Below are 57,671 nucleotides of genomic sequence, written 5' to 3'. Positions count from 1 at the left end.
TCTCGTGGCATTTGCGATAAAGCTGCCGGTCTTTCCCTTTCATAGCTGGATGGTGCGGGTCCATGCAGAAGCACCTCCATCCATAGTCATGATACATGCCGGTGTCTTATTGAAAATTGGGGCGTACGGAATCATCCGGTTTGGAATGGGGATATTTCCTGAACAATATAAAAGCTTGGCCTTTACCATAGTCCTATTTGGGGTCCTCAGTTTTTTATATGGTGCTTTTCTGGCATTGGTACAAACGGATTTCAAGCTCGTTTTAGCCTACTCATCAATCTCGCATATGGGTATCGTCATGATGGGGCTGGGAGCCTTGAATGAAGCGGGCATTCAGGGAGCTATTTTTCAAGTCATCTCACACGGGCTAATTGCTGCTTTGTTGTTTTTCTTGGTTGGAGCGTTGTATGAGCGTACAGGAACCACGATGCTTCCTAGGCTTGGAGGGCTGGCCAAGTCGATGCCGATTTTTTCAGGGTTTATGTTAGCTTCTGGGATGGCTTCACTCGGTTTGCCTGGCATGTCCGGTTTCATCAGTGAATTCATGGTATTTCTTGGCTTATTCAAGAGTCAGCCGTTGCTTGCGGCAATAGGGGTGATCGGGCTGGTATTAACCGCTGTTTATGTACTGAGGGCGGTCATGCTTATGACTTTCGGGAAAAATGATAGCTTGATAGAAAAAGAGAAATGGGACCTAAGGGGCTGGGAATTTTTGCCGGCGCTGGTTCTTCTCGGTTTGATAATATCTGTTGGGGTATACCCAAATTTGTTAGGCGGGCCTCTTCAAGGAACGATTGAAGCCATGATGCTTGCTCTAGGGGGGCGATGAAGGATGGATTGGAACACGATGCTTTCTTATGATTGGGGAGCGATGATGCCGGAATTCATCATTCTTGGAACGACCATGATTCTTTCGATACTGGATTTATTCTGGCCGAAGCACTTTAATCGGAGAAAACTGGCATGGCTCGCGCTAACCGGAATCATTTTGGCATGTTTGTCACTGATTAGCCTGCTGTCCTTTGAGACAGTCAGTATCTTATCCGATACGTTTCGTTTAGATTCATTTGCAAAAGCTTTTAAGCTGCTACTATTATTCGGAGCGGCCCTGATCATCCTTCTGGCTGAAGGATATGAACCGCGAGAGGGGCTGCGTGAGCACCGGGGGGAATTTTATTATCTGTTCCTGACCGCTTTGCTTGGAGCGATGGTCATGTCCTCAAGCGGTGATTTGATCACGCTGTTCGTTGGACTGGAACTTCTTTCACTTTCATCTTATATATTAGTCGGAATGCGCAAGCATGATCGGAAGTCCAACGAAGCGTCCATGAAGTATGTGATAAACGGAGGCATTTCCACAGCAATCACCTTATTCGGGATGAGCTATTTATATGGAGTGACCGGTTCCGTCAATCTAGGCGAAATGAGCAGGACGATGGCTGCGATGACGGACGGGCAGCTGCAATATATCATGGGGCTCGCTTTCTTCATGGTATTTGTCGGTGTATCCTTCAAGATAGCTGCCGCACCGTTTCATATGTGGGCGCCGGATGTCTATGAAGGGGCACCGACACCGGTCGCAGCCTTCTTGAGTGTAATTTCGAAAATGGCGGGTTTCGTCATCATCCTGCGCCTTTTTCTTTCGTTGTTCCTAACGGCTTCCGGTGATACGTTCGGGGCGCTAGATTTTTTGGATAAAAATAATATTTATATAGCTTCATTGGCGGGGCTGACGATCATCATTGGAAATGTGGTTGCGTTAAGGCAGCAAAATTTAAAACGAATGTTTGCCTATTCAAGCATCGCTCATGCGGGTTACCTGCTTGTGGCGGTGGCAACATTGGGCGGGGGATATTTCCTGCTTGATACTGTCTGGTTTTACCTAATGGCTTATGTATTAATGAATATCGGTGTATTTGCAGTCATTCAGCTGCTCTCCAGTCAAAGTGGGTCCGAAGATATCAGCATTCTTGCAGGAATGGGGAGGAAATCCCCGTATCTTGCCATGGCATTCACCGTATTCATCCTGTCGCTTGCTGGAATTCCCGGGACGACAGGTTTCATTGGCAAACTCAATATTTTTCTTGGGACATTCATAACGGAGCCTGGACATTTCGTCCTTGCGGGAATCATGATTGCAGGTACCATTGTGTCCTATGTGTATTATTTCGGATTATTGGTGCAGGTCTTTTTCCGACCGATTCATTCAGAGAAGGTCATTAAAATTCGTCCGGGTCTTCACATCGTATTGATCATATGCGTAATAGGCACCATACTTTTCGGGGTGGCGCCAAATATTGCCTTTGATTTTATTCATGATCAATTTGGTGATTTTACAGACTTTATTTCGAGTAAATGATATAATGCCTGTATCAGAGGCTTGTTCCATTGGATCAAGCCTCTATTTACAGTTTTAAAAAGATATTTTGCAATTCTTCCTTTTTAATTCCAAATATGAAGGGGTTTTGTGTTAGAATAGAACTCGGGTGTCTTTTAGGAGGTATGTACATGTTTTCAGCAATGGGACAGCAGGCTTTGACAGGAATAATTGCACACTTGTTTTTCATCGCAGTTACCTGGTGGGCTTTACAGGCATTACATTTTGATAAAATGTTAAGATCCAATTCGGTCATCAAGGCCAGGGTATTATATATTTTATTAACGGTTGCCATCGGTTCAGTTGTAAGTAATTTCTTCCTCGACTACCTGGGATTTGCAAACCAACTTCCGTATATGTTTAGTAATGACTGATAAGCTGTAAGAATATTCTTATAGCAAAATATGATTCTACTCTTGTATTCGCTATTGCTTCCTGCAAGTTTAAGGGGAAGGTGTCACCAATTGTCGGAAAACTCGAAGTATGATCTCTCTCCTTATGGAAAGAATGTGTAAAAGGGGAGGGATTTAACATGTATTTTTTAAATAAAAAAATGTTAACATACATAGTATTTCTCGGTTTGACGGTGATTTTAATTGGGAATAGTACGATTGTGGCAGAAAGTAAACCAGATATAGTTAAAATGGTGGGACTGTTACAGGAAGATAAAGATTTAGACATAGGGGATTGGTCTGTACTCACTAGAGAAATAAATAAAGAGATTACAACTAAACAAGAGTTTGAAAGCGAAGTTACAGCTTTAAAACGAAAATACCCTCAATTTCAATGGCATCGGAAAGATGATGCTTCCGGCTGGAAGGCTGAGGCATTAACTTACAATGTCGATTCAGGTCTGACCGAGTCTATCAAAGTAATGACAACGGAAGAGAAATTTGATAAAGTTACCTATGTTATTTACGAAGTGAAGGGGAAAAAGTGGAAGAAAGCCAATAATGCCTTTTTTACCGCTACGTTCCAAAACAGGGTGAATGACCTATTTATAGGAACTCCTACAATTTTTTCTTGTATTAAAGGGTCTATCAATGATAATATGGATTCGGTTTTAAACTCTAAAACTGAAGACCTGTTAGATATGTTCCAAGCAAGGGAAATTGAGAGTGTGCACGAAACAAACTTTACATCAATATCTGCACATTCAACTTTGTTTAAACAACCTTTGACAAAAGAAAAATTAAATTTGCAGTTTGGGCTACGGACAGAAGGATTGGGTGACCGAACGAACTTTGTAGTTGGCACACCAATCATAACGTTTGAATATTAATATAGAGAAAATGGACGCGGAGGGGAATACTTTTGGAAAAAATCATCGTCCGCGGCGGAAAAAGGCTTAGCGGGACAGTTAAAGTAGAAGGTGCTAAAAACGCCGTTTTGCCAGTTATCGCTGCAACATTATTAGCAAGTGATGGGAAAAGTATCATTAAAGATGTTCCTACGCTCTCCGATGTATATACAATCAATGAAGTATTGCGCAACTTAAATGCAGATGTTGCCTTTCATGACAATCAAGTAACTGTAGATGCATCAAGAGAGTTATTAGAAGAAGCACCATTTGAATATGTACGTAAAATGAGAGCTTCCGTTTTAGTGATGGGCTCATTACTGGCAAGGAATGGCCGGGCCCGCGTTGCTCTTCCTGGTGGCTGTGCCATCGGATCACGTCCTATCGACCAGCATTTAAAGGGCTTTGAAGCGATGGGAGCAAAAGTGAAGGTCGGCAATGGTTTCATTGATGCCGAGGTAGAAGGCAGACTTAAGGGTGCAAGAGTGTATCTTGACTTCCCAAGTGTTGGTGCCACCGAAAACATCATGATGGCTGCTACGCTTGCTGAAGGTATTACGATTCTTGAAAATGTGGCCAAAGAGCCTGAAATTGTAGATCTTGCGAATCTCCTTAATAAAATGGGTGCCAAAGTCAGAGGTGCCGGTACTGGTACGATGAGAATCGAAGGTGTCGATAAATTATATGGCACTGAACATACGATTATACCTGACCGTATCGAAGCTGGTACATTCATGACAGCGGCCGCTCTTACTGGCGGCAATGTTCTTGTTCAAGGAGCTGTACCTGAACACCTTACTTCCCTTATTGCTAAAATGGAGGAAATGGGCGTTAAAATTCTTGAAGAAGAAGATGGATTACGCGTTATCGGTCCAAAAACCTTGAAGGCCATTGACATCAAAACAATGCCGCATCCTGGTTTCCCGACTGATATGCAATCGCAAATGATGGCATTATTACTGCGTGCTGAAGGAACAAGTATGATTACGGAGACCGTTTTCGAAAACCGTTTCATGCATGTTGAAGAATTCCGTCGCATGAATGCCAATATTAAAATAGAAGGCCGTTCCGTTATCGTTAATGGTCCAACTAACATTCAAGGTGCTGAAGTAGCTGCAACAGATTTACGTGCCGCTGCAGCGCTCATCCTGACTGGATTGGTTGCAGATGGCATTACACGTGTTACAGAATTAAAGCATCTTGACAGAGGATACGTGAATTTCCATGGTAAATTGGCATCTCTAGGTGCTGATGTGGAACGTATTAACGAAGATGTGCCTGCTGAAACAAAAAAAATTGCAGATTTAAACGCATAAGTAGCTTATAAAACCATTCACGTTCGAGTCTCCGAACCGTGAATGGTTTTTTTTATCATGTTCCGGATTCTTGGCCGACAGTTAAATAGTTGCCGTTTTTCTATTCATAAATGCTTGTCCTTCGACATACATTTGTTATGTAAAGATACCTGCTGGATACGATAATACGGCAGAGAACAAGTGTAGGGAGGCTCAGGAATTTGAAAGCAATCAAACCGATGGTCGTACTATTCATAGCAGTAGCATTCGTAATTATCATGATTCCGGCAGTGCTTGTGCTTCCATTTTCAAATGATAAGACAAGTGGGCAGTTAACCGAGCAGTTGGAAAGAAAAGGGAAGAGTGAGGGCAAAGAGGTAGCGGCAAATGAAATGAGTTCCGTAGAAGTTGCCGTTTACCGCACATCAGCAAAAAGGATTGAAAAACTGCCAATTGAATCGTACTTGAGTGGTGTGGTTGCAGCTGAAATGCCAGCAGATTTTGAAGAAGAAGCGCTGAAAGCACAAGCGTTGACGGCGAGAACCTATATTGTCAATCAGCTCATAAGCGAAAGTCGATTAGGCTTGCCCGATGGTGCCGATGTAAGCGATACGGTCATGCACCAAGTTTATAAGAATAATGATGAGCTGAAAAAACAGTGGGGCTCTGATTATAAATGGAAAATGCAAAAAATTAACAAGGCCATAAAAGAAACGGCGGGTCAAATCTTAACCTATGAAGGAAAACCGATTACTGCCACTTTTTTTTCGACAAGCAATGGCTATACGGAGAATTCAGAGGACTATTGGCAAGCTGAATTCCCCTATTTAAAAAGTGTATCCAGTCCATGGGATAAAGAAGAATCACCAAAGTTTTATAATAAAGTAGTAGTCGCTACTGCAGATTTTGAGAGAAAATTGGGTGTAAGTCTTTCTTCGGGAACATCCATAGGAACTGTCATTGAAAGAACATCAGGTAATCGCGTAGGTGTAGTGGATATCGGAGGAAAGAAAATGACAGGCAAACAGATTCGTGAGAAGCTCGGGCTGACATCTTCCGATTTTGACTGGGAGCGTCAAGGCAACCGGATTGTGATCACGACAAAAGGATCTGGACACGGAGTTGGAATGAGCCAATACGGTGCTAATGGCATGGCCAGGGAAGGGAAAACCTATGAAGACATCGTGAAATATTATTATAAAGGCGTCAAAGTTCAGTCTTCAAGTAAGTGGCTGAATACGATGACGGCAAAAAAATGAGAGATGGGGATTCCCATCTCTCATTTCTTTTCGTTTAATTTTTCAATAAAGGTCAAAAAGCCCCGTTTACGCTTGAAATAATGATATTGGACATGAAAATAAACTGCAGCTACCCCAATGATATCTTTAATGACATCTATTATGCTGGAGGAGCGGTACGGGACGAAAGATTGATGGTATTCATCGATCACTCCATAAAGGCAAGCTACAAGGGCAGCCAACAGGCTTAAACCAGGTCTCAGTTTTTTGTGTGCAGCAAGTGCCGAAACAAATAATATATACAAAAGGGCAAATTCGACCAAATGAAGTGCCTCTTTGATAAATCGGTCAAATGACGATGAGGGAAGATCAAGAATCATATCATCGGGGTTGCTCGACATTATCCAAATGGCAATCATATATAGAAAAGGCAATAACGTTAACACAAGTTTAAAAGCTTTTTTCATGATTTAAACATCCTTCAACAGTAAGATACCAAACATTTTACCATTCTACGAATAAAATCGGTTTCATTTCCACAAAATAAATCTAAAAAAAATTTTTTCCTGAATGTATATAATTTTAACAAAATGTTCAGAATGATTGCTGAGGTGATTAATATGAGAGAGGAAGAAAAGAAACCAACTTCCACAATCCGACGTATACTAAAACAGCGTTGGGCATTATCAGCAATCTATATCGCAAGTGCAGCCATAATCTTAGCCGCGGCCTTCTTATTACAAAATAGTTTTAATGATTCAGCTAAAGATGGCAAAGAGGAATCGGCTGAAACAGGAAAAAACTATGGTGAGCCTTCTGTAGAGGTTAATAGCAATCTTGAGACAATCAAGATGCCTGTGGCCGATGCAGACAAATCGGTTATCAAGAAACAGTTTTATGATGTGAATGCGGATGAAAAGGCACAAGAAGAAGCATTGGTTTTCTACAACAATAGATATGAGCAAAATAAAGGTATAGACATTGCAATGGAAGATGGAAAGTCTTTCGATGTAAAAGCTTCCTTAAGTGGAAATGTAACGAAAGTTCAAGACGATGCGTTACTTGGAAATTTAGTTGAAGTAGAGCATGAAGATGGCGTTGTTACTCGTTATCAATCTGTTAAAGACATTAAGGTTGCAGTCGGTGACAAAGTGAAACAAGGACAAGCAATTGCTACAGCCGGAAAAAGCCAAATCAATGAAGAGGCTGGCGTACATGTCCACTTCGAAATCAGAAAAGATAACATTGCGTTAAACCCACTTGATTTTGTTGATAAACAAGCTTCTGCGATTCAATCTGCAACTGAAGCTGATAAAGAAGAAACACCTGCAGTCGAAGGATCAGAAGCTGACAAAGAAACACCTGCAGTCGAAGGATCAGAAACTGACAAAGAAACACCTGCAGTCGAAGGGTCTGAAGCTGACAAAGAAGAAACGCCTGCTGTTGACGAAACTGACGAGAGCACTGATTTAGAGAGTGGCACTGATGAGGAAGGCTCTGTCCCTGGTGAAGATACAACTGAAGAAAGCGATTCCTTAAAAGATTCGTTAAATCAATCTAATTAAGATTAAGATTTTTAATAAAATCAAAACAAAAACCTAGAGCGTTACGAATGACAACAACTGAAAATTTGGTAAAAGGAGGCCGTTCACTTTGAACGGCTTCTTTTTTTCTTTCGGGTAAATATTGGCCAATATGCTGAAACCTTTGAATTTCTGACAAATTTCTCGGGAAATAATTTACGTTTAATGAAAATAAACAGATGAAAATCAGAAATAAATCCAAACCTCCTGTCCCATTAGGCATATATTCTTAACCAAGCTAATAAGATGTTATAAACCATGCAAAGAGAGTGTTTGAGGTGAGGAATCGTTTATTACAAATTATCTAATAGGTGAATAATTCTATCTTTCATTGTTTATAGGGCAGCGGTATTCGATTCGAAAAATACGAATCTCATTTCACACTTCTCACATCCAATTTGGGGAGGTCGAGTGGTGTGCACGATTACATCAAAGAAAGAACTATCAAGATAGGAAAGTATATCGTGGAAACTAGAAAAACAGTCCGCGTCATTGCAAAAGAGTTCGGAGTCTCTAAAAGCACAGTGCATAAAGACTTAACTGAGAGGCTGCCAGAAATTAATCCTGATTTGGCTAACGAAGTGAAGGATATATTGGATTATCATAAATCCATTCGTCACCTTAGAGGTGGAGAAGCGACAAAATTAAAATACAAACGTTCTGAAAGAGAAGAAGAAATCGTTAAATGATACTTGAATCATTCCGGCAATTGGAAGTGAATCGGGCTATCGGGGAATGAATAAGGGGACATGAAAGTGAGTGTCAGCTTTTTCTTAACCTTGATGCGGTTCCATGCCGGATTTTTTTTAATGGGAAAATACGGTAAGGTAGTACATAAGGCATTGATTTTTTTTACATATTGTCAAAATAGGAAATAATAGTCTGTATTAGTGTTTATTTATAATTCATACTTACTTGTGTCAATGCAATATGGTAAAATAAACAATTAGGACAGAAGTAGGTTATATGTGAGGATATTCAAGGAGGATTTAAGAAATGTTTGCTAGAGATATTGGGATAGATCTTGGAACAGCCAATGTTCTTATACATGTCAAAGGTAAAGGAATTGTGTTAAATGAGCCTTCGGTAGTCGCGATTGATAAGAATACGAACCGTGTTCTTGCCGTCGGGGAAGAAGCTCGAAAAATGGTAGGCCGTACTCCAGGAAACATCATCGCAATCCGTCCTTTAAAAGACGGTGTCATTGCAGATTTCGATGTAACAGAATCGATGCTTAAGCATTTTATCAATACATTGAATGTGAAAGGCTTTCTTTCAAAGCCTAGAATTTTAATTTGCTGCCCGACCAACATAACAAGTGTCGAACAAAAGGCGATTAAAGAAGCTGCCGAAAAAAGCGGCGGGAAGAAAGTATACCTTGAAGAAGAGCCGAAAGTGGCTGCAATCGGTGCCGGTATGGATATTTTTCAACCAAGCGGCAATATGGTCGTAGACATTGGCGGGGGTACAACGGATATTGCCGTTCTTTCAATGGGGGATATCGTTACATCTTCATCCATTAAAATGGCCGGTGACAAATTCGATAATGAAATATTACATTATATCAAGCGGAAGTATAAGCTCCTGATTGGTGAACGTACAGCGGAGAACATTAAAATCCAGGTTGCAACCGTGTTCCCTGGATCTCGTAATGAAGTCATCGATATCCGTGGGCGTGATATGGTATCGGGATTGCCTAGAACCATTTCGGTCAATTCTGAAGAAATTGAGGAGGCACTTCGCGAGCAGGTTTCCATCATTGTACAAGCTGCAAAAAGCGTACTTGAGCGGACGCCGCCAGAGCTTTCTGCTGATATCATCGACCGCGGCGTCATTTTAACAGGCGGGGGAGCCTTGCTTCACGGGATTGATTTACTTCTTGCTGAAGAACTTAAGGTCCCAGTACTCGTTGCCGAGCAGCCAATGGATTGTGTAGCAATCGGAACAGGTATCATGCTTGATAATATGGATAAATTGCCACGGCACAAATTCAACTAAAAAGCGGGTGGAAATCCGCATCATAAGATAGGGGTCTAAGGTTCAGACAAACGTGAGGCATAGTGAAAGTGCGTGCAGTTCCAGTACTGATGAGCAATAGGCCCTCTTCTTTTAGTCGAGAATTTAACACCATTCCTTTAAATTTGACCTAGCCTACGATATGACAAATTCTTCTGCCTAATGCTTCTCCTTTTCCTTAAGATACTGATGTTCATGACCGATAAGATAGATATGAGATATTGAACGGATAAGTTATGTAGATTGGGGAGTGAAGAAGATGTTAAGAGGTTTTTATACGGCTGCTTCCGGGATGCTTGCACAGCAAAGGCGCACGGAATTACTCACAAACAATATGTCCAATGCGAATACAACAGGTTATAAAGCGGATCAAATGAGTGTAAGGTCTTTTCCGGAAATGCTCATAAGCAGCATGGGTGGTGAAACGGTTCCCACGGAGAGCAAATTTGGCATGTCCAGCTTTTCCCAGGTTGGGGGGCTCAGTACGGGTGTTTACGTACAGGAGGCGAATCCTTTATTTACCCAGGGCACATTGGAGGAAACCCAGCTTGATACGGATATTTCCCTTGTTGATGAAAACCTACCGATCAATGAGGAAACGGGTCGGCAAGGCTCGGTGTTTTTTACTGTCCAGGATGGCAATGGTGCTATCCGTTATACGCGTAACGGCAGTTTCACCCTGGATGGGCAAGGTTATCTGACTACGCCGTCCGGTCATTATGTATTGAACGAAAATAATGAAAAGATCCAGCTTGATAGCGATCGATTCACAGTAGCGGAAAACGGTGTTATTTTAGAAGGAAATGTTCAAATCGCACGTTTGGGGATCTGTTATTCGGATGATCCGTCATTACAGCTCATGAAAGATGGCGAAGGTCTATATAAGGCTGTGAATGATGGGGATTTACCTAGAGCATACGCGGCTGCGGATGTCGATTTTTCCACTAAGCAGGGCTTTCTTGAAGGCTCCAATGTTGACCAATCGAGAACGATGACAGAAATGATGTCGGCATACCGCTCTTTTGAAGCAAGTCAAAAGGTGCTTCAAGCCTATGATAAAAGTTTGGATAAAGCGGTCAATGAAGTTGGCAGGCTTTAATTGAGCAGTAGGTGAAATTCGGAATTTGAACTGTAAGGGGAAAAACCATGAACCGGACGATGATGACGGCGACGAATACGCTGAACCAACTTCAAAGTAAAATCGATCAAATAAGTAATAATATCGCGAATGTGGACACGACAGCCTTCAAAAAGACCCAAACGAGTTTCAATGACTTATTGACACAGAGTTTCAATAATCAACCAAGTGAGACCAAGGAAAAAGGAAGGTTGACCGCACCTGGCATCCGGCAGGGAACAGGTGCTATGTTAAGCCAATCTCAATTGGTGCTTTCACAGGGTGCCTTAAAGACGACGGACCGCAATCTTGATGCAGCATTCACCCGGGATGACCAATTCTTCACCGTAAGCGTTCAGGACGATAATGGTGTCAATACAAGGCTTACAAGGGATGGTGCCTTTTATTTATCCCCTAATGCTAACGATCAAATGATGCTTGTTACCTCTGCTGGACATAAAGTACTTGATGAAAATGGTGAACCGATCCTCATAGAGGGAAATATTAAAGGCATTAAGATTTCGGAAAATGGCTTATTGATAGTGGATACGGAAGAATATGGCGAGAAGAGTTTTGGGCTCGGAATAGTCTCGGTCAAGAAACCGCAATTTCTTGACCGGCTAGGCGGGAATTTACTTGGCCTGCCCAAAAACTTCAATGCCTTGGGTGTTACGGAAGACGATATCATGACTGCATTAACAGGGGATTCCCGCAACCAGGCAGCAGTCCGTCAAGGTACTCTGGAGTCCTCGAATGTCGATCTTTCCAAAGAAATGACGGATCTAATCAATGTTCAGCGGTCTTACCAATTTCAATCCCGGGCGGTAACGATGGCAGATCAAATGAGCGGATTAGTCAATGGAATCCGTTAAGGTACCTGGTAAATAAAATGTCTCCCTGCGGAATTAGAGCAAATCGGTTATAATGAATTCATAACAAGAGAAATCATTCGTGCCGACCATTTTGCATAGCTGCTGAATTTTTGGCGTATCGGGGAAATCAGTCGGCGAGTTTTCTTAAAAGGAGCTTTCACATTCTATATGGAACAAAATCGTGTAATGAGACAACAAATTGAAGAAGAGATAAAGGAAGTTGAGGCGAAACCGAATCGTAGGATCAAGGTCCGTCTTTTGCCAATTTGGCTTCGTTTACTCATTGTTATCGGATTGATTTTCATTGCTGTATTATCCGGGGCACTATTAGGATATAGTGTGATTGGCGGAGGACATGCAATGGATGTTTTCCAAAAATCCACATGGACCCATATTTTTGATATAGTGAACAAGGGCGCGTAGTTCCATGTTTTTTTGAAGTAGTTGCTGTCGTTAACGGATTTATATTTCATGGCAACTACGCCTCTGTCTAGATGACAGGGGCGAGTTTACGTTATGTTTGAAATATTTAAGTCATAGGAGGAACAAGTATGCTAGATATCACACAAATAAAGGAAATTATTCCGCATCGTTACCCATTCTTATTAGTCGACCGGATCATAGAAATTGATGAAGGGAAAAGAGCGGTTGGATTGAAGAATGTCTCGGCAAATGAAGAATTCTTTAATGGCCATTTCCCCGATTATCCAGTTATGCCTGGAGTTTTAATTGTAGAGGCCTTAGCGCAGGTTGGCGCTGTAGCCGTCTTGAAACAAGAAGAATATAAAGGCCGGCTTGCATTTTTCGCTGGGATTGATAATTGCCGCTTTAAAAAGCAAGTTAAACCAGGTGATCAGCTGCGTCTGGAAGTGGAAATAGTGCGTATGAGAGGTTCAATGGGTAAAGGGAAAGCAGTTGCAACGGTTGATGGGGAAACAGCATGTGAAGCCGATATCATGTTTGCTTTTGGTGACAAATAAGATTCTTTTTCCTTAACTATATATTTCAAATAGAGGTTTAAGGAATCGTGAAGCGGTGTATATAAAAAGCACTGCATTGCTTTTTTAAAGCAAGAGCGGTTTTTAGATCTTTCTATTCTCCCTTTGAATGCCGGACATTTTTATGTCCGGCATTTTTTTATGTTTAATTCCAAATAGCAGATTTTCTTTTTAAATTTAAAATAGGACGCAAGTTATTTTCATATTCGGGCAAAATACCTAATGATAAAGAAAGAAGGGAGGTTGCCAAAAATGATGAAGAAAATTTTTGCACTACTTGGGGGATCTTTATTATCTATTATGTTCCTTGCTGGATGTGGAAATAATGATGATAATGATAAAAATCCCGCACCAGAAGATGATAACAACATCATAGAAGATGATAACAATGACAATGGTGTAAATGATAACAACGGTACAGATGATAACAACGATAACGATGATGGCGTGCTTGATAACGACAACGACAACGATGATGACATCCTTGATAACGACGATAATAACGATAATAACGTCGATGATGATGCAGATGACTTGATTAAAGACGATGATAAAAATGACGACAAAAATAAGTAATTAGCACAGAATGAGAAAGACTGCTTAGGCAAAAAAGGATTAATATCCTTATCCGTCTAAGTCAGTCTTTTTTATGTGCATTTGATTTGGGGATGGAAATTAAGGGAAGGGTTTTATTTATTAGTTGCTAATTTAGGCTTTGAGCGGATTTTTTGCTTGAACTCTTTTATAAGTTCATCGCCGACGAGACCTTTTTGGACCAAATCTTCAAGAAGGAGTTCTGCATATTTGCTCCGTGTTTTTTGGATGTGACCAACAAATAAAAGGCTATAATGATTGCCCACTTTTCTTATTGTACGTAAAACAGTTTGAAACAAAGCCGGTTCATTGTCCTTTTTGGTAATGACTGCCTGGATATACACCTCTCCGTCTATATCGGGAAGTGAGGGTTCAAGCTCTTTGAAATGTTTTTCTTCTACAAAGGCTTCCAGTAACCATGATCTAGCATCGTTTTCTTTATTTATGATCAATCCATCTGTTAATGCAATATCAATCAAGTTTAAATTTTCAGTAACAATTTGCAACGAGATCAATTTGAATGATTTCATCTAATTCCTCCGTTTCTTGCAAGAAAGAGCGGCGATTACCTCTCTTAAACGTAATTTTTAAAGGGTACATATCGATTAATCCTTTTAAAGGTAATTATATCATACTAAAAAAAAGTCTCTTAATGAAATGAAAACCCAACATTTGTCTAAATTATGAAGGATGGAATAAAAATTTGCAAAATATTTAATTTTGTTAACTATTCGTTTTTTACCTGATTTTAATCACTAAAAAATGTTTTTGCACCAATCCAAACGACTTTTTATGAAGAAAAATGGTGTAATAAAATCATTTCCTCCATTTTTTAATCGATGGAAGAAAGCGTATGATTAAAATAATTAAAGAGGAAGGAGTGAAACAATGATTAACCAAGTTACCCTCGTCGGCAGGCTTACGAAGGATCCAGAATTAAGATACACACCTGATGGCAAGGCTGTATCCAATATCACATTAGCAGTCAACCGGAACTTCCGTAATCCTGTCGGTAACTATGAGGCAGACTTTGTACAGTGTATCATATGGAAAAAGTCGGCTGAAAATACTGCTCAATATTGTAAAAAAGGAGCCATAATCGGCATAACTGGCAGAATACAAACAAGGAGATACGAAAATCAGGAGGGTAAATATGTATATGTAACTGAAGTGGTCTCCGAGAGGGTTCAATTCATCGGAACTAAACAAAATGATGGAAAGCCCAAGGATTTTGAACATATTGGTTTATAGTGTTACGTGAAGGTTGGGCATGCTAGCTTGCTTAACAAAGAATTGTGTTTCTAAGAAAATGCAAGATTTAAATTCGATACACAAAAAAGTATTTATATGACCATAATGAATAACCAATGCAAAGAATTACAGGGATTTTTTATGAAACTCGGCAGTAGCATATAGAATTTTTCTTCATCCATTCATTCCCCAAAGCTAATATAGCTTTTTCTCCGCAGTAAACCCCGATTTACCCTCAAAAAAATTGAGTTATATGATTTCCCCCTTGAAAAGACTGCAAATAAGCAGTCTTTTTTTTGTGCCAAAATGTGTGTAAATAGAAAAAAGTAAAAAATAATTCTGTTAAATTAGAATTTTTAGAAAATATATTGTAATATTTTAATTTTGATGCAATAATAAACCCAATAATATAATGGAAAATAAGTTATATATAGGAAGTGATTTGATGGACGAACCAATTATTAAGGTTAATGGGCTTCGAACCAGTTTTCGTACGGACGATGGGGTGATCCCTGTCGTGAATTCAATCGATTTTCATGTCAATCCTGGTGAGGTTTTAGGGATTGTAGGAGAATCGGGATGCGGAAAAAGCGTAACTTCTCTGTCCATCATGGGTCTTGTTTCTTCACCGGCTGGTAAGGTGGAGGGGGAAATCCTTTTTAAAGGAGAAAACATCGCAAATGCCTCTGAAGCGAAAATGAGAAAAATTCGCGGAAATGATATAGCGATGATATTTCAGGAACCGATGACAAGCTTGAATCCCGTGTTCACTATTGGCGAGCAGTTGGTCGAGACGCTTCGGATACATAAAAAATGGAATAAAAGGCAGGCACGAAAAAGAGCGGTGGAAATGTTGAAGTTGGTTGGGCTTGGCCGTGCCGAGGAATTGCTCAAAGAGTATCCGCATCAGCTTTCTGGCGGAATGAGACAAAGGGTCATGATAGCAATGGCCATGATTTGTGAGCCTAAACTCCTTATAGCCGATGAACCGACAACGGCTTTGGATGTGACGATCCAGGCACAAATCCTGGAATTAATGAAGAATTTAAATAAAGAAACAGACACGGCAATCATGATGATTACTCATGATCTTGGGGTAGTGGCGCAAATGTGTGAACGTGTCATTGTCATGTATGCCGGCAAGGTGATAGAGGAAGGAAATGTGCAAACGATTTTCCAAAACCCTAAGCATCCTTACACGGTCGGTTTACTTCAGTCGATTCCCGATATGCGAATAAAGAAAGAGCGCCTTTACTCGATACCGGGTAATGTGCCAAAACCTGGGACAAGCAACCTCGGGTGCCAGTTTGCCCCCCGCTGCTCCCATGCCATGGAGCAATGTATAAATGAGACCCCGTCTCTACTGGAATTCGATGAGGGTCAGCATGTTCGCTGCTGGCTTTATGAAGATGGGAAAGGAGCTTCCTTGCATGAATCAAACATTGGTTAAGGTAGAAAACCTAAAGAAGCATTTTCCGATAAAAGGAGGGGTTCTGGGAAAGACCATTGGAGAGGTCAAGGCAGTTGATGGTTTGTCTTTTTCCATTTATAAAGGGGAAACCTTGGGGCTTGTCGGTGAAAGCGGTTGCGGAAAATCCACGACGGGAAGGTTATTGCTTCGATTGCTTGAGCCGAGCGAGGGCAATGTTTATTTCGAAGGAAAGGACCTGACAGCTTTATCTTCCAGTGAAATGAGAAAGATGCGCCGTGAGATGCAGATGGTTTTCCAGGACCCATTCGCCTCCCTCAATCCCAGGCATACTATTGAAAAAATTTTGGAAGAACCGCTCATCGTCCACGGGGTTAAAGATAAAAAGGCGCGAAAGGCCCGTGTACAGGAACTTCTTAAGGTCGTTGGCCTAAGCAGTTACCATGCTAAAAGGTATCCGCATCAATTCAGCGGGGGCCAGCGGCAGCGTATTGGCATCGCGAGGGCACTTGCAGTCAATCCCAAACTGATCATTGCAGATGAGCCGGTATCTGCACTGGATGTGTCGATTCAGGCCCAGGTCTTGAATCTGTTGCAGGATTTGCAGGAAGATTTTGATTTGACCTACTTGTTCATTGCTCATGATCTTGGAGTGGTAAGGCATATCTCCGACCGTGTCGGTGTCATGTATCTTGGACATATTGTTGAATTGACGGAAAGTGAAGGGCTTTATGAAAATCCGCTTCACCCATATACACAGGCTTTATTATCGGCCGTGCCCATTCCGGATGTGGAATATAAGGGGGATAGGGTAATCCTGCAGGGAGATGTTCCAAGCCCATCAAACCCGCCCAGCGGCTGTCCATTCCATACGAGATGTCCGAAGGCGATGGCAGAATGCAATACGGACAAGCCAATCCTGACTGAACATAAACCTGGTCACTACGTTGCTTGTCATCTATACAATTGACACGACGTATACATAAATTCGCAAATAATAAGGGGGAAGAATATGAAGAAAACATTGGCATTGTTGCTGACTGGTATCCTGGCTCTTTCGCTGGCGCTTGCGGGATGCTCCTCGTCTACATCAAAAGAGAAAGATGATGGTAAAGGGGGATCGAGTGAAGCGAAGGGCGGCGTATTGATATACGGTAAAGGCGGAGATGCTGTCGGTCTTGACCCAGCTATCGTAACCGATGGGGAATCATTCATCGTCACTCAGCAGATTTTTGAAACGCTTGTGAAATATGGGGAAGATGATACGGAAATCAAACCGGGTCTTGCAAAGTCATGGGAAGTGTCCGATGACGCGAAAACATACACATTCAAATTGGAAACCGGAATCAAGTTCCATGATGGTACGGATTTCAATGCAGATGCGGTCGTAAAAAACTTTCAACGATGGGCAAAAAGTAAGGATGAAGGGAAATTTGCGTACTATGCCTCCATGTTCGGAGGATTTGAAGGCGATGAAGGTCATGTTATCAAAGAAGTAAAAGCGATCGATGCGAGCACGGTGGAATTCACTTTGAACCGTCCGCAGGCGCCGTTCCTGAAAAACCTTGCCATGCCTACATTTGCTATAGCCAGTCCTGATGGAATTGAAAAAGAGGGTGACGACTTCACTAAAAATCCATCTGGTACAGGTCCTTTCAAGTTCAAATCATGGAAACCTGGCGATACGATTGAAGTGGTGAAAAACGATGACTATTGGCAAGATGGACTGCCTAAACTTGATGGAGTCACGTTTAAGGTCATTAAAGATAACTCTGCACGTTTAAATGCTGTAATCAAAGGTGAAATCGACCTGATGGACGGTTTGAACCCAAGCGATATCAGCAAAGTTACAGGAGATGACAAACTGCAGTTATTCGAACGTCCTTCCATGAATGTCGGCTACTTTGCATTCAATGTTGAAAAAGCACCATTCGACAATAAGGAAGTACGCCAAGCTATCTCTCACCTAATTAACAAAAAAGAAATCATTGATAACTTTTTCGAAGGCACGGCGGAGCCTGCCAAGAATCCTATGCCACCATCCGTTTCTGGATACAATGACAACATTGAAGACTATGATTACGATGTCGAAAAAGCGAAAGAACTTCTGAAAAAGGCCGGATATGAAAAAGGATTTAAAATGGATCTATGGGCAATGCCAGTACCACGCCCGTATATGCCAGATGGTCAAAAAGTGGCCGAGGCCATTCAAGCGAGCTTAAAGCAGGTTGGTATCGAGGCAAATATCGTTTCATACGAATGGGCTGCATATTTAGAGAAAGTGCAGGCTGGGGAGGCTCAATCCTTCATGCTAGGCTGGACAGGCGATAATGGAGATGCAGATAACTTCCTTTATGCCTTATTGGATAAAGATAATATCGGCTCAAATAATTATTCCCGTTATGCAAATGATGAAGTCCATGAACTGCTGATCGAAGCCCAGTCCACGGCAGATGAAGCCAAGCGTAATGAGTTATATGGAAAAGCCCAGGAAATCATCCATGATGAAGCACCATGGGTTCCACTTGTCCACTCATTACCGCAGCTAGCCGGATCCAAGACAGTCAAAGGGTTTGTTCCACATCCAACTGGTTCGCAATCCCTTATTAACGTTTCTTTAGAAAATTAACCGTAAGAACCGGGTAGTATGTAGTCTTGCATGCTTCCCGGTTTTGTTATGGAATGCATTTCAAAAGAATTGAGGGCGCTCAAAGGACCCTTATGCTAAAGGAGGGTGATTGTTATGTTTTCCTATACCGTACGACGTTTAGGATCTCTCATTCCAGTACTTCTCGGAATGGCATTTATTGTATTCATGATGATTCGGGCGATTCCTGGTAATCCAGCACAGGTGATTTTAGGGCAGCAAGCAACGGAAGAGGCAGTCGCTGCGATGACAAAGGAACTTGGCCTGGATAAACCTTGGTTCATTCAATTTTGGGATTACTTATCAGGCCTGTTAAAGGGGGACCTGGGTGTTTCGTTAAAAACGAATAGTCCGGTTTCGGAAGAAATTGGACCATACTTGATGGCCACGATAGAACTGGCCTTGATCGCGATGATCATCGCCGTGGTCATAGGCGTGAATGCAGGGATAGTATCAGCTTGGTTTCAAAACTCATGGTTTGATTATGTCGCCATGGTGATTGCGTTGATTGGTTTGTCCATGCCTATTTTCTGGCTGGGATTAATGGAGCAATACATCATTTCAATTCAATGGGATTTACTTCCGACGACAGGGCGGGACAATATCAGGGATCCTGTTGAGGCCATAACCGGCCTGTATTTGATAGATACACTCATGGCTGGCAGGGTTGATCAGTTTTTCGAGGTGATCAAGCATCTCATTTTGCCGGGGATAGCGCTTGCTACCATTCCGATGGCGATTATTGCAAGGATGACACGTTCGTCCATGTTGGAAGTCATGAGATCGGATTTCATTCGTACGGCTCGTGCTAAAGGAATGAAAATGTTTTGGGTTGTTTACAAGCATTCCTTTAAGAATGCCTTGATTCCAGTGGTGACGGTTATCGGTCTGCAGACAGGATTACTTTTAGGCGGCGCCATTTTAACGGAAAACATTTTTGGATGGCCAGGTATCGGTACTTATATTTATGATGCAATCCTATCTCGGGATTATCCGGTGATACAGTCCGGAATTCTCGTCATCGCCTTTTTGTTTGTCATGATTAATCTAGTTGTGGACTTGTTGTACGCAGCGATCGATCCTAGGATTAAGTATAAATAGGGAGGGAAACTCATGCCTGAAATAGCAACGAATACTCCGCCAATCCTTCCTCCAAAAGAGGCAGAGGAAAAAGTCATCTCTCCCTGGAAGGAAGGCTGGAAAAGCTTTAGGAAAAACAAGGTAGCCATCGTGGGTCTGGGGATTGTTTCATTTTTCATCTTAATCGCCATCTTCGCGCCCGTTATAGCACCCTATTCATTTGATGGGCAAAAGCTAAGTGATAAACATTTGGCCCCGTCTGCGGAGCATTGGTTCGGAACGGATGAATTTGGCCGGGATATTTTGAGCAGGGTCATTTATGGCTCACGCATTTCAATAGGGGTCGGCTTCTTATCTGTTGCCGGATCTGTTGTAGTTGGGTCTTTTTTGGGAATCATTGCCGGTTATTACGGCAGGTGGATAGATACGATCATATCGAGGATCTTTGATATTATTCTGGCCTTTCCTAGTATCTTGCTTGCCATTGCTGTCGTTGCCGTTTTGGGGCCCTCCCTTCGCAACGCACTTATTGCCATCGCCATCGTCAATGTCCCGATATTCGGCCGGCTTTTACGATCACGGGTCTTAACGGTGAAAGAAGAGGAATATGTAACGGCTGCAAAGGCAATTGGAATGGGGGATGGCCGCATTCTCCTTCACCACGTCCTTCCGAATAGCCTTGCACCGATTATTGTTCAAGGTACCTTGGCGATTGCAACAGCCATCATTGAGTGCGCAGCACTCGGCTTTCTCGGTCTCGGTGCACAGCCGCCAGCACCAGAGTGGGGGAAAATGCTCGCCGATTCCAGGGGGTTCATCATTCAAGCGCCATGGACGGTTCTCTTCCCTGGACTTGCGATCATGCTTACGGTACTCGGCTTTAACCTAATGGGGGATGGGCTGCGTGATGCCTTGGATCCAAGAATGAAAAACTAGAAGTAAAAGGGTGATGTTAGTTTAACATCACCATCTTTTTGCCGTTTATCCTGTAAATCTAACAAAATATGAAAAATAATAAAAAAATCCTAGTTCTAAATAGGAAAATAGTGACTATTACCCCTTAAAATCACCCCAAAAGTTGTGATACTTTTATACTCAGTAAGAATATTCCAAAAATTGTTTATTTTAGAGGAGGAAAGTTCATTGATCAAACGTAGCTTGTCCATTCTAGCAATCTTTCTATTAGTATTTACTGCAAGCGTTTCCGCAGCCAAGCTCCCAGATCCCCCGACAGGCTCGGGCGGTGCAGGTAAGAAGAATCAGGAAAGCATTATAAAGCTGAAGAAAAATGACATGGTGAAGAAATACAAAAGCAATGAGAAGGTCAGGGTCATCGTAGAGATGAAGGAAGCCCCGGCAATAGAAACCGCTTCGAAAGAAGGAAAGCTTTTTAAACAATTATCAAAAAATAAGAAACAACAATTAAAGTCTGAAAAGCTAGCTACTCAGAAGAAATTGAAAAAAAAGGTGAAAGAGAAAAAAATAGCTTTCAAGGAACTTGAGAGTTTTACGACAGTCGTCAATGGATTCAGCGGTGAACTTCAGTATGGTGAGATCAAAAAGGTGGAAGCCATGCCTGAAGTTGCTGAAGTACATATAGCGAATGAATATGAACGTCCTGCAGAAAAACCCGAAATGCTATATAGCAAAGAGCTTGTCCAAGCCCAGGAAGCATGGCGGGAATATGGATATAAAGGGGAAGGGATGGTCGTCGGGATTATTGATACTGGAATCGACCCATCTCACCGTGATATGGTCCTGAACGACGAGAATAAGGCTGAACTGACTGAAAGTGAAATCAGCGCGATGAAGGAATCCAGCCATCTATTAGGCAATTACTATACGGCCAAGGTTCCTTATGGATACAATTACATGGATGAAAATGAAGAAATCCTTGACCTTGGTGAAGAGGCTTCCATGCATGGGATGCATGTGGCAGGTACGGCCGGAGCCAATGGAGATGAAGAGAATGGCGGCATTAAAGGGGTTGCTCCTGAAGCCCAGCTGCTTGCATTAAAGGTCTTCGGAAATGATCCCGACATGCAGACAACATGGGGCGATATATACATTAAGGCGATTGACGATGCCATCATTCTTGGGGCGGATGTGCTGAATATGAGCCTTGGCTCCACTGCAGGCTTTGTATCGGCAGACGATCCGGAGCAGCAGGCGGTATCCAGAGCTGTTGATAATGGGATCCTCATGTCGATTTCAGCAGGAAACTCGGCACACTTTGGAAATGGATTTGCCAACCCATCAGCCTCGAACCCGGACATTGGCGTTTCAGGTTCACCTGGACTTGCTTACGATTCTGTACAAGTGGCATCGGTAGAGAATAATTATATGGATTTGGATGCAGCGACTTATGAAATAAACGGTCAAGCAGGAAAAGCTCCATTCATGTCGGCTTCAAGCGTGCATCCCAATGCCTTGAAGGATAAATCACATGAATTGGTGGCCGCTGGTCTTGGGACGCCAGAGGAGATTTCCAAAGTGGATGTTAAAGGCAAGTTCGCCCTCATCGAGCGCGGCACGCTTTCTTTTATAGAAAAGGCGCAAAATGCCCAGGCAGCAGGAGCGACAGGAGTCATAATTTACAATAATGCTGACGGATATATTTCCATGGCTACAGATCCAAGCATCACCATTCCCCAGCTGTTCATGTTGAAATCGGATGGTGCAAAGCTGAAAGCGGCCTTAGCGGATGGCGAAAAGGTGATGATTACCTTTAATGGTGATAAAACAAAAGCTGTAAATCCAGAAGCAGGGAAAATGAGCTCATTCAGTTCATGGGGAGTCGCACCGAACTTGGATTTCAAACCGGAAATCACCGCTCCGGGCGGACAAATTTATTCAACGCTGAACAATGATGAATATGGAATGATGAGTGGTACTTCGATGGCGGCGCCGCATGTTTCCGGCGGCTCGGCACTGGTTCTGGAAAGAGTGGATAAAGACTTTAAATTAGAAGGCTCGGCCCGGGCTAATTTAGCGAAGAACCTGATGATGAATACATCAAAACCATTAACGGATCAGGGGGTCGTCAATAAGGCACTTGACTGGAAAAATCCTTACTCGCCTCGCAGGCAGGGAGCCGGGGTCATGCAGCTGCAATCCGCATTGTCAACACCTGCAGTCGTGACCGAGGCATTCACGAAAGAAGCGAAGGTTGCCATGAAGGAGGTCGGCAATAAGTTCGCCTTTACTTTAAAGGTTGAAAACTTCAGCAACAAAGCAGTCAAGTATGATGTAAAAGGAAATATTCAAACAGACTATGCAATCCAGGGACAACTGGGCTATTCCGCTAACGTGCTGGAAGCACAGGAAATTAAGAACGCTACGATTAAAATCAATAATAAAAATGCAAATAAGATTACCGTTCCTGCAAAAAAATCGATTACATTCGAAGTGAAAGTGGACATATCCGACGCAAAGGTACTTGGTGATGACCTTCAAACTCTTGTAGATATTGACAAGGTGTTTCCAAACGGCTATTTTGTTGAAGGGTTCATCTCATTGAAGGATCCAGCCGATTCGAATCCGGAACTGAATGTACCGTATGTAGGATTTAAAGGGGAATGGGACAAGGCCCCAATCCTGGATGGCACCAAATATGACAAAGAATCTTTCTATGGCATGGCAGGGGGAGTATCAACAGCAGGTGAAGATTTCACGTATCTTGGCTATGACCCTGCGGGGAAAACATTCAATGGCAAAAATATCGCGATTTCCCCAAATGGCGATGGTGCACAGGATGACTTCGTGCCTGTCCTATCATTCTTAAGGAATGCGAAAAAGGTAGAATACAATATATTGAATGGTGAAAACAAATCAGTCCGGAAACTTCGCACAGAGAATAATGTACGCAAGGACTATTATGATGGCGGACTAGGGACCGCATACACGCTGGATCCGGCCCGTAAATGGGACGGTAAAATCAATAATGCACTCGCTAAGGATGGGGTCTATTATTTTGAAATCAAAGCGATGATAGATTACGAGGGTGCAAAATGGCAGACGGTTAAAATGCCAATCAAAATCGATACGGTAAAGCCGACGGTCAAGATTTCGAAAAAGGGCAATGTTTTAACCATCCAAGGTAAGGATAATTTGAATGGTTCAGGGCTTGCTTATTACGATGTACAAGTCGATGGAGCATCCATCATGGAAGAGCCGCTCCGGGCGAATGCTAAACAATTCACCCTACCTGATGTAAAAGGGGAAAAGGTTCAGGTTGTGGCAATCGACTATGCAGGTAATGAGAAAACGGCTGAAACCGAATTGGCCGGTGATTCGGCTCCAATCGATAATCATGCACCAGCTGTAAAGATCAAGAGTCCTGAAGCCTTGAGCGTGAACAATAAAAATAAAATCAAAATAACAGGAGAAATTGAAGAAGCGTCGGAAATAAAGGAATTTAAAATCGACAATAAAACGGTACCTGCAACGTATAACAAAACGAATAAAAAATATGAATTCTCATATGAAAAGAAATTCGAAGATGGTGTCCAAAGCTTCACCGTTAAAGCAACCGATAAATGGGATAACACGGTTTCCTTTAAAAGGACGATAATGGTCGATGCAACAAAGCCGGGTTTAAAAGTTAAAGGCGTACCGGAAACTGTGGGATTCAAAGGCAAAAATCCAAAAGTGGACGTGACGGTAGAAGATAATTTCGATGAAATCCGCCTTTACCTGAACGGAAGTGAAATATTCTATCATGAATTCAAGGAACCATACAAAATGCGTTCCTATAAGAAAAAGATAGAGGATTTGGAACTGCCGCTTAAGACTGGCAACAACAAGATTGAATTTAAGGTGACCGATCTTGCAGGAAATGAATCGAAAAAATCCTTTAACATCAATAAAGCAAAAAAATAAACGAAACGCAGCCCTCTTATTCAAGAGGGCTGTTTTTTGTGGACAAATACGAAGAAAGCGAGTTTGCCTACAGTTTTTTCTTAATAAGTTCCAGTGATTTCTTCTAGCTAATGAGGATTTCATTTCATATGAAAAGGTAAAAATTAATGGAGGATAAACAATTCTTCCTTTCTTCATGGTTCGGGTTAATCCATTTCGAAGCTCCTTTTGTACGAAGCCTACAGTATGCTTTTGAAAAAAATACCAGTTGATTGAAACGAAAGGTACGGGACTCCTGCGGGAAAAGCGTGTCCAAGGGAGACCCCGCAGGCGCAAGCCGAGGAGGCTCCCCGACCGCCCGCGGAAAGCGAGTGCCTGGAGTGGAAATCAACGTTTCAATTGTACTAACCCTCAAAAAAACTGTAGGCAAAATCAATTATTATCGAGTTGTTCTATAGTCTAAGCCCTCTTACCCAAGAGGGCCGTTTTTGCGTAATAAGATATCCGGATTTTGAATTTTTCGTGAAGCTGGAGTAGTTTACTGTAATTTCACCGTGTTAATATGGAAATCTCTTGGTGAGGAAGTTTTTTCATTATCCGGCAGGTATATTGAATAGGATAAAAGAATTAGGTATAAAGGGTTTATTAAAAGGAGGGTATCTATGAATTATAAGAAGAAATCTAGCAATAAAGTAACTAGTATTGCAATTACAGTGAAATTCGAAAGGAGAGGAAGCGACAGGTCATATCTTACAAAAACGAGTTTCTTTGATGCACTTCAGCACGTCCATTCTCCCTTTGAAAAGGATCCCCGCTCAGATTCACCCTATCAGGATTTTCCTCTATGTCAGGAGGTAACCCTTTCTTTTTTTGAAAGTGGTGCTAAAACATCTATTAATTATGACCCCCACCAAGGAAAAATCATCATTGAGGAAAGTTCAGAGACTTATCAGCTGAATAAGGGGGAGGCGCTTACTGCAATCCTCGATCATATCATGATCAATCATGGCTATCACCATTCTTTTTTCATCATCCAGCAAAAAGAGCGGAACGTAAAAATGAAAGCTGCCAATAAGTGATATGGATGGAGCTGCCACGGCAGCTCCATTAATGTTTCGCCATGATGAGCGTTCCTATCCTTGGAGATGTCAAACCAACCGCCGAATGATCTTTGAAAGGGTTTGGATGCCATAAGCTAATTGTTCCTCCGAGGCGTATGAATATGAAAGCCGTATATGTGTATGGTTATTTGGTTCGTATATGTATCCCGGATTAAGAAGTATGTTTTCCTTTATCGCTTGCTTGAAAAGGTTTGGATTCACGATGGGTTTACATAATTTAAGCCATATATAAAATCCGCCTTGAGGTATTTGCCATTCGGCCAGCCCTTTAAAATATTGATTGAGAAGAGTTAATGTAAAATCCCTGCGTTCCTTCAACTTTTGCCTTAGCCACTCTAAATGCTTAGAATATTGACCATTTGCTAACCATTCTGCCACAAGGTGTTGGGAAAGTGCACTGGAACCGTAATCCATTTGCATTTTGATGTCCGCTAAACGTTCAATCACAGTTATGGGGCCAGCAATCCAGCCGATGCGCAATCCTGGGCTTAAAGTTTTGGACATGCTGCCAATGTGCAATACAAGGCCATCTGCATCAAGGGATTTTAATGGCGGCGGCGGTTCCTCATCAAACCACAAATCACTATATACGTCATCTTCAATAATCGGGATCTGTTCTTTTTTGCATAGTGATAGGAGGTTAAGTCTTTCTTCTTTTGACCATGTAGTATTCGTTGGATTGTTAAACGTTGGGACAGTATAAAACAGTGACGCTTTCTTCCGTCCATTGATGCGCTTCATTTGTGTCGGGATACTTTCACGTCCTTGTTTTGATAAGCCTACTAAATGCATGCCCGCAGATTGAAAAGGGTGGACGGAATTTAAATAGGAAGGGGACTCATGTAAAATCATCGATCCCTTTTGAAGTAAACCAACTGAAATCAACTGGAGTGCCTGAAGCCCGCCAGAAACGACCATGAGGGAGCTGGGACTTGCGTTGATCCCTTTTGTTTCTAAATAAACACTTATACATTGGCGAAGTCTCTTGTCACCCTTGGGTTCGGAATATCCTAATGAGTGCGCATCAAAGGAAGTGGATCGCAACGTCTTTTCGATTTGCTTTGTAGGCAATAGAGCTGGAGATAATTCACCAGTGCCTAGTCTGATGATGGCAGTGTCCGTTTCATACTGATTAATATCCTGAATCGTTTTTAAATTAGGTTCATGAAGGCCATTCCGGACATAGTTTTTCCAGTCGGGCTGTTTGCTGGAGACGAGCACATTCCATGTATTATTGGAAACGAATGTGCCAGAACCAAGCTTAGTTTCCAATAATCCGTCTGCAATCAACTCATCTATGGCTGTGATGATGGTACTTCGGTTTACGCCAAATGAGTCGGCCAATGAGCGTTGTGATGGAAGCTTAGTGCCAACTGGCCATTCCCCCCGTGTAATTTGTTGTTTGATCCAATCTACTATTTGTTGGTGAAGTGATTGCGCGGAAGACCGGTTTGGCCCCCATTCGATAAACATACGAAAACCACTCCTTTCATGTTCTATATTCATTATAAATTGGTTGGTTTGGAGACCAACCAATTGGATGGTCAATTCCTTTGTTTAATTCATTATACTGAATATGAAGGAAGGGGGAATTCATATGGGGCCATTTTTTCATGGATTATTATTGGCATTAGGGCTGATACTTCCATTGGGAGTGCAAAATGTTTTCATTTTTAATCAAGGAGCAATCCAACCTACAATAAAAAAAGCATTGCCAGCAACGATCACGGCTGCAATTTGTGATACGGTGCTCATTCTGTTAGCTATTTTAGGTGTTTCGTTGATTGTCATGCAATACGATTGGTTGCGCCTTACATTAATCATAATCGGCGTTATATTTTTATTGTATATGGGCTTTCAGATTTGGTTTGCCAAACCAAACTCACAGTCAGGTGTCCAATCCATGCAGATGTCGACAAAAAAACAAATTGTATTTGCTCTGTCCGTATCATTACTGAATCCGCATGCAATCCTGGATACGATAGGTGTAATCGGTTCGAGCTCACTTGTTTATTCAGGAAAAGATAAAATGATTTTCACCATGACGTGCATCTTTGTGTCATGGTGCTGGTTCCACGGATTATGTCTTGCGGGACGATTACTGAAAAAGGTTGATACATCTGGAAAATTACTTGGAATATTAAATAAAATTTCTGCAATTATCATTTGGATTACAGCCCTCTATATGGTGAAGTCGCTTTTTTGAATCAGATAAACGTTTTCGAACCAAACGATGCCATGTATAACAGGACGTCTATGTATAAAAAAAGGGGAATGCATATCATATATGCATTCTCCCTTTTTTTGCCCTCAATCATCTCATAATCGTGAAATCTGGTTATTGAAGAGCGACCAAGTCCTTGATTTCCTCTGTGGAAAGTTCAGTGATCCAGTTGTCACTGCTGATGATTTCGTCGTTCAAGGCTTGCTTTTTATCAAGCATCTGGTCGATTTTTTCTTCCAGGGTCCCTGTGCAGATAAGCTTATGAACGTGTACGAAACGCTGTTGACCAATTCGGTAAGCACGGTCGGTGGCTTGATTTTCAACAGCTGGGTTCCACCAGCGATCATAGTGAATCACGTGGTTTGCTTCTGTAAGATTAAGACCCGTGCCGCCTGCTTTCAACGAGAGTATGAAAATAGGGAATTCCCCATCTTGGAATCGGGTGATCATTTCATCACGCTGCTTCTTGTTCGCACTCCCGTTCAGGAATGGCACTTCAAAGCCATATCGTTTTTCCAGCAATTCTTTAATCATATTGCCCATCCCGATATATTGTGTGAAAATGAGACAGCTTTCATCCTGTTCGCGGACCGCATCGATAAGCTCGGTCAGCTTCTCGAGTTTGCCTGATCGGTTAGGTGCCTTCATGATGTTTTCCTTTTCCGTCTCTTTTAAGTAAAGAGCTGGGTGGTTGCATAGTTGCTTTAGCTTATTCAGCATCTGGAGGATGATGCCTTTTCTCTCAAAGGCAGACAGTTGTTCGATATCAGTGAATGTATCTTTAATCAGTTGTTCATATAACGATGCTTGCTCGGTGGTAAGCGGTACGAATTCCTTTTGTTCTTGCTTATCCGGAAGATTAAGAGCGACTTCCTTATCGCGTTTTGTACGGCGAAGCAAAAATGGCTGTATCAAACGCTGCAATTCCTTGATTTTATCCTTTTGTTCATCACGCTCAATGGTCGCCACATATTTTTCCTGAAACTGACCTAGCGTTCCGAGATATCCTTTGTTGATGAAGTCGAAAATCGCCCATAGCTCACTTAAACGGTTTTCCATCGGCGTACCCGATAAGGCGATATGATGTCTGCCATTTAGCTTTCGGACCGCCTTGGATTGCTTCGTTTGGGCATTCTTGATGTTTTGTGCTTCATCAAGGATAACGCTGCTCCAGTGGATCGAGGTCAGTTCAGCCACATCTTGGTGGGTCAGTCCATATGATGTTAAGACAATATCATGTTCGGCTGCCAGTTTAGTAAATGCTTCACCTTTAGCACGATTCGATCCATAGTGAAGGTGAACTTTAAGTGAAGGTGCGAATTTTTCCAATTCCTTTTGCCAGTTGCCAAGGACCGATGTCGGGCAGACGATGAGCGCCGATTGAACAGAGACGGATTCAGGGGCAGTGGCAATGACCTCAGCCTCATCACTGCTCTCTGTGCCGCGATCCTCTTCAACGATGATCGGTTCACTCTTTTGTTCGTCCCTGTGCGCAGCGGGCAGCTCTTCACCAGCTCCTTCTTTGCCTTTCACATGAAGCAGGTAGGCAATCATCTGGACTGTTTTTCCAAGTCCCATATCGTCGGCCAGACAAGCACCAAAACCATGCTCCCTTAAAAAAAGGAGCCAGCTCATGCCCAGTTTTTGATAGGGGCGTAAATCTCCTTGAAGTGCATTAGGGACGGGCAGGACGGATATGTTCTTGGTTTCCCTGAGCCTTCCCACCATTTTACGGAGCTCCTGGTTCAATTCAAATTGAATCCGAAGCATTTCATCATTTTCAGAATCATCATCGCCATCTTCATTTACGCCATTCAACAGTTCCTGCTGCAGCAAGTCAGTCAGTTGGATGCCTTTTTCATTGGCTGTTTCCATAAGCTCCTGAATTTGTTTAATGAAAGCTGGGTCAAGCTTGACCCATTGGCCACGGATGAAGACAAGCCGCCTTTTTTCATTGACGAGCTCCTCGAACTCCGCCTCAGTGAGCTCTTTGCCATTTAATGAGAATCGCCAATCAAAGTCCATCAAAGCTTTTAACCCTACATAAGACGGGCCGCGATTCGATTGGCTCTTCACTTTCGCCTTGACCTTCAATGAGGATTCCTTCAAGGCAAGCCACCACGATGGAAGGAGAATTTCGACGCCAAGAAACAGGAGCTTTTCGCTTGCATCGGTCAAGAACTCCCATGCGTCCGTTTCCGAAATCTCCCTTTTCAGACGGCCATTCTCCCCAAGCCATGGCACGACGAGTTGCCAGCGTTTCGTGGCACGAACCACATCACTTGCATACTTGTTCCAGCCCCGCAGCAGTTTTTTTCCTGTATATGTTTCAATGATATTCTCATCCCTTTTGGAACGAAGGGTAACATCGAGTATCCAAGGCCCATTACCCTCAGGAGGCTCAGTTAAACGGAGACCTATGGTGAATGGTTTTGGGTCGGGCAGGGTACCGAGCCATTCCTGCCAGCTGTCTTTGTCAAAAAAGGCCTGTAATTCTTCGGGGGAAAGTCGTGTATCCTTTAACGCCCCGACGGCTTCACTCCATTTATGCTGCATGGGTGAATAGTTTTTTAAATACATGTTAGCGGCACCGTTATACCACTTTTCGATAAAAGTACGGTTGGTTTCCGGTTCAGGTGAAGGAAGATCCAAAGATATTTCTTCTTCCCAAAAGGACGGAACGAATTCCTCTTCCACTTCTTCCGGCAGTTTCCAGCCGATGGAGTCCAATTGAAGATTAGTGAAATCCGGTACGGGGATTCCAGCTTCTATGGATTCATGAAGAACGGGCGCTGCTGACAGGCAAAGGGAGGATATTTCGGACCATTCCCATTCTATGAAGGAGTTAAAGCTTTCCCTCGCAAAAAAGTTGAGAAGTCCCCAAGCGTCAAGAATGAATACTTGATTTCCATCCACTATATCCGTAGTCATTTTAGTTCCATAAAAGCTTGCGTCATCCCAGTTGAATAACAGCCTGCGTATATGATTCGTGGTGAGGAAGGTATTCTCTTCATTGACGACACCAAGGGCGTAAGTTCCGTTTTCGAGAGCGGCTATTTTGATTTTTAATTTCCCTGGATTAAACATCGATAAGCTTACCCCTTTTTAATTCTTCTTGGAAAGCGCGAAGCCGTTTGGTAGAATCTGCTACATAAAGTATATACCGTTCGAATACGTCTTCCTTTTTGCTCTTTTTATAGATGGTGCGCATCCTTTTCAAATAACGGACAGCTTGCTTATAAGCAGGCCTGTTTTTCAAAGAAACTTTTTCCTGGACCGCATGATAATAAAGGGGAAGGATTAGTTCCGGTTCTTTTGATACCACTTCTTTGATGGATTCACTGCTGATTAAGTCAATGCTGATTTCCGAGTAAATATGCATCTCCACCCATTTTTTGTATTGTCCTTGTTCAAAAAGGAAATTTGCATAGTTCCAATAGCTGTGCGGAAGGGTGGCCCTGTAAAATTTCTCAAGCAAATCAGTTCGTTTTAATTTATAACAGCAACTGTTAATTAAAGTCGTAAAGGTCCGGACGAAATCTACCCGTTTATAATAATCGGATAGACCGGCAAGGAATTCCTGAACATTATTATTGATGAATTCAATGAAAGGAATGGCCCGTGCCCGGTTTTCAGATTCAGCCAGGAGATTCAGCCAATAAAAAATGTATGGACAGGCATCCTTCTTCAATTCAAGCAGAAGCTCAATCGCTTGTTTATCATGGTTTTCCAAAAGGGATAGGTGAATGGCTGCGAGGGTATAGGACGTCCTCTCAGTGGTGCCCATATACTTCTCGGGAAGTTCTTTATTGATTCGTTCAAGTTCCTCTTTACGCCATGAGGAGTTGGAGAATAAGTAGCTCCATATCTCCCGGTAGAGGTCGATCTTTTCATATTCGAGGCCTTCCCCTCCATCCAGCAGTTTAGCTACATCTTCCTTGATGCTGAAAACGAAGGGGTCAAAGGCGAAGGGCCGCGCTTGCCTGCTTAGCGGCTGTACCGTTTCATGCAGCTCCTCTGCCAAGTCGACAGCAAGTGCATAAAAGACCCTGATCGTTTGCGTCTCACTTTTATGCAGCTGAATCATTCTCAGTGTCTGCTGCATTGTGCAAAATTGCGTAACGAAATGATAAAGCAACTTCCATTCCCTTTCCATTGGAGCTTTTGAGCTAAGGCGTTTAAAGTAAGTTTGTATATGATTTTCAATCATGTAAGTAGCCTCGCCTATATGGGGCTCGACATGTTCCGCAAAGGCATCATTCACGAATTGCTTCCATGATGGATAGCTTTTATCTAAGGTGATGGATCTCCCCGCCGCCTGTTTAAGTAATTCACTTGCCGGTTTCACCTGCTGCAGTGCTTGGGCGGCTGAGGCGTTTTTAGGTGCTTTCCAATCGCCCAGCCATTCGGAAACACTAGCGTGTTCGGAATATGCAGAAAAGAAAACGGCCATTTGATGCCGGCAAATGAACCTTGAATCACATGTACAGCTTCCATCCTGTGGGGAGAGCAGATTCAGCCTAGCCTTAAATCGTGTCTCTTCCTGTACCTCAGCCGCAATCGTATCTACCGCTTCTTCTTTAATATCAACGAGCCCCTGACGGTATAACTGGAGCCCTTGATTCACCACATCCGAATCTTCCGGATCCCCGGCCTCCAAAAATTCCGCCAGCCGCTCCCCAACTAACAACAACTCCCGCTCCATACTCTCCTCCTTCAGGGACCAGCCCTAGTTATATATTTTTGTATGATCATGAACCATCAGTTCTTAACTTTTCGTAATTCCCATCCCGGCTTTGTGTATATATGATCGAATGCCGGAACCGTTCTTTACGTTCTATTCAATTTAATCACTGCTTCTTGCCGTTATATTCATAAATACCCTGTAAAAGTCAATATCGTCAAAAATCCGCTTGAATATAAGCAGTTCGGATATAAACAGGAATAACCGGCATTCACGATGAACATGCCTGGAATCCTTCATCCTCATTAGCTTCACAAAACTAAGTGATGAGGGGCCGGAACCCTTTTTTAATGTGCGTTTTTTGAAGCATCTCTTTATTATACTTCATTTTGGCTTGGAATTTAAAATGTAGAATAGAGGTTTTGAAAATGATGAGTGTGAGATTATACATATTCTTGGTTAATGGGAAGAGCCATTCCCGCGGGAATGGCTCTAAAATATGAAATTAGTTAACTTTCATTTCATTCTTCCAACTGTCCAACTTTTTGTTGATGAATGTAACAAAGGTATGATTTTTTTGTAAATTGAATAGAAAAGCTGACTTTTCCAAGTACTCTTTTGCCTCTTCAAAGTTACCTACGAGTTCAAAATTATACCCTAAATGGTAATGTAAATCCGCTAAAGCATATAATTGGTCATGTTCGAGGCACCACTTTATGGCATCTTGGCAGCAGGCAATGGACTCTTCGTATCGGACCAGGCGTGTTAACACTCTGCCGAAATTATAGGATAGACGTGTCTTAAGCGTTTTATCCGTCAAAAAGGGCAGGGCTTTCAAGTGATCTAAAGCTTTCCGTAACAAGGCGAATGCATTTTCGTACTGTTCTTCGGCAACATACATTACACCAAGGCTGCTTAAGATTTCAAGCTCCCGTTCCGAATAAATTTTGTCTGTCGTATGAGTAATGGCTATGGCCTGATTAATGAAATCGATGGCTTTATCTAAATCTTTATTTTTTTCATATTCGTATATTCCCTTGTGCCAAAGAATCAATTGATGATTCTTTTTATTCTGAAGAAAGAGGGGACTGTTTTCCTCAGCCTTTACAATTTGCTGCATTTCCTCATAATTTCGGGTTCTTCTGGCTATTTTTAATTGATAAATCACTTCTTCCACGTAATCCAGCCTAGGGGTCATTCCAATATCGAAAAAATAGTTTACATCAACGCCTAAACGTTGGGAAATTAAATAGAGAGTGGATGCATATGGGTAGACATCGCCCTTTTCAATCTTACTGATCTGTGCTTGTGTACAAATACCGGTTGCCAACTCTTCCTGGGAAAACCCGATTTGTTTACGTAGTTCTTTGATCTTTTGTCCAACTGCAAAAAAATCCATTTTGATTCTCCTTAAAATATGCCTAGAGTTATATTTTGTTATGAAAAATCGGTGAAAGCGGTATGTACAGGTCCTGAACGGTTTAAATAGATTCTTTAGTCGAAATATATGGTTTTAAGAAGTGTGGTTAAATATAACTATAGAATTTATTTCTATTTTAACCAATATTTTTTTAAAAGAAAAGGAGGAATGACCTATGAAAAAAAGTACTAAAGCATTAGTCGTATCTTTTCTTATCATCGCTGCTTTTGTTATTGTCCCTAGCGAATTACCAGGCCTTTACGCAGAACTTCCAGGTTTATATAAATAAGTAAATGAAGCTTACTATTACTGATTCAAGCATCTTCAATTGAAGATGTTTTTTTATTATCATTTTTGAATGATTATTCTTTTGCGCATATTCCTGTAGTTATAATTATCTATGAATGGGGAGAGTAAGGTCCATTTGGTAGGCGTGGAAGAAACGTGAGGGTAGTTTGTAACGCCTATTTCCTTTTAATGATTTTGTTATAGTGTAAATAACAAAACGGAGAGAGGTGTAAGGTTAATGATTGATATTAATATGAAAGTTCAACCCTCTTTTTACGATGATGAATGTGCCATTGTGTTTTCTTTTTATTTTGATAAGGCAACAAGGAATATTGGTGAAGCTGTGGTGTACACATGCCAAAAATCAGATGAAAAAGAATACAGCCAAGATCATATAGATACAGATGTACAAGAAAAAATTGCCTATATTAAAGAGTTTTCCATTGCGGATGAATATCAGGCAACCTCAATGAAGAAAATTAAACATTTTTTGAATGTAATCGGTATCAAAAAATGTGTGAAGCACAACCTTCAGGGAAAAGAAATCGCATTTTAAACGATAAAAACTCATGACATCCCATATGTCATGAGTTTTTACCATTTAAATGAGTGTTTTGAGCATTCATTTTCTTTTTGATGAAATCGCTCAATTGTTTCCTTTCACTTGGTTTAGCGTTATTTGCTCTCTCAAAAAATTTAAAGTGTTGTTTATATCTATCGGATTTCATGATGTCTCTCCTTTGTATTTTTTATTTACCCATTTTTTTAAAACTAAAACGTGGTTTCCTCATAAAGGGATAAGAATAATGAGCCAATAGATCACAAATTATTCCTAGAGTTATATTTTCATCTGTCAATCCCTGCATATAAGGATTAATTAGATGATAATAAGTGGTAAAGCCTAAATATGGAAGAATTTCGAGTTTTATCATCCTTTAAAAAAATGCTAAAATGGTCCGAATATCGGATTTTTCATTAGAAACATCAGTTTCTAGTACCCTAAAGTGAAGAGGGTTGAAGAACTCTTTTCGATGGCCCCCGAGCACTTGCTTGGGGGATCTTTTTGTTTTTTGGATAATTTGTCCACTTTATTTCTATATTATGTTTCGTTTTGTTTGTATATACATGGGTAAATATATAAGAATCAAGATGAATTAAACCTGTGTTATAGCAGTTTAATCGGAGGAATATATTTTATGGATGTGAAAGTGAAGAATGATCCCACGAAGCGAACTTTCCAGCAGTTCATTTTTCCATTTACGCTTGAAGGAAAAATGATTGAAAAGTTTGTGGGGAAATTGCTTGAGGACAATTTCGTTTTTTTGAACTTGAAAGATATGGAACAACAAAATCAATTTTACGGCGGCCATAAAGTTTCACACCGTAAATTGGAAAAGTATTTCATGCCATACATCGAGCCGATTTTATTTCCGGGTCATGCAAAACAGAAGGAAGGCTTGCGGCGTTTCACGAAAAAACTGGATATTGATTGTACCTTCGAATCACCCTATCTAAATACCCCATTTATTATTAACTCTATAGATATCTTCATATGCCCATTTCATATTGGCATGATGAATCTTCGTGTTACTTTACCTGAAGGGCTTTCACATAATGATGTGCTCTATTTTGGCGATACATTTAGAATCCTCGAACCGATTGCTGATGATGAAGAAAAAACGAAAGTTGGCTGCCGGGAAAATCAGTATGAACAAGTGAAGGATTTCATCTTCAATGAACTGTTGCCGCCTATTGAGGAATATATAGATGAAGAACAAGCGGATCCGACCTATTTTGGGAGTTTGCCCTTTTTCATCGATGAAAGAATGTATGTGATCAGTTATACGGCATTCCCTGAGAATCGTGATATTTCTAAAAATGATTTATTCCGGATCAGTGAGCTGAACGGGTATGACAATGATGGTGAGCCATATATAGGCGCATTAAACCCTGATTATATAGAAAAGTATTATCAAGAAAGGGTATATGACAGGTGGGGCAAGGAAACCTATTATGTAACTAGCATGTATCATTTCGCGTGTGTCACGAAAGCGACAGGTAAACTGGAACAAGAACTGGCAAGCGAAATGTACGGCCAGCATTTTTATACATTGTTGCTTTTCTTCTATTATAAGATCGTACTGCTTAAATTGGCTCATGAACATTCCCAGATTGATGTGGAAAAAGATCAATCGGATACAGAACAGCTGATTTTCATGATCACTCAGTTTTCTGCAAAGTACTTATTCACTGAAGTGAATAGTACGGCAATCGGTAAAGAGCTTTTCAAAAAAACGGATGAAACCTTCAGGATTGCCCCTCTCTACAGAGAGGTGAAGGAAACACTTTCCTACCTTTATCAAAATCAGGATAAACTGTCTGGGAAAAGCAGTAATTATCTTTTGCAAATACTAACGATTTATACGGTGGTCTCCGGTATATTCGGAATGAATCTATACATTGAAGATTGGAAAGGGAAATTACCATGGAAAGCGTATATGGATTACACCTTATACGAATGGGTAGCTGTCATTGTAACGACAAGCGGACTCATCATTTCAGCCATCCTGGGCTTTTTCTTCCTGAAAAAATGGCTGCAAGAGAAAAAAAGCCGAAAAAAAAGAATGCTTTAAAGTCCTGTACACGATGTACAGGACTTTTGTTTTAGAAAAAACATGGTTAAATTAGAAAAATGAAGAAATTCGGCATACGAAATCCCCCATTCCCCTAATATTTTGCTAAACTATAGGTATATCACTCTAACTATTCATTAGGAGGAAATCATGAAGAAACTAGCTTTAGTTTCCAGCTTATTGTTGATGAGCGTATTGTTCCTGGCCGGTTGCTCGGACGAGCCAAGTCCGGAAGAGCGCTTTGCGGCATACACGAAGCTTTGGAATAAACAAGATTTTACGAAGATGTACGAGTATCTGTCACCTGAGACAAGGAAAGAAATCAGTGCGGATGAATTTGAGAAGCGTTATGAAAAAATCTATACGGGCATTGAAGCCGACCAATTAAAGGTGGACTATAAACAGCCAAAAGAAGAAAAAAATCATAAAGATGGAGAAAAGGTAAGCCTTGCATATACCGTTGATATGTCCACTATGGCGGGCGCAGTCAGCTCTGACCATAAAGCGACACTTGTCAAGGAAGGGGAAGGCGAGGAAGAAAATTGGTACATCGAGTGGGATGAGAGCTACATATTCCCTCAATTGGAAGCTGGTGAGAAGGTATCGGTTGAATCGTATCCAGCCATTCGCGGGGAAATTGTCGATCGAAATGAACGCGGCCTCGCCATGAATGGAACGGTGGCAGAAGTGGGAATCGTGCCAGAGAAAATGGCCAACGAATCCGAAACAGTTAAAAAGGTCGCTGGAATCCTCAACATGTCCACTGACGAAGTGAATCAGAAATTAAAACAAACATGGGTAAAGCCAAGCTATTTCGTTCCCATCAAGAAAATGTCAAATGATAATAGCGCAACTTTGGAAAAGCTATTGAGCATTGCCGGGGTATCTGTCAATAATACGGAAGAGCGCATATATCCGTATAAAGAGGCCACTGCCCACCTAATCGGATATGTCGGTGAGGCATCGGCCGAGGACCTGGAGAAATTGAAAGGAAAAGGATATACCGCAAGTGATGTTATTGGCAAGCGAGGTCTTGAGGAAGTGTTGGAAGCGCGGCTTAAAGGCAAACCTGGCGGTAAAATCTTCATTAAAACCGAAGATGGCGAAGAAAAGGTGATTGCTGAAAAGCCTGCTGAAGAGGGAGAAACAATTACATTGACCATCGACGCCGAGCTTCAAAAGGATATCTTCAAGCAATATAAGAACGAAACTGGATCGGCATCGGCAATTGATCCGAAGACAGGCGAAACGCTTGCACTTGTTTCAAGTCCGTCATTCGATCCTAATAAATATATTTTCGGAATAACGAAAGCAGAACAAAAAGCGCTTGAAGAAGACCCGAAAAAACCACTTCTGAACCGCTTCAGTTCGACGTTTGCACCTGGTTCAACCATTAAGGCCCTCACTGCGGCGATCGCCTTGAAAAATGGTGTGGATCCGAAAGAGTCGATCAATATCCAAGGGAAAACGTGGGCCAAATCGACATGGAAAGATCATTCCATTACAAGGGTTTCGGACCCTGGAGTTCCAATCGATATGGAAAAGGCATTAATTTATTCAGACAACATTTACTTTGCCCAAAAAGCTCTCGGGCTTGGAAAGGAAAAATTCACGAATGGACTCAAGGCTTTCGGATTTGATGAGTCTTTGAATTATGATTATCCGATCAAAGCATCGAGCATTGGCAAGATCGACAGTGAGGGAAGATTGGCAGATGCCGGATATGGTCAAGCGCAAGTTCAAATGAGCACGCTCCACCTCGCCATGACCTATTCTGCATTCTTGAATGAAGGAAACATTCCTGCACCTTTCTTAATAACTGGAGATAAAATAGAAAAGAAAATATGGAAAGAAAATGCGATATCAGCAGACCAAGCGAATCAGGTCACCAAGATGTTGACACAAGTAGTGGAGCATCCTAAGGGAAGCGGACATGGAATAGCTGATCTTGGCATCAAAATCGCTGCCAAAACGGGAACTGCTGAAATCAAGGCATCCAAAAACGCGGACGGAACAGAAAACGGCTGGTTTGTTGCCATGGACACAGAAGACCCGGAACTTCTCATGGCATGGATGATGGAAGATGTAAAAGGACGAGGCGGCAGCCATGTCGTTGTCGACCAAATGAAACCGGTGTTGAAGAAGTATTTAAAGTAAAGAAAAAAGTCACCCATCAGAACTGGGCAAGCATTTAAACATTAAAAAGCAGGACATTGGCTTCTTCCATGTCCTGCTTTATTTTGGTTGTGGATTCTAATTTGTGGCGGCAATGAAACTGGATTTGAAGGAGAATGGGTCGTGCATACAGAATGTAAAAAGGGAGTTCAATAACTTGCTAGTATACTCGGGACGTCCTGAAATCATGATGTTTACAGAGTGACATCATCCAGGCCGTTATGTTACCACATGCCGATGGATTGAATAGGATTAATTCAAAAATCCTTGAAAGATTAATAGAATGGGAATGAGGATGAAAAGGAATGAAAAGATTAAAGTATTTGTTTATCGCTTTCTTTATCACTTTTTTTGCATTTCCTTCTCATGAAGCGACAGCAGCAGAAGAAAATTTAACGATGGAAGTGAAACTGAAGAATTATTTGGGCAATAGAACCAGTGCCGAAATAACGGCAACCGGTAACTACCGTACATCAAGGGGAGAGATATTCATAAAGGCGGGGGAAAAACTGGCTTTGAAAGTGGAGTCGGCTAAACTTGCCGTATACAAAGGATCTAAGAAAAAGGGATCTTATGCTTCTTTTAAGGTAATACCAGTTAAACCTGATTCTTCATTATCCATAAACGGCCGTCCGTACCAAGGCTCATTTTCATTTACAGCGGAGGACGGTTACATCCGGCCGATCAATACTGTTTATATGGAAGATTACCTAAAGGGCGTCGTCCCGCTGGAGATGCCTGCACTATGGCACTCCGAAGCCTTAAAAGCACAGGCGATTGCCGCCCGGACCTATGCACTTCGCCATCAATCCACAATAATTGATGATACGGTTTCTTACCAAGTATATGGCGGGGCTGCCGGTCACTATCGAACTAATTCAGCCATTGAGCAGACGAAGGGCATGGTAATCAAGCATGATGGCGAAATAATCGAAGCGTTCTTTTCCTCAAGCAATGGAGGAATGACCGAATCGAATTCAAATGTTTGGTCAAGTGGCAACCCCCTTGCATATTTATCTATAAAAGAAGATTTCTATGATCCGAAAACCAGTTGGGAGATAACGCTGGACAAGCAGCAAATCGACCTTTCAAAAATGGATTTATCTAAACCTGAAGAATGGTGGACAAGTGTAGAGGAAAAAGATAAAACGGTTGTGCCGAAGCTTAAGGCTTGGCTGAAGAATAATGGATATGCGCAAAAAGAGATTAAAATAACGGAGATTCCCTTGTTAACATTTTCAGATGAAAAAACGGGAGGCCGTGTAACGAAAGGCTCCATCCAATTGAATTTCTATGTAAGGGATCTCGTTAATGACCGGGGAAAGCTTTTGCCGCAAACGATTAAGCTTACTAATGTAGCAGCTTCCAAAATCAGGGGTATGGTGGGGCAAGAGGTGATGAAAAGCTATCTGGTTGACCATTCATCCTCCGATCACTCCAAAATTTCTATTAAAGGATCAGGATACGGGCATGGTGTCGGGCTAAGTCAGTTTGGGGCGAAAAACAGAGCGGAAGCAGGGCAATCCTATCTAGATATTTTGGGATTTTATTATCCTGACACAACTATAGAAAGGGAATATGGACCAGGCGCTGGATTTGAAACGGATCTTGTGGCAAAGTCAGAACCGAATTCAGTAAGCATGAAAGCGCAAACGGATCATGTCAATGATGAGGTTGGAATCACATACTCCCTAAAAGAAGATACTGTGGTTACACTTACGATTAAAGATGGTAAAGGGAAATCTATAGCTACCCCAGTTCGTGACCAAACAATGAAAAAGGGTACCCATTCAGCAATCTGGAACACAAAAGCGGTGAGTAACGGTACATATAAAGCAGAAATATCAGCAATGGACCGCAGCGGGAATGAAGGTTTGGCAACAATGCCGATTAAGATCAGTAAAGATACGTCGGCACCGAAAATCACCGAAGTCAAAACATCGGGTGACTATAGTACCGAGCAAGCGAACATAACATATATAATTAATGAAAACGCTAATGTAACAGTGGAAATCAAGAACAGTAAAGGTAAGGTTGTCGGTATCCTTTCTGAAAGGCCGTTCAGTAAAGGCAGGCAATCCGCAACATGGGATTTCAAAAATATGTCCAGCGGCATATTTACGGTGACAATCTCAGCTAAGGATAAGAGTGACAATCAGAAAACCATTTCAACGAAAATCTCGATCAGGAAGACGACGGGAATAGTGACAGCAAGCGAATTATATATTAAAGAAAATAGAAATGCATCTTCTGAAACGGTTGGGAATCTATACAGGGACCAATCTGTAACGATCTTGGCTCAACAAGATGAGTGGTATAAAGTGAAAAAGGGAAGCCAAATTGGGTATGTATTAAAAAAACATATAAAAAAATGAATGAGCAGGACGCCAATCATGGCGTCTTTTTTTGACATCATGACTCTTCATCAAACTCACGAGTATACGGACCAAATTCACGAGTAAAAGGCGGAAACTCACGAGTATACGCACCAAACTCGCGAGTAAAAGGCGTGAACTCACGAGTAAATGCTGCAAAATCACGAGTAAAGCACGGATTCACGAGTAAATGCCCCAAACTCACGAGTAAAAGGCGGAAACTCACGAGTAAATGCATTAAACTCGTGAGTAATGCCCGCAAACTTCGCCTTAACTTGAGTTAACGGACCTTAATCAAAATGAAAATGAGAATCTTAAAAGAGGAATGAATGCATTCATTCCTCTTTTGTTTTATGCTGACCGGGTGTGAACGGAACGCCAGCGGATTTTGTGATGATTTTTGAAATATCGGTATTTTCAATGACTCCATCAAAGGCTTCACTGCCTGGGCCCGAGGCGAAAACGGGAATCATATTGGCTGTGTGTCCTCCTGTGGAACTGGCTGCCCGTATGCTTCGATCAGCTACGCCCGCCTTATGGTGCCTGGCGACGGTGCTACCGATTTCCCAATCGATTTGATGCTTTGGATAGACAAGCGTTTTATTCTTTCTTACGTTGTCAATGAATTGATCGACTTCCTGATCCGTAAGAGATATATGTGCATACTTCTTGAATGTGGAAACGACACTTTCTGGATTGATTTCATTATTTTTATCGAATGTAAGCTGTTTGGACATATATTCGGATGAAACCCTGATTTTTTTCAATGCCGTGATATCCATTGTTTCAGAAGCGGAGGTCCCCATTGTTTCGTGGTCTGCAAGTACAACGATCAATGTATCATTTCGATTTTTTGCCCAATCTACAACCTCTTTCACGGTTTGGTCAAATTCGATGGTTTCTTTCCATATTCCAGTGATGTCGGCTGCATGCTCCATATGGTCAATACGCGCACCTTCGGCCATCAAGAAGAATCCCTTATCACCACGGGATAAAATATCCAACGCTTTGGATGTCATTTCGGGGAGGGATGGCTCTTGGGAATGTAAAACTTCTTTATCCAGTTTGAAATTCATATAGGTAGGGTGAAATAATCCTAAAAGTTTTGCCGGAGTATTAATGGAACTAAGTTCTTCTTTAGTCGTCGTAATCCCATAGCCAGCTTGTTTAAATTTGGCGATTAAATCCTCGCCATTCTGCTTATCCGCATCGAAATAGCTGGCACCACCGCCGAGAATGACATCGATCCGGTTATCAAAGAGCTGCCTCGCGATATTTGCGCCACCTGTCCAGCGGTTAGGCACACTTGCACCAAAGGCAGCGGGTGTGGCATCGACTACCATATTGGTTGAGATGATCCCGACTTTTTTGCCATTGTTCTGAAAGGCATCCAATACACTATCCACCTCGGAACCATTGGCATCGACACCGATTGATTCATTGTTGGTTTTTATACCAGTGGCAATCGCCGACCCTCCTGCTGCCGAGTCAGTGACGTAATTATTGGCGGAATAGGTGCGCATCAGGGCGACATGCTCCAGTTTTTCCAAATGTAGTACACCTGTCTTTCCATATTCCAATTGCCGGGCAATTTCTATTGCCCCTAGCCCCATGCCGTCGCCAATCAGCAATATGACATTCTTGGGGGTGTTTCTTGTTTCTGCTTGAATAGGGGGGCTCATGCTAATAATGAAAATTATAAGAACGAATAATCCAAAGCGATGCGGCTGTACGAGTTTATATCTGGATGTCTTATTCATCTGAAATCCTCCATTGGGTGAAAGTCTTCCTATTATTTGTTTAAATCGATAAAAAAACCCCTCCCTGATATTCAGGATGGAGTTAATCTTTTTAGCATGGTTAGCGGCATCAAGTCGGTTTTTGTATAATTTGTCTTTCAAAAAAATAAAGAATTTCTATATAATTACAATAAAGTTTATAAACAGTAAATACATAACTGATATAATTTCACTAAAGATCAATTGAATTAATAGGAGAGAAAACCCTATGCTAACCAGTATGAAAAGGTTCTTCAAAGAAGGTTCTAAAGACTTGAAGAGAATTTATAAGTTGGTAGAAGAAGTGAATCGGCTAGAGGGTAAATATGAAAAATATTCAGATCTGGAATTAAGCGGAATGAAGGATAGATTTAAAAGCATTTTGGATGCTGGTGATAATATTTTGGATATACAAGCCGAAGCTTTTGCGGTCGTGAGGGAGGCTTCCAAGCGAGTATTGAATCTTAGGCACCATGATGTTCAGCTTGCAGGCGGTTTTGTCCTGAGTGAAGGGGGCATTGCCCAAATGAATACGGGCGAGGGGAAGACGCTTGTCTCTACATTGCCTAGCTATTTACATGCACTGTTCGGTAATGGTGTCCATATAATAACGGCCAATGAATATTTGGCCAAACGTGATAAAGAGTTAATGGGACAAATTCATGAATTTCTAGGATTGACGGTCGGTTTGAACATTTCCCAGATGGGACCTTCCGCGAAACGTGAAGCATATGCGGCAGATATCACGTATGGGACGGCAACAGAGTTCGGTTTTGATTATTTGCGTGATAATCTGGTTTATCGAAGGGAAGACAAGGTTCAAAGAGGACACCGATTTGCCATTGTCGATGAGGTTGACAGCATCTTGATTGATGAAGCGAGGACACCATTAATCATTGCGGGCAGGGCAAACGACGGAACCGAGCTTCACCAGATCACGGCGCAAATCATGAAGACCTTAATAGAAAAGGATGATTACGAGATTTCCGTCGAGTCAAGGTCCGCCTTCTTCACGGATCAAGGTGCTTCCAAGATTGAAGAGGCCTTTGGCATCGACAATCTGTATGGAATGGAGCATCAAGAGTTATTACATAATGTTACACAGGCGCTGAAAGCGCGGGCAATCATGAAGGTGGATGTGGACTACATTGTCATCGATGGAAAGATTGCAATCATCGATAAATTCACAGGCAGGGTGATGGAAGGGCGAAGCTTCAGTGACGGGCTGCATCAAGCCATTGAGGCAAAAGAGGGATTGGAGATTTCCGAAGAGAATGAAACACAGGCTATGATTTCCGTCCAAAATTATTTTCGATTATATCATTCAATGTGTGGGATGACAGGGAGTGCCATACCATCAAAGTCTGAATTCCAGGAAATATATCAGCTCCCCGTCATTGAAATTCCAACTAATGAGCCTATTATTCGAGTGGATGAGGTTGATTTGCTTTATAAAGATGAAACATGCAAAATCAACAAAATCATCACGGAAGTAAAACGGATCCATGATGAAGGCAGACCTATCCTGATCGGGACGACCTCCATTGAGCAATCTGAAAAAATTTCGGTTCAACTGGATAATCGGAAAATTAAACATCAAATCCTTAATGCGAAGACGGAAGAGGATGAAGCGGAGATCATTGCGAATGCCGGGCAAAAAAAACAAGTGATGCTGGCTACGAACATGGCTGGGAGAGGAACGGATATATTACTTGGGAATGATGTCAAGGAATTGGGCGGCCTTCATATTATCGGGACGGAGCGTCACGAAAGCCGTCGGATCGATATGCAGTTAAGAGGACGTTCCGGGCGGCAGGGTGATCCTGGTTCAACACAATTCATCATTTCTTTGGAAGATGATTTGTTTCATTACTATGATGAAGAAGAATTGGGACGTTATATCAAGAAAATCAAAACGGATGAAAATGGGTTGGTGCTGGGCCCTGCACCCGATAAATTCGTTAAAATGGTTCAGGATTCGGTAGAGCAGATGCATCAATCAAGCCGATATCACATATTGAAGTTGGAACATGCATTAAATGAGCAGAGTAAAATCATCTATGCAATGAGAGATCGAATTCTTGATATGGAGCCTGAACGGATGTCGGCCATTTTACTTGACTACATCGTAAAATACATTACTCGGCTCACAGTGAAATATGACCGTGAACATATAGCGGAGCCTGATTCCTCTGCCTTAATTGAAGAGCTAACCTTTGTTTTGCTGTCGTTAGGTTGGCAGGAAAGTGATTTAAAGGATATAGAAGGCCAAATTGAAGGAAGGGTATTGGAGGCTTTAGGTAAATGGGAATCGAGACTGGTGATCTTTCAAGACGATGCAGAATGGGGAAACCAGTTGCGCGCTTTCATGCTGCAGCAAATCGATACAAATTGGATGAACCATTTAGATGAAATGAACAGTTTGAAGGAAGGCATTGGTTTAAGCGAATATGGTCAGCAGGACCCATATGCGTTGTTTGAAAAAGCAGCTCTCAGTCAATTCAACCTTCTATTAAGTAAAATTGAGGCGGAGATAAGCATCCGTTTTATGGAATATATGAAAAGCAATCAGCAAGATGCAGCTTCTTTCGAGGGGGAGGAACGATGAGTTTATTTGGAAAAAGGGATAATGCAGCTTCAGATGTACCTAAGTTAGCAAATCATGATGACACCCTTCATACTGTCCTGATGTTTCACAAGGGGTGGGATATTTCCAAGCAAGAGAAATATGTATATAAATTCCACCATCAAAGGCTGCCTGCATTAAAACCGAACCAAATTTCAATATCCGGCATCAAGCTGACTAGGGTGGAAGATGATGTCATCATAGAGGCTTTTCTGCGAAGTTCAATAGAGAAAGCTGTCAGTTTTGATATCGTGGATTTACTGTTAGTTGATGGAGATGGAAAATTCCTCGCGAAAAAGACATTCGATCTCACTGAGCTTGGTGAGCTCCCAGCACTTTCATGCATGCCATGGCGTTTCTTGTTCGAGGAAGGGGATATGTTGGCGGAATCGATTCCTGATGAAGGTTGGAAGATTGCTTTTGAATGGAAGAGAAAGTAGAAAAACAACCGCAAGAGTCTAGCGGCAATCGGCAGCTTTTTTGCCGGAGCGCCAAAGCAAAGCCCTCATCCTTTTAGTGATGAAGGTTTTTTGTGTATTAGTGAGGTAAGTATCACCAAATATTTATGCCATTTTCTGTGTGCAATTTCTCATAAATGGTAACGCTAAGTAATATTTATAAGTAATCTTTCGCAATCTAGCCTAACCAAGGCTTGGAAATAATGAAGAGGAAAGTGGCAGGAGCATGAAGAATAACCGTAATCAACGCTTGAAGGAGAGGCTATTTGAGTTATTGTCATTCTCAATCGTGGCCATACTTTTCATTTATACGAATGATAGGATGGGTAACGATCTTTCTATTGGAATAATTACGATAATCATCGGTGCTGCCGGTTTTGTTGTTTATCTGAAGGAATGGATATCGAATCGAATCGTAAAGGGCATCATTTTTTCAGTTTTCCTTCTTTCGATCATGGTCTTTTTCCTTGGGGACATCTGGTTTTATCGTTATTATTCGACACCTATAACATCCTATATGTGGATGCAAAAAAGCAATCTGAATGGGCTAGGTGAAAGTATATTCAGTATGATGGAAATCAAGGATGCAATCTTTCTTCTGGCAGGCATTCCAATTGCTGAATCTTTTGTGAAGAAAAAATACCCCCTCAAGCATATGGCACTTGTGCCGGCCGTAATATTCCTGATGATAGCAGGATTAAAACCGGTCAAGAATATCTTTATCGACAAAGTAGATATAACCCGGCGTTATGAGGCAAATACCTTCTTGCGAACTTGGGGCCCTATCGGTCATCATGCATTGGATGCGTATGCCTATTTTACTGACTCGGGAAGGGATGAAATGTCTTCGGAAGAAAAGAAGGCCGTTTCTGATTACTTCAATAAAAAGAAAAGAAAGGAAAATGCCCATTCAGGATCCTTGGAAGGGAAGAATCTCATTATCATCCAGGTGGAATCTTTACAGTCGTTTCCGCTCTTTCAAACCAGTGCCGGGCAGGAGGTCACGCCATTCATGAATGGACTGGCGAAAGGGGGATTGTATTTCCCGCATGTATATCCGCAGACGGTATTTGGAAATTCATCTGATGGAGAGCTTATCGTGAATACCGGACTATTTCCTTTAAAGCAAGGTGCGACCTTTTTTCGGTTCCCTTATAATGATTTTCCTGGTCTTACCAGGGAATTAAAGAAGTCGGATTATCAAAGTTTTGCTTTCCACGGGGATGAAGGAGACTTTTGGAATAGGCAGCATGCATATCCCTCGCTAGGTTTTGATGACTATCTTTCCATAGAGGATATGAAGCAGGACGAGATGATTTCGATGGGCTTGGGAGACCGCAGTTTCTTTAATCAAAGCTATGATTTCTTAAAAGAAAAACAAAACCCCTATTACGCTTTTTTCGTTACTTTGACCAGCCATGTACCTTTTTCACTGCCGAAGGAACAGATAACAATGAAGCATGAAGTTGGAAAAGAAAATAGTTACCTGACTAAATATTTCGAAGCCATTCATTATACAGATTCAGCTATCGGGGATTTCGTGAAGAAATTGAAGGATGACGGGAAGTTGAAAGACAGCGTAATTGTCATTTACGGAGATCATGATGGGCTATTCTTAAAAGATAAACACGAGGTTGAAGCGTATTATGGTAGTAAAATTAGCAATGAAGAGTGGATTGAAAAATATATGCCCATTCCCGTGATCATTTATCAGGAGGATATGGAAGGGAGAACGATTGATAAGGTGGCGGGCCAAATCGATATTCTGCCCACTCTATATGATTTGTTCAATATAAAGAGTTCTTCATACTTTGGAGAGAGCATGCTGGATGGCGAAGAGGGTGATGCCTTGATATTAAAAGGGGATTATGGTTCTCAAATGAAAATAAATGGGGAAGGCAAGGTCGAAGGATTTTCACCAGAAGATCAAAAGGAGATTGATCTGAGTGATCAGGTGATACGCTCCGATTACTTTAAAAAAATTGAGAAGGAGGTAAAAAAAGAGGATGACTGATAAAAGTCATCCTCCTTACATTATAATCCCAAATGTGTTTTAACACGATTTTGGGCTTCAAGCTTTGTATCTTCTGGAACGATGTTGTACCAAACGCCATTTACCCGTTGATTGTCACCTTCAAGTGTATATTGTTCAATATTTTTGAGGGATGATTTGTAGTTATTTTGAATGCTCAGCATTTCATTGAAACTTAAATTGGTTTCCACGTTTTTACCTAAAGCTTCGAATATATCGTCATAATTGGTAAGTGTTGATAGGCTTGCCCCTTTTTTCATGACAGCTTGGATAACTTGGCGTTGCCGCATTTGCCGTCCATAATCCCCGCGGGGATCTTCTTTACGGATTCGGGAATAAATCAAGGCCTCTTTACCATTTAAGTCGATTGTACCTTTGTTGAAGTTATATCCTTTATAGGCAAGGTCCATATCATTATCGACCGTGACACCGCCAACGGCATTCACGATATCCTGAAAGCCTTCCATATTCATTTTGACGTAATAGTCAATCGGAATATCCAAATAGGATTCCACTGTATTTATAGACATGGCGACTCCGCCATATGCATAGGCATGGTTCATTTTATCATTTATACCTTTACCGACGATCTCTGTACGCGTATCTCTCGGTAAACTCAATAACTCAATCGATTCTTTTTTAGGATTAACGGTCATGACAATCATCGTATCTGATCGACCTGAGTCATTTTTTCTTTCATCCACACCAAGAATTAGTAATGAAAATGGATCTTGGCTTTTGAACTTGATGTCCTCTACACGTTTATCCGTTTTATGGGCTGTGCCCTGCATAGTGCTGATCGCACCGGCTAATGATTGATATACTGAAGCGCCATAAACACCTGCGCCAATGATAAGGATAAGAAGGGTGAAGCCGATTATTTTAAACGTTTTACGTTTCTTTTTCTTTTTTTTATGTTCGGATCTCATTTAATATTCCTCCCTTAACCATCCCACAAAATGGAAGGTGTGAAAAAGTACCTAGTCGGTATTTCTAACTATACCTTTTTTTTGTCAAAAATAGAATAGTTTCTTTTTGTAGTTAGAGTGCATATTTACCTTTTTTCATTCAAAAAAACGAAGGATTCTGAATTCCTTCGTTTACACAGCGTTCATTTTTTCCAAAAGTTATACAAGTTATGAATCTTTTCATAAATTTGCCAGACTTTAAGAGAAAGTCTGGCAAGTAAATCTTATAAACTTCTATAACCGATGATTTTACTTTTGAAATAAGAGTTTGAAGTAGTACTGATCGTTACTCCCTTACTTGATGAGGCATGAATGAATTCCCCGCCGCCCAAGTAAATTCCCATATGGCTTATGACTGATTTATTGGAACCCGTTGCAAAGAAGATAAGATCGCCGCTTTTCGGTGAAGTAACTTTTTTGCCCATATCATAATAGGTGGATGATGAAAGCCTTGGAACATCATACCCAGCCTTCTTGAACGTATAGTAGATGAATCCGCTGCAATCGAATCCTGATGGGGAGGAACCCGCCCACGAATAAGGTGTGCCAATCAATTTCTTTGCTTCGGAAACGAGCTTGGCCACTTTGTTTCCTGAACTTGGGGCTTCCACTTTTCCACCATCGTTTTTATCTGCAGGGGCAGTGCTTGCCGAGGTACTTAATTTCAGTTTTTGCCCTACTCTGATTAAATCGGACTTTAGCGAGTTGATTGATTTAAGCTGGGCTACAGTCAAGTTTGTTTTTCTGGAAATCTTGGAAAGAGTATCACCTTTTACCACAATGTATGTAGACGAATTGGCTGGGGTCTGTGTACCACTGGATGGTTTGGAGCTGCCGGGTAAATCAATGGTAGTGGTGGTGGTTGATTTGGATACGATTAGTTTGGCGCCTGCATAAATTCTATCGGATTTTAAGTTATTCAGTTTCATCAATTCAGCAAGTGTGAGGTTATGCTTGTTTGCTATCCTGGTTAAGGTATCACCAGAAACAATGGTATATGTGGTTTTCTTTGTTGTTTTCACGGAAACTGAAGGAGCATTTGATGTTGTTTTGGAGTTGGGTGTAATTAATTTTTGATTGATTCTCAAAAAGTCTGATTTTAAGTTATTAAGCTGTTTTAAGTCTTTTACCGTCGTATTATGATTTTGGGCGATTTTACTTAGGTTATCACCGCTTTTGACTGTATATGTACCGGCAAGGGCAGGAGAAACAAAAGTCGAAGATAAAATGGCTAATGTCGAAAATGCGACAACACTTTTTTTCACGGTTTTCCACCTCGAATATGTCTTTTTCCCTATTCTAACAAAATAAATGGGTTTAAACATATTACATTTTTGTTACAAGGGGAAAATAGTAGTATTTTACTGGTTTATATTGGTGGCGTTTGAGTATTGTAATCTACAATATTTTCTATATTGTGAGTCTTTTTTCATATTTCGGAGCGTGGTGTTTCCCTTTGTCACTTTATGAAAAAAATGTACCTTTTTGTAGGGCGTGCATTCCGCTCAGTGGTTATGGAAAAATAGAAAACCCACTTCGTTTTACGAAGTGGGTTTTCTATTTATAAAGGAAATCAACTAAGTTCCTGCTTGAATTTCCCGTGGAGTATTCATTCCATTTTTGGTTAAAGGAAGCGATCTTCATTGATGAATGATCGGCGGTACGGATTTTCCTCAAGAGCTCTTCCGTGGTGGATACCACGGGTCCGGGCATGGAAGAAGAGTAATCCTCCCAGAATCCCCGTTCCTGCACATACTTTTCTAAGTCATATGCAAAGAATATCATGGGTCTTCCCAAAAAAGAGAATTCAAATGGAATCGATGAGTAATCGGTTATTAAAAGATCCGTACTGATCAGCAGTTGATTAACGTGAAAGTCACTATTGACAGGGTAAATGAATCCCGGGAATTTATCTTCTAAATCATGCTCTGCTTTTACTGCTGGATGCAGCTTTAGCAATAACGCATAATTTTCGCCCTTAAGTTCCTGGTAGAGCAATTCCAAATCAAGAGCAATCTCTCCGTTGTTCAAGCCGTCATTACGAAATGTAGGGGCATATAACATGATTTTCTTATGCTCAAGTTCTGGATACTTGGCCAGCAAAGCATTACGGGCAGTCCTTTTTGATTCATCATTAAAAAAGAAATCGGTCCGAGGGATCCCGGTCCTTAGGATATGGGATGCCGGCAGTTGGAAACTTTCTTGATAAATCTCGGCCATTCTCTCTGAACCTGCCGTAACATAATCGAATTTATCATATACCTCAAAAAATCTTTTCCTTGCACCGGCTGAACGGTTTTTAATGGAAGGATCTTTTGCTCCGAATTGCTTTACGGCACCGGCCGCATGCCACACTTGCACGCATGTCACTTGCTTTTTGAATGAAATGGCTGAAAGAAAGCCAAAATAATTATCGATGATAATCCATTTTGATGTAGCCAGATGATAAATCGATCGGATCATGGCACTGATATTTTTTGATTCAAACGGAAGGACGATGGTTTCCCCATCGTCCTTAACTTGTATAGAACTGCTTGATTTCATTAAAAATACCTTTTGAACGGAAATGTCCTGCTTGTCCATTTCATCTGCGATATATTGGCAATTGTCCCCGAATGATGTGACAAAGGTCGTTTTGTCATATAAAGGGAAAAGTTTAAAGATAGAGAATAAAACTTTGAAACAAAAAAGATAAATCCCTATCGCGAATTCTTTAGCCATTAGTAACTTGTAGAAGGTCATCTTTAATTTGGGAAGTCGAAATGCCGATTGTCCTTGGAAGGTAGACCACTTCACAAACTTCGGATAATTCATCGAATTGGCCTTTCCAGTCATCACCCATTACAAAGATATCTACACCTTTACGAACGATGTCTTCCTTCTTTTGTTCCCAATTGTCTTCAGGTATGACTTCATCCACATAACGAATTGATTCTAAGATCATTTTTCTGTTTTCAAAGCTGTGATAAGCTTTTTTATCTTTTAAAGCATTGAATTCATCCGTAGAAATGGCAACGATCAGATAATCCCCTAAATCTTTAGCACGTTTTAATAGATTGATATGACCCCAATGAAGCAAATCAAAGGTTCCGTAAGTGATTACTTTTTTCATTTTTATTCCTCCTTTAAGACTCTTGAACTGTTATTCAATCAAATTAATATATATTTGGTCTATTAGAATATGAAATGGAACAATAAAACAGGCAACCAGCTCTTTAATTCTGCTTGTTGTTTTCCTATATTTTTTAGGCAATGACATTCTCTAACTAATTATAACTTAATAGCTTTACAAATAAACCACAATTTTTTTACAAATAAACCACAATTTTTTACATTGATGATTCTTGTAAATATTATTTTTTAAGTTAAAATTAAATGTTGACTAATTTGTATGACTCTGAAGGGCATAATAAAGTGTCCATAATTATTGTAAGGATTTATACTTAATGGTATTTAAAAATAATTCCCCTCACATTAATGAATGAAAAAAGATTTCATCATTCTTGCTGCAATCAGAAAAGCCACTCACAATTTTACCACGTTTAGGAGAGAACAACTAGAGGAGCTTCATAAATCCTGTTTTCTAAAAGTGGAAGGCGAAAGACAGAGGATGGGTATCTATCGGCCATAAATCTATCGCTTAACTTTTATGGAACCAATTAATGAGGGGAAAATATAAACGGTTGACCTGTTTTGAAAGCGTTCACTTTGATAGTAAGAAGATTTTTTTTAATTGAAAGACATGTTTTTGCTATTCCCTTTCCATTCTGGCAACATGGAAGGACATGCATTTGATTTTTGCGGTTTTTTTGTTTTGGTACGACAACGAATCACCTGGATGTTTTCTTTTTTTGTTCATAGGTGGAATTTAAGGGGAATTAAGGGAAATTCACCGGTCTGTTTAATGATATTGAGGAAAAACCAAAAAAAGTTTATGATTTTAAAGTACAATGAATGATTCATTTTTATTTAAATAAATAATTTGTTATAGGTGGTCTAAAATGATTAAAAAGCTTCTTGGAAAAGGGAAAGCAAAAAAAGCGCCTAAAATTAAGCTAAAACAAGTTCTGACCATTGCGCAAGAGGAAAATATGCTATTGATTAAAGGAGAATTTTCAATAGAACATTATTGCGCAAAAGAACTATGGCTATATTCTAGGGAAAACGAAGATCAGAAAATAAAAATAGCTGAATCGGTGAGCTCGTCTAAATTTGATTTTAAAGTAGATATGAAAGATTTAATGCGGAAATTAGCAGATGATGAACCGACTGTTTATGACTGTTATATAAAGGTAACCGTCCCGATTGAAAAGCTGAGCAAGAAAACAATACTTAATATCGAACATAAAGCTGAATATGTAGAAGAGAACGAACAGGTTCATATTGAATTTCCAATTCGTCTAGGGCGTTTTCAGGAGACGTACACGAACAATTTAAGTATTTACACCTATGAAGATAAACAAAGTATATTCTCGATAACGAATAAAGGGAATATATCTCTTTACATCAATAAAACCCCTAAAATACAGATTAAGTCTCAAATTGAAAAAATGAAAAACAATTCGAAGACCATGCATGTTAATGGTCAAATCTTCACCAAGCATTCCGCGATCATAAAAGGTGAGGGCCTAGTTAGAGGAAGACAAAGTGGCAAAGAATATCAGGCCAATCTATCTTTTATTCATAATAAGGAAATGAATATTAAGAAATTTGGACTGAATCGATATATATATGATTTGAAATTGGATTTAGAACAATTAGTCAGTGTGGATTTGGAAGATGATGTCTATGATATTTACATGAAATTACATTTACATGATCAGGAAGAGCCGAAAATGGTACGCGTCGGAAGACCGACCACGAGAACTAAATTATTTACAAAAAAGACCGATGTAAGCTCGAATAATGGAGTGGCCATCATCAATCCATATTATACCTTTAAAGCATCCAATTTATCTTTGGAAGTGTTTAACTTCTCTGCGGAAAGTTATCGATATTTAAAAAAGATGATGGGATGGAGGCGTTTTTTGGCCCTATTTAAAAAGAAAAAGGATGTTTGGCTAATTGGAGAAAGAACTTATAAAGCCCAAGATACCGGATATCACTTTTTTAAATATATGAGGGAAAACCACCCTGAAAAAGAAGTCTATTATGTAATAGAAGAAAATTCCGTGGAAGCCAAGAACGTCGAGCCCTTTGGGAATATCCTTTATTTCAAGTCAAAGGATCATATTAAAAAGACAATGGAATCGACACGTATCATTTCATCACATCATCCGGATTATTTATATCCCTTAAGAACATCTGAATTTAAAAATCGTGTTAAGGGAGTTAAGGTATTTCTTCAACATGGTGTTATGGGCACTAAGAACATGGTTGCAAACTACGGGAAAAATGCATCCTCCGGTTTTAGTACGGATGTTTTTCTAGTTAGTTCAGACTTCGAAAAGGATATGATCGTAACGGATTTTGGATACAACGAAAAGGAAGTATTCACGACCGGACTTTCTAGGTTCGATTCACTGTTTAAGGATGATGTTTTAACAAAGCGGCAATTACTCATCATTCCGACATGGCGAGATTGGATTACATCCGATGAAATATTTTTGGAAAGCGAGTATTTCGAAAGGTATCAGAACTTGGTGAATCACCCGGTTTTACATGAGTTATCTAAAAATAATGGGTTTGAAATCATATTTTGCCTTCACCCTAATATGCAGAAATTCACGTCTTATTTTAAAGATGCCCCTGTTCGGGTGATTAGTCAGGGTGAAGTGGATGTCCAAAGGTTAATTAAGGAAAGCGCGATTATGATCACGGACTATTCAAGTGTTGCTTTCGACTTTAGTTTCCTGCATAAACCGGTTATTTACTATCAATTTGATAGAGATCGTTTCATAGGGAAAAGACCGTCACATTTGGATTTGGATAACGATCTTCCGGGTGAAATCGTTGATGAATTGGATGGATTGTTGGGTGTATTAGCCGAATACGCCAACACTGATTTTGTCATGAAGAAAAAGTATATCGATAAGGCCAACCGTTTTATTAAATATCGCGATGTCCATTCTAATTCAAGGATATTCGAAGTGATTAAACATGCAGAAAAAGATCAGAATTCACTTATTAAATTATATAACCACCCGATATCAAAACTCATTATGAATCGATTTAGGAAAAGTGAACAGTATTTCCCTGTCATGAAAAAAGTTTATAAAATCATGTCCAGGATCATACCGGTTGACCGGAACCTTATTCTTTTTGAAAGTGGGATAGGGAAGCAATTCTCCGATAGTCCCAAATATATTTATGAAGAACTGGTCAAAAGGGATAATAAATATAAAAAAGTTTGGGTGTATAATGGTAATTTACCGATAAAAGGAAAGAACACGAAGCTGATCAAACGCCTAAGCCCGGAATATTATTATTATTTGGCCAAAGCAGGTTATTGGATAAATAATCAAAACTTCCCTACTTATTTAAGCAAAAGGAAGGAAACGACATATATTCAGACTTGGCATGGAACCCCTTTGAAAAAAATGCTGTTTGATATCGATAATATTCAAGGAAGAGACGAGGGGTACTTGAATCGGGTGCATAGTGCAACGAGAACGTGGGATTATTTAATATCACCAAGTCCATACGCATCCAAAGCCTTCAGAAGTGCTTTCAAATATGAGGGGGAAATATTGGAAACGGGATATCCGAGAAATGATTTGTTTTATAAGGAAGATGCTTCACTGGTTGCCGACTCAGTGATGGAAAAACTGAAGATACCAAAAGGAAAAAAAGTCATCTTATATGCTCCTACATTCCGGGATAATCAAACTTCGAAGAACAATAAATTCATTTTCGAGCTGAAATTTGATTTGGAAAGAATGAAGGAAGAACTAGGGGATGAATATATCCTGTTGTTAAGGATGCATGTTGTTATAAGTAATAATCTCAGCATTCCGAGCGAATTCGAGGATTTCGTGATAAATGTATCCAATTATTCAGATATCCAGGAACTTTACCTGATTTCTGATATATTGATTACGGATTATTCTTCCGTAATGTTCGATTTTGCTAATACTGCCCGGCCGATTTTGTACTACACGTATGACTTGGAAGATTACAGAGATAACATCCGCGGATTCTATATGGACTTTGAAAAAGAAGCACCAGGTCCATTTTTAAAAACGACTGAGGAGATTATCGATACTATTACCAATATTGATGAAATAAACATGCAATACAAAGAGAGATATGGTTTATTTAGAGAGAAGTATTGTGGAATAGAGGATGGTAAAGCTACACAGAGAATCGTGGATAAATTTTTTAATGATTGATTCCTGAAATAAAGGGTATTGTTGCTTTTAAGTAACTGGTAACTGGCTGCCTGATAGAAACATCTATGTTACCTCTACATAAAAGGAGGGAATCGTATGAATTTCTTGGTACGTCAAAAGGCGAGGGAACTTTTAAAGAGCGGTAAAATTTCAATAAAAAATAACCCTGTAGGCTTAAGGAATAAATTTTTAGGAAAAGAAAAAAAGGTCACTGTAGTCACGGCTGCTTATAATGCTGAAAAATTTATCAGAAAAACGATTGAATCAGTAATAAATCAGACAATGGGTATAGATCAGATTGAATATATCATTATTGATGATTGTTCGACTGATGCTACCAATAAAATCATTCAGGAGTATACAGCTAAATATAAAAATATCTGTTCAGTTACTCTTCAAGAAAATAATGGTTCACCTGGGACCCCTAGAAACATTGGAATTGAATTGGGAACATCCAAATATATAACTTTTTTAGACGCGGATGACTGGCTTGCCCATGATGGACTGGAAAGCCTCTATAATATCCTGGAGGAAACCGGTGATGATTATGTAGTGGGCAAAACGGTAAAAGTCGAATCTGAGGCAGAGAGTGTCATCGGTGAGTTTGCTTCCATTAAAGAAAGAAGAAGCATCACCCCAATGGATGTTCCGCACTTTTTTTATCATATGGGTCCAACGGCCAGGATGATGAATCTGCCTATGGTTAAAGAACATGAAATTGGTTTTCCGAATATGAAATTCGGTGAAGATAAATGGTTTTTTAATGATGTTTTCTTTAAAGTCAGAGCAGTATCAACTACTAAAAAACCTATTTATTATGTCAATAGGACTTCAGAAAATCCCTCTTCTTTAACACGTGTTACGAATGTGCTGGAAAAAAGAAAAGCGGATATCGACATAA

General features: G+C 40.8%; 45 protein-coding genes (2 of these 45 cut by a window edge). 32 read left to right on the top strand and 13 right to left on the bottom strand.

The window, feature by feature from the left end; genetic code table 11:
- The 6 genes from AC3WLU_RS03855 to spoIID all read left to right on the top strand — a co-directional run.
- Nucleotides 1–829, top strand: the 3' portion of a protein-coding gene (locus AC3WLU_RS03855) for an NADH-quinone oxidoreductase subunit M (RefSeq protein ID WP_278088385.1). It extends 695 nt beyond the left edge of the window; the window shows 829 of its 1,524 coding nt (coding positions 696–1,524); its start codon lies off the left edge, out of view; its stop codon occupies nucleotides 827–829.
- 3 nt (nucleotides 830–832) lie between these two features.
- Nucleotides 833–2,359, top strand: a complete 1,527-nt coding sequence (gene nuoN / locus AC3WLU_RS03850) for an NADH-quinone oxidoreductase subunit NuoN (protein ID WP_057278181.1) — start codon at nucleotides 833–835, stop codon at nucleotides 2,357–2,359.
- Between the two features lie 149 nt (nucleotides 2,360–2,508).
- Nucleotides 2,509–2,751 (top strand): DUF1146 family protein, encoded by a 243-nt coding sequence (locus AC3WLU_RS03845; RefSeq protein WP_034315776.1) that lies wholly within the window; start codon nucleotides 2,509–2,511, stop codon nucleotides 2,749–2,751.
- A 158-nt stretch (nucleotides 2,752–2,909) separates the two neighbouring features.
- Nucleotides 2,910–3,659, top strand: coding sequence for a YwmB family TATA-box binding protein (locus tag AC3WLU_RS03840; protein ID WP_057278179.1), 750 nt, complete (start codon nucleotides 2,910–2,912; stop codon nucleotides 3,657–3,659).
- Between the two features lie 32 nt (nucleotides 3,660–3,691).
- The gene (gene murA, locus AC3WLU_RS03835; protein ID WP_034315774.1) at nucleotides 3,692–4,993 is read left to right on the top strand and encodes a UDP-N-acetylglucosamine 1-carboxyvinyltransferase; all 1,302 of its coding nucleotides are present in this window, start codon (nucleotides 3,692–3,694) and stop codon (nucleotides 4,991–4,993) included.
- Nucleotides 4,994–5,193: 200 nt separating this feature from the next.
- Nucleotides 5,194–6,231, top strand: coding sequence for a stage II sporulation protein D (gene spoIID / locus AC3WLU_RS03830; protein ID WP_222620032.1), 1,038 nt, complete (start codon nucleotides 5,194–5,196; stop codon nucleotides 6,229–6,231).
- 20 nt (nucleotides 6,232–6,251) lie between these two features.
- On the opposite strand, the gene AC3WLU_RS03825 is transcribed toward spoIID, so the two are convergent.
- Nucleotides 6,252–6,677, bottom strand: coding sequence for a VanZ family protein (locus AC3WLU_RS03825; RefSeq protein WP_063574657.1), 426 nt, complete (start codon nucleotides 6,675–6,677; stop codon nucleotides 6,252–6,254).
- Nucleotides 6,678–6,830: 153 nt separating this feature from the next.
- Between AC3WLU_RS03825 and spoIIQ the strand changes: the two genes are divergently transcribed.
- The 8 genes from spoIIQ (at nucleotide 6,831) to AC3WLU_RS03785 (ending at nucleotide 13,372) form a co-directional block, all read left to right on the top strand.
- Nucleotides 6,831–7,775: a stage II sporulation protein SpoIIQ gene (gene spoIIQ, locus AC3WLU_RS03820; RefSeq protein WP_063574658.1), complete on the top strand. Its 945-nt coding sequence runs from the start codon at nucleotides 6,831–6,833 to the stop codon at nucleotides 7,773–7,775.
- A 434-nt stretch (nucleotides 7,776–8,209) separates the two neighbouring features.
- A complete protein-coding gene (gene spoIIID / locus AC3WLU_RS03815; RefSeq protein ID WP_034315767.1) occupies nucleotides 8,210–8,482 on the top strand; it encodes a sporulation transcriptional regulator SpoIIID in 273 nt (90 codons plus the stop codon).
- Between the two features lie 307 nt (nucleotides 8,483–8,789).
- Nucleotides 8,790–9,791 (top strand): rod shape-determining protein, encoded by a 1,002-nt coding sequence (locus AC3WLU_RS03810; RefSeq protein WP_048685812.1) that lies wholly within the window; start codon nucleotides 8,790–8,792, stop codon nucleotides 9,789–9,791.
- A gap of 277 nt (nucleotides 9,792–10,068) precedes the next feature.
- Nucleotides 10,069–10,908 carry a flagellar hook-basal body protein gene (locus AC3WLU_RS03805; RefSeq protein ID WP_492596845.1) on the top strand — a complete coding sequence of 280 codons (840 nt, stop codon included), beginning with the start codon at nucleotides 10,069–10,071 and terminating at the stop codon, nucleotides 10,906–10,908.
- A 47-nt stretch (nucleotides 10,909–10,955) separates the two neighbouring features.
- On the top strand, nucleotides 10,956–11,798 hold the full coding sequence (locus AC3WLU_RS03800; RefSeq protein WP_063574660.1) for a flagellar hook-basal body protein: 843 nt from the start codon (nucleotides 10,956–10,958) through the stop codon (nucleotides 11,796–11,798).
- A 168-nt stretch (nucleotides 11,799–11,966) separates the two neighbouring features.
- Nucleotides 11,967–12,221 (top strand): DNA-directed RNA polymerase subunit beta, encoded by a 255-nt coding sequence (locus tag AC3WLU_RS03795; RefSeq protein WP_053087418.1) that lies wholly within the window; start codon nucleotides 11,967–11,969, stop codon nucleotides 12,219–12,221.
- 128 nt (nucleotides 12,222–12,349) lie between these two features.
- Nucleotides 12,350–12,778, top strand: a complete 429-nt coding sequence (gene fabZ, locus AC3WLU_RS03790) for a 3-hydroxyacyl-ACP dehydratase FabZ (protein ID WP_034315755.1) — start codon at nucleotides 12,350–12,352, stop codon at nucleotides 12,776–12,778.
- A 270-nt stretch (nucleotides 12,779–13,048) separates the two neighbouring features.
- Nucleotides 13,049–13,372, top strand: coding sequence for a hypothetical protein (locus tag AC3WLU_RS03785; protein WP_283929660.1), 324 nt, complete (start codon nucleotides 13,049–13,051; stop codon nucleotides 13,370–13,372).
- Between the two features lie 113 nt (nucleotides 13,373–13,485).
- On the opposite strand, the gene AC3WLU_RS03780 is transcribed toward AC3WLU_RS03785, so the two are convergent.
- Entirely contained in the window at nucleotides 13,486–13,920 is a 435-nt protein-coding gene (locus AC3WLU_RS03780) for a YwpF family protein (protein ID WP_034315749.1), read from the bottom strand.
- Nucleotides 13,921–14,278: 358 nt separating this feature from the next.
- Here AC3WLU_RS03780 and ssb point away from each other — a divergent pair, with 358 nt between their 5' ends.
- The 8 genes from ssb to AC3WLU_RS03740 all read left to right on the top strand — a co-directional run bounded on the left by ssb (nucleotide 14,279) and on the right by AC3WLU_RS03740 (nucleotide 25,736).
- A complete protein-coding gene (gene ssb / locus AC3WLU_RS03775) occupies nucleotides 14,279–14,641 on the top strand; it encodes a single-stranded DNA-binding protein (protein WP_413004817.1) in 363 nt (120 codons plus the stop codon).
- A gap of 445 nt (nucleotides 14,642–15,086) precedes the next feature.
- Complete coding sequence (locus AC3WLU_RS03770; RefSeq protein ID WP_413004816.1) at nucleotides 15,087–16,091, top strand: ABC transporter ATP-binding protein; 1,005 nt, start codon at nucleotides 15,087–15,089, stop codon at nucleotides 16,089–16,091.
- A complete protein-coding gene (locus AC3WLU_RS03765) occupies nucleotides 16,072–17,040 on the top strand; it encodes an ABC transporter ATP-binding protein (protein WP_057278171.1) in 969 nt (322 codons plus the stop codon). The genes AC3WLU_RS03770 and AC3WLU_RS03765 overlap by 20 nt, the downstream gene beginning before the upstream one ends.
- A gap of 42 nt (nucleotides 17,041–17,082) precedes the next feature.
- The gene (locus AC3WLU_RS03760) at nucleotides 17,083–18,699 is read left to right on the top strand and encodes an ABC transporter substrate-binding protein (protein ID WP_413007816.1); all 1,617 of its coding nucleotides are present in this window, start codon (nucleotides 17,083–17,085) and stop codon (nucleotides 18,697–18,699) included.
- A 114-nt stretch (nucleotides 18,700–18,813) separates the two neighbouring features.
- On the top strand, nucleotides 18,814–19,818 hold the full coding sequence (locus tag AC3WLU_RS03755; protein WP_034316217.1) for an ABC transporter permease: 1,005 nt from the start codon (nucleotides 18,814–18,816) through the stop codon (nucleotides 19,816–19,818).
- A gap of 12 nt (nucleotides 19,819–19,830) precedes the next feature.
- Nucleotides 19,831–20,733 carry an ABC transporter permease gene (locus AC3WLU_RS03750; RefSeq protein WP_492596844.1) on the top strand — a complete coding sequence of 301 codons (903 nt, stop codon included), beginning with the start codon at nucleotides 19,831–19,833 and terminating at the stop codon, nucleotides 20,731–20,733.
- 207 nt (nucleotides 20,734–20,940) lie between these two features.
- On the top strand, nucleotides 20,941–24,678 hold the full coding sequence (locus tag AC3WLU_RS03745) for a S8 family serine peptidase (protein WP_492596843.1): 3,738 nt from the start codon (nucleotides 20,941–20,943) through the stop codon (nucleotides 24,676–24,678).
- 641 nt (nucleotides 24,679–25,319) lie between these two features.
- Entirely contained in the window at nucleotides 25,320–25,736 is a 417-nt protein-coding gene (locus AC3WLU_RS03740; protein ID WP_063574662.1) for a hypothetical protein, read from the top strand.
- 69 nt (nucleotides 25,737–25,805) lie between these two features.
- On the opposite strand, the gene AC3WLU_RS03735 is transcribed toward AC3WLU_RS03740, so the two are convergent.
- Nucleotides 25,806–27,251, bottom strand: a complete 1,446-nt coding sequence (locus tag AC3WLU_RS03735; RefSeq protein WP_268564564.1) for an aminotransferase-like domain-containing protein — start codon at nucleotides 27,249–27,251, stop codon at nucleotides 25,806–25,808.
- 124 nt (nucleotides 27,252–27,375) lie between these two features.
- Between AC3WLU_RS03735 and AC3WLU_RS03730 the strand changes: the two genes are divergently transcribed.
- Complete coding sequence (locus tag AC3WLU_RS03730; RefSeq protein ID WP_440439336.1) at nucleotides 27,376–27,984, top strand: LysE/ArgO family amino acid transporter; 609 nt, start codon at nucleotides 27,376–27,378, stop codon at nucleotides 27,982–27,984.
- A gap of 132 nt (nucleotides 27,985–28,116) precedes the next feature.
- Here the strand turns inward: AC3WLU_RS03730 and AC3WLU_RS03725 are convergent, their stop codons facing one another.
- The 3 genes from AC3WLU_RS03725 to AC3WLU_RS03715 form a co-directional block, all read right to left on the bottom strand.
- The gene (locus AC3WLU_RS03725; RefSeq protein ID WP_492596842.1) at nucleotides 28,117–31,089 is read right to left on the bottom strand and encodes a DEAD/DEAH box helicase; all 2,973 of its coding nucleotides are present in this window, start codon (nucleotides 31,087–31,089) and stop codon (nucleotides 28,117–28,119) included.
- Nucleotides 31,082–32,707 (bottom strand): hypothetical protein, encoded by a 1,626-nt coding sequence (locus AC3WLU_RS03720; RefSeq protein ID WP_057278161.1) that lies wholly within the window; start codon nucleotides 32,705–32,707, stop codon nucleotides 31,082–31,084. Before AC3WLU_RS03720 ends, AC3WLU_RS03725 begins: the two co-directional genes overlap by 8 nt.
- Before the next feature lie 484 nt (nucleotides 32,708–33,191).
- Nucleotides 33,192–34,085: a helix-turn-helix domain-containing protein gene (locus AC3WLU_RS03715; RefSeq protein WP_492596841.1), complete on the bottom strand. Its 894-nt coding sequence runs from the start codon at nucleotides 34,083–34,085 to the stop codon at nucleotides 33,192–33,194.
- A 547-nt stretch (nucleotides 34,086–34,632) separates the two neighbouring features.
- Between AC3WLU_RS03715 and AC3WLU_RS03710 the strand changes: the two genes are divergently transcribed.
- A complete protein-coding gene (locus AC3WLU_RS03710; protein WP_063574667.1) occupies nucleotides 34,633–34,950 on the top strand; it encodes a hypothetical protein in 318 nt (105 codons plus the stop codon).
- Between the two features lie 28 nt (nucleotides 34,951–34,978).
- Here AC3WLU_RS03710 and AC3WLU_RS03705 read toward each other — a convergent pair whose 3' ends face one another.
- Nucleotides 34,979–35,122, bottom strand: coding sequence for a hypothetical protein (locus AC3WLU_RS03705; RefSeq protein ID WP_156404388.1), 144 nt, complete (start codon nucleotides 35,120–35,122; stop codon nucleotides 34,979–34,981).
- Between the two features lie 468 nt (nucleotides 35,123–35,590).
- Here AC3WLU_RS03705 and AC3WLU_RS03700 point away from each other — a divergent pair, with 468 nt between their 5' ends.
- The 3 genes from AC3WLU_RS03700 (at nucleotide 35,591) to AC3WLU_RS03690 (ending at nucleotide 41,577) form a co-directional block, all read left to right on the top strand.
- Nucleotides 35,591–37,027 carry a hypothetical protein gene (locus tag AC3WLU_RS03700; protein WP_057278158.1) on the top strand — a complete coding sequence of 479 codons (1,437 nt, stop codon included), beginning with the start codon at nucleotides 35,591–35,593 and terminating at the stop codon, nucleotides 37,025–37,027.
- Between the two features lie 150 nt (nucleotides 37,028–37,177).
- Nucleotides 37,178–39,184 (top strand): penicillin-binding transpeptidase domain-containing protein, encoded by a 2,007-nt coding sequence (locus AC3WLU_RS03695; protein ID WP_369315146.1) that lies wholly within the window; start codon nucleotides 37,178–37,180, stop codon nucleotides 39,182–39,184.
- A 323-nt stretch (nucleotides 39,185–39,507) separates the two neighbouring features.
- Entirely contained in the window at nucleotides 39,508–41,577 is a 2,070-nt protein-coding gene (locus AC3WLU_RS03690) for a SpoIID/LytB domain-containing protein (protein WP_492596840.1), read from the top strand.
- Nucleotides 41,578–41,614: 37 nt separating this feature from the next.
- Here the strand turns inward: AC3WLU_RS03690 and AC3WLU_RS03685 are convergent, their stop codons facing one another.
- Nucleotides 41,615–41,761 (bottom strand): hypothetical protein, encoded by a 147-nt coding sequence (locus AC3WLU_RS03685; RefSeq protein WP_492596839.1) that lies wholly within the window; start codon nucleotides 41,759–41,761, stop codon nucleotides 41,615–41,617.
- Between the two features lie 151 nt (nucleotides 41,762–41,912).
- Nucleotides 41,913–43,337 carry an alkaline phosphatase gene (locus tag AC3WLU_RS03680; protein WP_492596838.1) on the bottom strand — a complete coding sequence of 475 codons (1,425 nt, stop codon included), beginning with the start codon at nucleotides 43,335–43,337 and terminating at the stop codon, nucleotides 41,913–41,915.
- Nucleotides 43,338–43,584: 247 nt separating this feature from the next.
- Between AC3WLU_RS03680 and secA the strand changes: the two genes are divergently transcribed.
- From secA to AC3WLU_RS03665, 3 genes are all read left to right on the top strand, one after another.
- On the top strand, nucleotides 43,585–45,963 hold the full coding sequence (secA, locus tag AC3WLU_RS03675; protein WP_492596837.1) for a preprotein translocase subunit SecA: 2,379 nt from the start codon (nucleotides 43,585–43,587) through the stop codon (nucleotides 45,961–45,963).
- On the top strand, nucleotides 45,960–46,421 hold the full coding sequence (locus AC3WLU_RS03670) for an SLAP domain-containing protein (protein WP_413000622.1): 462 nt from the start codon (nucleotides 45,960–45,962) through the stop codon (nucleotides 46,419–46,421). Before secA ends, AC3WLU_RS03670 begins: the two co-directional genes overlap by 4 nt.
- A gap of 244 nt (nucleotides 46,422–46,665) precedes the next feature.
- Nucleotides 46,666–48,453: an LTA synthase family protein gene (locus AC3WLU_RS03665; protein ID WP_492596836.1), complete on the top strand. Its 1,788-nt coding sequence runs from the start codon at nucleotides 46,666–46,668 to the stop codon at nucleotides 48,451–48,453.
- A gap of 20 nt (nucleotides 48,454–48,473) precedes the next feature.
- Here the strand turns inward: AC3WLU_RS03665 and AC3WLU_RS03660 are convergent, their stop codons facing one another.
- The 4 genes from AC3WLU_RS03660 to tagD form a co-directional block, all read right to left on the bottom strand.
- Entirely contained in the window at nucleotides 48,474–49,400 is a 927-nt protein-coding gene (locus tag AC3WLU_RS03660) for an LCP family glycopolymer transferase (RefSeq protein ID WP_492596835.1), read from the bottom strand.
- Between the two features lie 263 nt (nucleotides 49,401–49,663).
- Entirely contained in the window at nucleotides 49,664–50,704 is a 1,041-nt protein-coding gene (locus AC3WLU_RS03655) for a C40 family peptidase (RefSeq protein WP_063574676.1), read from the bottom strand.
- A 292-nt stretch (nucleotides 50,705–50,996) separates the two neighbouring features.
- Nucleotides 50,997–52,160, bottom strand: a complete 1,164-nt coding sequence (locus AC3WLU_RS03650) for a CDP-glycerol glycerophosphotransferase family protein (RefSeq protein ID WP_492596834.1) — start codon at nucleotides 52,158–52,160, stop codon at nucleotides 50,997–50,999.
- On the bottom strand, nucleotides 52,153–52,551 hold the full coding sequence (tagD, locus tag AC3WLU_RS03645; protein ID WP_492596833.1) for a glycerol-3-phosphate cytidylyltransferase: 399 nt from the start codon (nucleotides 52,549–52,551) through the stop codon (nucleotides 52,153–52,155). The genes AC3WLU_RS03650 and tagD overlap by 8 nt, the downstream gene beginning before the upstream one ends.
- 889 nt (nucleotides 52,552–53,440) lie before the next feature.
- On the opposite strand from tagD, the gene AC3WLU_RS03640 reads away from it, so the two are divergent.
- Nucleotides 53,441–56,770, top strand: coding sequence for a CDP-glycerol glycerophosphotransferase family protein (locus AC3WLU_RS03640; protein WP_492596832.1), 3,330 nt, complete (start codon nucleotides 53,441–53,443; stop codon nucleotides 56,768–56,770).
- A 96-nt stretch (nucleotides 56,771–56,866) separates the two neighbouring features.
- Nucleotides 56,867–57,671, top strand: the 5' portion of a protein-coding gene (locus AC3WLU_RS03635; RefSeq protein ID WP_492596831.1) for a glycosyltransferase family 2 protein. 734 nt of this gene lie beyond the right edge of the window; the window shows 805 of its 1,539 coding nt (coding positions 1–805); it begins with the start codon at nucleotides 56,867–56,869; the stop codon falls past the right edge of the window.

It is taken from the genome of Peribacillus sp. FW305-BF15 (assembly GCF_058783805.1).
This window is presented reverse-complemented; position numbering and strand designations above follow the sequence as displayed.

What these genes read in the sequence shown, in the direction of transcription:
- ssb (WP_413004817.1), top strand. Translation starts at nt 14,279, where the DNA reads ATGATTAACCAAGTTACCCTCGTCGGCAGGCTTACGAAGGATCCAGAA.
- nuoN (WP_057278181.1), top strand. Translation starts at nt 833, where the DNA reads ATGGATTGGAACACGATGCTTTCTTATGATTGGGGAGCGATGATGCCG.
- AC3WLU_RS03705 (WP_156404388.1), bottom strand. Translation starts at nt 35,122, where the DNA reads ATGAAATCCGATAGATATAAACAACACTTTAAATTTTTTGAGAGAGCA.
- AC3WLU_RS03710 (WP_063574667.1), top strand. Translation starts at nt 34,633, where the DNA reads ATGATTGATATTAATATGAAAGTTCAACCCTCTTTTTACGATGATGAA.
- AC3WLU_RS03695 (WP_369315146.1), top strand. Translation starts at nt 37,178, where the DNA reads ATGAAGAAACTAGCTTTAGTTTCCAGCTTATTGTTGATGAGCGTATTG.
- AC3WLU_RS03640 (WP_492596832.1), top strand. Translation starts at nt 53,441, where the DNA reads ATGATTAAAAAGCTTCTTGGAAAAGGGAAAGCAAAAAAAGCGCCTAAA.
- AC3WLU_RS03720 (WP_057278161.1), bottom strand. Translation starts at nt 32,707, where the DNA reads ATGGAGCGGGAGTTGTTGTTAGTTGGGGAGCGGCTGGCGGAATTTTTG.
- AC3WLU_RS03805 (WP_492596845.1), top strand. Translation starts at nt 10,069, where the DNA reads ATGTTAAGAGGTTTTTATACGGCTGCTTCCGGGATGCTTGCACAGCAA.
- AC3WLU_RS03755 (WP_034316217.1), top strand. Translation starts at nt 18,814, where the DNA reads ATGTTTTCCTATACCGTACGACGTTTAGGATCTCTCATTCCAGTACTT.
- AC3WLU_RS03730 (WP_440439336.1), top strand. Translation starts at nt 27,376, where the DNA reads ATGGGGCCATTTTTTCATGGATTATTATTGGCATTAGGGCTGATACTT.
- AC3WLU_RS03825 (WP_063574657.1), bottom strand. Translation starts at nt 6,677, where the DNA reads ATGAAAAAAGCTTTTAAACTTGTGTTAACGTTATTGCCTTTTCTATAT.
- AC3WLU_RS03700 (WP_057278158.1), top strand. Translation starts at nt 35,591, where the DNA reads ATGGATGTGAAAGTGAAGAATGATCCCACGAAGCGAACTTTCCAGCAG.
- spoIIQ (WP_063574658.1), top strand. Translation starts at nt 6,831, where the DNA reads ATGAGAGAGGAAGAAAAGAAACCAACTTCCACAATCCGACGTATACTA.
- AC3WLU_RS03840 (WP_057278179.1), top strand. Translation starts at nt 2,910, where the DNA reads ATGTATTTTTTAAATAAAAAAATGTTAACATACATAGTATTTCTCGGT.
- AC3WLU_RS03650 (WP_492596834.1), bottom strand. Translation starts at nt 52,160, where the DNA reads ATGGCTAAAGAATTCGCGATAGGGATTTATCTTTTTTGTTTCAAAGTT.
- AC3WLU_RS03690 (WP_492596840.1), top strand. Translation starts at nt 39,508, where the DNA reads ATGAAAAGATTAAAGTATTTGTTTATCGCTTTCTTTATCACTTTTTTT.
- secA (WP_492596837.1), top strand. Translation starts at nt 43,585, where the DNA reads ATGCTAACCAGTATGAAAAGGTTCTTCAAAGAAGGTTCTAAAGACTTG.
- AC3WLU_RS03665 (WP_492596836.1), top strand. Translation starts at nt 46,666, where the DNA reads ATGAAGAATAACCGTAATCAACGCTTGAAGGAGAGGCTATTTGAGTTA.
- AC3WLU_RS03735 (WP_268564564.1), bottom strand. Translation starts at nt 27,251, where the DNA reads ATGTTTATCGAATGGGGGCCAAACCGGTCTTCCGCGCAATCACTTCAC.
- AC3WLU_RS03725 (WP_492596842.1), bottom strand. Translation starts at nt 31,089, where the DNA reads ATGTTTAATCCAGGGAAATTAAAAATCAAAATAGCCGCTCTCGAAAAC.
- AC3WLU_RS03785 (WP_283929660.1), top strand. Translation starts at nt 13,049, where the DNA reads ATGATGAAGAAAATTTTTGCACTACTTGGGGGATCTTTATTATCTATT.
- AC3WLU_RS03750 (WP_492596844.1), top strand. Translation starts at nt 19,831, where the DNA reads ATGCCTGAAATAGCAACGAATACTCCGCCAATCCTTCCTCCAAAAGAG.
- AC3WLU_RS03680 (WP_492596838.1), bottom strand. Translation starts at nt 43,337, where the DNA reads ATGAATAAGACATCCAGATATAAACTCGTACAGCCGCATCGCTTTGGA.
- AC3WLU_RS03845 (WP_034315776.1), top strand. Translation starts at nt 2,509, where the DNA reads ATGTTTTCAGCAATGGGACAGCAGGCTTTGACAGGAATAATTGCACAC.
- AC3WLU_RS03760 (WP_413007816.1), top strand. Translation starts at nt 17,083, where the DNA reads ATGAAGAAAACATTGGCATTGTTGCTGACTGGTATCCTGGCTCTTTCG.
- AC3WLU_RS03740 (WP_063574662.1), top strand. Translation starts at nt 25,320, where the DNA reads ATGAATTATAAGAAGAAATCTAGCAATAAAGTAACTAGTATTGCAATT.
- tagD (WP_492596833.1), bottom strand. Translation starts at nt 52,551, where the DNA reads ATGAAAAAAGTAATCACTTACGGAACCTTTGATTTGCTTCATTGGGGT.
- AC3WLU_RS03715 (WP_492596841.1), bottom strand. Translation starts at nt 34,085, where the DNA reads ATGGATTTTTTTGCAGTTGGACAAAAGATCAAAGAACTACGTAAACAA.
- AC3WLU_RS03795 (WP_053087418.1), top strand. Translation starts at nt 11,967, where the DNA reads ATGGAACAAAATCGTGTAATGAGACAACAAATTGAAGAAGAGATAAAG.
- AC3WLU_RS03770 (WP_413004816.1), top strand. Translation starts at nt 15,087, where the DNA reads ATGGACGAACCAATTATTAAGGTTAATGGGCTTCGAACCAGTTTTCGT.
- AC3WLU_RS03810 (WP_048685812.1), top strand. Translation starts at nt 8,790, where the DNA reads ATGTTTGCTAGAGATATTGGGATAGATCTTGGAACAGCCAATGTTCTT.
- AC3WLU_RS03765 (WP_057278171.1), top strand. Translation starts at nt 16,072, where the DNA reads ATGAATCAAACATTGGTTAAGGTAGAAAACCTAAAGAAGCATTTTCCG.
- AC3WLU_RS03800 (WP_063574660.1), top strand. Translation starts at nt 10,956, where the DNA reads ATGAACCGGACGATGATGACGGCGACGAATACGCTGAACCAACTTCAA.
- AC3WLU_RS03670 (WP_413000622.1), top strand. Translation starts at nt 45,960, where the DNA reads ATGAGTTTATTTGGAAAAAGGGATAATGCAGCTTCAGATGTACCTAAG.
- AC3WLU_RS03660 (WP_492596835.1), bottom strand. Translation starts at nt 49,400, where the DNA reads ATGAGATCCGAACATAAAAAAAAGAAAAAGAAACGTAAAACGTTTAAA.
- fabZ (WP_034315755.1), top strand. Translation starts at nt 12,350, where the DNA reads ATGCTAGATATCACACAAATAAAGGAAATTATTCCGCATCGTTACCCA.
- AC3WLU_RS03780 (WP_034315749.1), bottom strand. Translation starts at nt 13,920, where the DNA reads ATGAAATCATTCAAATTGATCTCGTTGCAAATTGTTACTGAAAATTTA.